This is a genomic window from Stutzerimonas stutzeri, assembly GCF_024448935.1.
Taxonomy (GTDB): Bacteria; Pseudomonadota; Gammaproteobacteria; order Pseudomonadales; family Pseudomonadaceae; genus Stutzerimonas; species Stutzerimonas stutzeri_AO.
In genome coordinates this window covers 1-45,536 of the sequence record NZ_JAMOIE010000033.1, presented here as the reverse complement: position 1 = coordinate 45,536, position 45,536 = coordinate 1, and the positions used below count along the sequence as shown (strand labels likewise).

The window sequence follows — 45,536 nt, the reverse complement described above, 5'->3', positions numbered from 1 at the left end:
TCATATGCATCAAATGTATGCGCGTCTGAGTTGTCGTGACTTGTAATTATAATGAACAGCTCAGAAGCATCTATGTTGAAGACGTCGAGCCCATATATGTGAGCTGCAAAGCGTGGACTGGAAGAAACACCAATAAAGTTGGCTTGCTCGCCTGGATTGTACTCAACCTGAATAGATGCATCGGAGAAATAATCCGATGATCCGTGAGAATCCTCTAACGGGAATCCCTCGCGCAAAAAAGCAGCTCGAATTTCTGCACGTGATGAGCCGAGAACTGCAGGACCAAAGCTATGAAGTGGTACAAATTCAAAAGTTGGCACTGTGATATTCATATGAAAACTAACTATATTTAGACACCAAGTGGTGTATAAGGCGCCCGACGGGTCAGGTGTATAACATTCCCGATGTTGGCTAGCCAAACAGCTCTAGCATGGGCACTTAACGTTATCGCCACCTGCCCGGAATGTTATACCCCGCTGCGCTAACGGCCGGACTCCCGCCACTTCATGTGCGTCAGCAACTAGTCAGCAGTCCCGCAAGGGCCGGTAGTTACCGGCCCAGTCCCTACCGCTACTGTCCAACCTCCAACATAATCTTCCCGATGTGCTTGCTGCTTTCCATCAGCCGGTGCGCTTCGGCCGCTTCTTTGAGGGGGAAGGTGGCGTGGATCACCGGGCGGCATCGGCCCTGGCCCAGCAATGGCCAGACCTTGTCCTGCAGCGCCTTGGCGATGTCGGCTTTCTCCGCACGGCTGCGGGGGCGCAGGGTGGAGCCGGTGAAGGTGAGGCGCTTGCGCATGATCGGCGAGGTGTCGAGTTCGACGCGGCTGCCTTTGAGGAAGGCGATCTGCACCAGGCGGCCTTCCACGGCCAGGGATTTGATGTTGCGGGGGATGTAGTCGCCGCCGACCATGTCGAGGATGACATTGACGCCGTTGTCGTCGGTGGCCTGCTTGAGCACCTCGACGAAGTCTTCTTCGTGGTAGTTGATCACCCGGTCCGCACCGGCACGCCGGCAGGCGTCGGCTTTTTCGCTGCTGCCCACAGTCGTGTACACCGTGGCACCGAACTGTTTGGCCAGTTGAATGGCGGTCAGGCCGATGCCGCTGGAGCCACCATGCACCAGGAAAGATTCACCAGGCTGCAGGGCACCGCGCTCGAACACGTTGCTCCAGACGGTGAAGTAGGTTTCCGGCAGCGCCGCCGCTTCCAGTAATGACAGCCCGGCGGGCACTGGCAGGCAGTGTTCGGCCGGCGCCACGCAATAGTCGGCGTAGCCGCCGCCGGGGGTCAGCGCGCAGACCTGATCGCCGACTTTCCAGGCGCTGACTTCAGCGCCAATGGCGACGATCTCGCCGGAGATTTCCAGGCCGAGCAGTGGCGAGGCGTCCGGTGGCGGCGGGTAGCTGCCAGAGCGCTGAAACACATCGGGCCGGTTGATGCCGGCGTAGGCCACCCGCACCAGCACGTCGTGTGGGCCGGGCTCGGGCACCGGGCCTTCGGCCATTCGCAGGCATTCGGGGCCGCCGCCGGGGCGGTGATCGATATGACGCATGGTGTCAGCACTCATAGATTTTCCTTTCAAAGACGGCTGATGGCCGCGTTGGTTGAATTGTCTCGCTGGTACACGGTAGTTCCCCCGAGGCCCAGAGCCAACCCTGATTGGTCAGGGGATCTGCGCGCCTGGCGGAACCGCAACGCGGTGGCGTTTGGCAAGGATTGGAGCAGGGCGCTGAGCGGCCCCGAGCTTGGCGTTGGCCAGCACCTCGGCAGAGCGGCCGACAACTGGCCTACGAACCCAGCATCTCTGCGACTTTTTGTGCGAACGCATCGATGGCGAACGGCTTGGCCATCACGGCCATGTCCGGCCCGAGGATGTCGTTAGCAGCGAAGCTTTCGGCGTAGCCGGTGGCGAAGAGCACTTTCAGGCCGGGGCGTTGCTGGCGGACGATTTCGGCCAGTTGCCGGCCGTTCATGCCGGGCAGGCCGACGTCCGAGACCATCAGATCGATCCGCTGCTGGCTTTCGGTGATCGACAGCGCTTCGGAGGCTTCGCCGGCTTCCAGCGTCTCGTAGCCCAGGTCGTTGAGCACTTCGACCACCAGCGAGCGGACCACGGGCTCGTCTTCGACCACCAGAATCGTCTCGCCAGTGCCTTGTAGCGTGCGCTCTGGCGCCACGTCCACAGCGCTGGTTTCGCCATGATGAACAGGCAGGTAGAGGTGCACGCGCGTGCCGCCTTCAGGCCTGGACTCGATGTGGATGTAGCCCTTGGCCTGTTTGATGTAGCCATAGATCATCGAAAGCCCAAGCCCGGTGCCCTTGCCGATGGGCTTGGTGGTGAAGAAGGGCTCGAATGCACGCTCGATCACCTCCGGGGGCATGCCAACGCCGGTGTCGCTGATGGTCAGCAGCACATAGTCGCCCTCGGACAGCCCGCGCCGAGCGGGATCCGGCTCGTTGCCCAGCTGAAAGCTGGCCGTGGAGAGGGTGATCCGGCCACCGTGCGGCATGGCATCGCGTGCGTTGATGACGAGGTTGATCACGGCGTTTTCAAGCTGGTTCACGTCCATGCAGGCGGGCGGCAGGCCCGCACTGAGCTGGGTGATGAGCGCGATGTTCTCGCCGATGGTGCGATGGAGCAGATCTTCCAGCGAGGCGACCAGCTGGTTGACGTCGACCGGCTTGAGGTCGAGGGCCTGCTGACGAGAGAAGGCCAGCAGCCGTTGCGTCAGCGCCGCCGCACGCTGGGCAGAGGTCGCCGCCGCGTTGATGTAGCGCTCCACATCCGCGACCTCTCCACGGCCGAAACGTCGCTGCATGAGATCCAGGCTGCCGATGATGCCGGTCAGCAGGTTATTGAAGTCGTGAGCGATACCGCCGGTGAGCTGGCCGACAGCCTCCATCTTCTGGGCCTGGCGCAGCGCCTGTTCGGTCCGGCTGCGCTCGCTGACTTCCGCGGCCACGCGCGCTTCGAGGGTTTCGTTGAGCTGACGCAGCCGTTTCTCGCTGACCTGCTGGGCTTCCTCGGCGCGCTTGCGTGCACTGATGTCGGTGCAGGCACCGGCTACGTAGGCGAGTTGGCCGGTGGCGTCGCGAAAGGCCTTGGCCCTGCAGATCAACCAGGATTCCGGGCTGGTATGGGCCAGGCGGAACTCCACCGCACCATCGAGCCCCTGAGCGTAGCGGTCGTATGCCTGCCGTACCCGCGCACGGTCTTCGGCGTGCACCTGCTCGATGAACCGCTCGAAGCTGTCGAGCCGCTGCCCCAGCGCCAGCCCGAACATCTGCTCCAGTGAGCTATCGAACTGCATGCTGCCGTCGTTCAGGTACCAGTTGAAGGTTCCCGTGCCTGATGCCATCAGCGCGGCACGGAAGCGCTCGTTGGTTTGGCTCAACGCAGCGCGTTCCCCACCTTTCACATGCTCGGTGACATCTTCGACCTGATGGATGATGCAATGCAGTTCTCCATTGTCGTCCAGCACCGGCACGTTGAGCGGGCTCCAATAGCGCAGTTCGAATCCACCACCTTCTGACTCCGGCCGAGGAGTGTCATATCGGGTGATGGCCATGCGATCCGGCATGCGTGTCTGCAGCACACGTTCGAGCGAGGCGCGTAGCACGCCAGTGCCGAACTCCTGGGGCTCTTCAGGATTCTTGCGGAATACATCGAAAACTGGCCGCCCCACATTTTCGTCCCGACACGTGTTGGTTGCGCGCAACCGCGCATCGCTCGCCTCCAGGATGGTGAACGATGGATCAGGCGAAAGGATCAGGTGCAGGTTGGGGGCAGCCTGAAAGATGGCCTTGTAGTCGAGTGTCTGCATCGGGACGAATAATCAGTTGAAGGGGGCGATGTCAGCTCTAGCCGCTGCGAAAACCGAAGGGTCTGACATCGGAGGCGGCTTAACACGCCGCGCTCCGACGGCTCAGCCGTCAGTGTTCGCCTTCCGGCTTGGGCATGGGTATCGCGACACTGCTTTCGATGCTGCCAGCGGTGGCATCGCCTTCCTTGTAGAAAGGCTCCATCTCGTCGCGGGCTTGTGCCCAGTGCGCGTCTTGCTGGCCTTCGGGGCGGCCTTTGGCTTCCCAGATTTCGTGGGCGCGCTCGCGGATACGTTGTTCGTCAGCCATGTGTTTGCCCTCATTGTGCTGATAGTGACGGTGCTGATAGAGACGCCATAGCACGGCGCCTCGGCTCGGTTCGGTGCTTTCTCACCGGGTATTCAGCAGAGGGGATTAGCAGGCGGATGGTTCCGGCAATAAACCGGGAAGCCGACGAAAGCCCCAGCAAAAGGGTAGGAGTTCAGCCGTGAAGCGCAGGCGGCTGTTCGATCCAGGTCTCCAGCCCCGCGGCAGCCAGCCACTGCACCTGCTCATACAGCGTTTCGGCATGCTGTGCAGAGACCGGCACGCACACGCAGGCGCCCAGGCAGAGGGGCTGTTGGCCGGGCGCGCAGGGGTCTGCGCTGGCTCAAAAAATCGACGAACCGAGCGCGCAGGCGAACACCGTGCGCAGCAAACGGAAGCGGGAGGTGGCGGACGCCTATGTACTCTTCGGATGAGCTGGGCGGCCCGCAGGGCCGGCCGGCGCGCACTATAGCTGCGCCGACGAGCCAGGCGAAGAGGCCGCTGATGCTCGGTCAGAGCACCGGTGATGCGGCGCTGACCACACGCAGGGCAAGGCCTTCGTAAGGGTCGAGGTTGAAGGTCATCTCGCCGTTTTCGGTGAGGTCGCCTTCAATGCTTTCGTGAATGATGTCCACCACCGGCCCGGGCGCCACGCCGGGGAGGGTGACCGTCTCGCTGATGGTCTCGGCGCTGAAGTTGAGCGCCGTGATCTGCACGCCTTTACCTGCGGGCAGCTCATGGACCATCACCAGCAGGCCCGGCGCCTGCACGTCCGGAATCAGAATCTGCTTGCTGACGGCGATATCGTAGGCGCGGCGCACGCTGAGGATGCGCTTGAGCTGGCAGGCGAACGAGCCGGTGTTCTTCAGCTGCTCGACCAGGCTGCCGTAGAGCGAGCGCGCCTTGGGCAGGCCCTCGCTGGAGGTCTCCACCCCGGGTGCGATATCGGCCAGGTCGTAGCCGCCGCGATGCAGCCAGCGGGTGTCGCCTTCGGCCATCAGGTGCTCGACCTGCTCGGCTTCCAGCGGCAACGCGCCGACCAGATCCCAGCCGGAGAGGGCGAACACGCCAGGCTGCATGGCGTTGAACATCACCAGCAGGATATGCAGGCGCTGGATCTGTTCGATATCGGCCGCGCTGATGGTGTTGAGGTCACGGATGCCCAGCGCCGCGGTGATGACGCTGACCGTGGTGCAGGACACGCCGTTGGTGACGAACTTGAGATTGTAGGGCGCATGCTCGCCGGTCAGGCGTTCGTACATCTCTTCACGGATGTGCTCGCGCAGGATGCCGCCGGACAGGGTCTGGCCATGGTAGTGGTAATGATCGTAGGCGTGCAGCGTCCAGAAATGCACCAGCTCCAGGGTCAGCTCGTCGTGGTTCTGCAGGGCATGGATCAGCGAGGCCGGATCGATGCCGAACGCGTGGACCTCCCGCAGCATCAGCCGCAGGAATTCGGTATCGCCCGTCACCAGAGCGTGATGATAGGCCGGGCGGGTGATGAAGTCATAGGACAGGTCGGCGCCGCCATGGGACATCGAGGCGATGTCGTCGATGGTCAGGTTCAGCTCCTGGAAGCTGAAGCCGCCGGCCTTGCGGATGGCACCCGCGATGAGCTGGTTGCCGGTCACCGACAGCGGATGGCTCTCGGACCAGGCGGTGCCTTCGGCGCGGCGCTCGACGCCGAGGAAGCCGTTGGCATCCAGGCGCAAAACCCGCGCACCGGAGACGTCGATCGCATGCAGCGCATCGCCGATGACCAACTGCTGGGCGGCGAAGGTCGGGTCGAGCCAGTTCAGCGACGGCTGGCCTTCCTTGAAGTAGTGCAGGTAGACCCAGCGCCGGCGCTTGCCATCGACGCCGGTCACGATGCCGGTCACGCTCCAGTCGGTGTCCTTGATGCCCGGCTCGAAGAAGATCACCCGTTGCAGCTGGCCGACGATATAGTGTTTTTCCTTGAGCTGATCGACCACTGGCGGCGGCAGGTTGAGCGCATCCCGGCCCTTGGGCAGGTCCGGCAGCAGGGGCCAGTCTTCCTCGTTGATCTCGACCATGTGGTAGAGACCGGGGTAATCGCCGTAAGCCATCTCGGCAAGACGGAAATCCGCGCCTTTGCCGGTGTGCGCCGGGACGACGTCATCGATGACGATGGCGTTGTGCGCGGCCGCCATGCGGCTGAGCTGCTGCATCTCCGCCTCGGTGCCCAGGTTGGGGTCGATATCGAAGCTGATGCGGTCGAAGTTGCCGTCGATGGTGGGGGTGTACTCGCGCCCACGCAGGCCCCCGGAGCGTTTCATCGGGCCGTTGTGAATGCCCTGCACACCCAGTTCGGACAGCGCGCTCCAGAGGCGATCGTCCCCCAGCGCCTGCAGCACCGAGCCGCCCTCGGGCGTGATGATCGCCGCCGGATAGGCGGTGAACCACACCGCGGAAATCGCACTGGCGTCGCGCGGGCGCGCCTGGGCGTAAGGTCGCTGCCAGAGCCGCGCCTGGCCGGCATAGAGTCGGGCCCGCTCGCGGGCGGCGTGAAGCATTGACTGGCTTTCCAGCCACTCGATGTAGGCGTTGTCTGGCATGCTCATAACGATGTCTGGTTCCCGGTGCGCTGAGGGAAAATGTAGACCTTTGAGTAGGGCGGGCCAGCATCGTTGCATTGGATTCCATGGATCACCACTTCAGCAAAGCAGCCTTTCTACCCAGCTCAACCTCAAGCCGCGCCACCACGCTTTTTCGTAGGAGCCAGCTTGCTGGCGATCCGGACCTCCGCGGTGCCGAAAACATCGCCAGCAAGCTGGCTCCTACAGACGACGCTGTGCCGATACCGGCTGATAGATATCGTCGGCCATTCACGACGCGGCGAGTAGACCGAGCAGGGAACCGTGACGACCCAGACGCCTCGAAAAGACCGAGCGGCAGCCGCCGTGGATTCAATCATCGTCGAAGCTGTGGGGTTTCGAATGGGGCTTCGTACAACATTGTCCGCCTGGCGAACGCTGTCCGGTTTCGGCCTGCTGTTAGGCACGCTGTTCTTCTGCGCGGCGCTGATGCCGTCGCTGCTGCCGCGCTCAACGCTAAGCCAGGGCGCGCTCGCAGGCGCCGCGTTAGCTGCCGGCTATGGCCTGGGCGTGTTCTTCCGCTGGCTCTGGCATTACCTGGGGCTGACGGACCCGCCTGAACGCCTGCGCGTCCGGGTCAACATCATCCTCGCGATCATTTGTGCGGCCTTGGCGGGCTATTTTCTCAGCCAGGTCACCGGCTGGCAGAACTCGATCCGCTCGTTGATGGGCATGCCGCCGGTCACCAGCGGACACCTGCTGGAAGTGGTGCTGACCGCGCTGGCGACATTCCTGATTCTGCTGATCCTGGCGCGCCTGTACCGCCTCGTTTCGCGCTTCGTTTCGCGCCGTGCCGATCGCCTCCTGCCGCGCCGGGTCGCGAATGTCATCGGCATCGTGATCGCCCTGACATTGTTCTGGTCGCTGGTCACCGATGTGCTGGTCACCCGTGCACTGAAGGTATTGGACGCGTCCTTCGCGCAATACGACGCGCTGATCGAGCCGGAAGCGGCGCAACCAGCCTCACCGCTCAAGAGCGGCAGTCGCGAATCGCTGCTGCGCTGGGACGAGCTGGGGCGTACCGGCCGCGAGTTCATTGCATCCGGCCCGTCGGCTCGGGACATAGCGGCCATCAGCGGTCGGGCGGCGCGTGAGCCGATCCGTGTATACGTCGGCTTGCGTGCCGCCGAAACGCCTGAGGCGCGCGCCCGACTGGCCCTGCTCGAGCTGCTGCGCACCGGCGCCTTCGAACGGTCGGTACTGGTGCTGGTCACGCCGACCGGCACCGGCTGGATCGACCCCGCCGCGATGAACAGCGTCGAGTACCTGCACCATGGCGATGTCGCCAGTGCGGCGCTGCAGTACTCCTATTTGAACAGCCCGCTGTCATTGCTGGTGGAAGCCGAGTACGGCGCTGACGTGGCGCGGGCACTGTTCGAGGAGGTTTATGACTACTGGCGAGAATTGCCGACCGAAGGGCGGCCAAGGCTCTACTTGCACGGCCTGAGCCTCGGCGCTTTGCATTCACAAGCGTCCTGGGAGCTGCATGAGCTGATCGGCGATCCCTTCCAGGGTGCGCTGTGGAGCGGCCCCCCTTTCGAGAGCCAGATGTGGCGGCGAATCACGGACGACCGCAATCCGGGCAGCCCCGAATGGCGACCGCAATTTCGCGATGGTCGTTTCGTTCGCTTCATGAACCAGCACGGCACACCCGAGCCGATGGACGCTTCATGGGGGCCGATGCGGCTGCTCTATCTGCAATATGCCAGCGACCCGATCGTCTTCTTCGATTACCGCTACGCCTGGCGCCGCCCGGACTGGCTGAGCGAGCCGCGCGGTCAGGACGTCACGCCGGCGCTGCGCTGGTTTCCGCTGGTGACCATGCTGCAGCTGGCGGTCGACATGGCAGTCACCACCCCGACACCACCGGGCCATGGCCATGTGTATGCGCCTGCCGACTATGTCGATGCCTGGCGGTTGGTGACCGCGCCCAACGATTGGAATGACGAGGCCTTGTCCCGCCTGAAATCCCATCTGACCCGCGAACTCGCCAGTGCCGCCGAACAGGACGGCAATGAAGCAGCCTACGGCAATCGTGGCGGCTAGATCGGTCGCCCTTCGCCTGGCTCAACCACCACGCGACGAGACGTGGCGGTGGCGCCGAACGGTCAGCGCGTGCCGATTACCGTCGCCGCATCGCCCGGTTGGCCCGCCAGCTGACGTTGGGCCATCTTCTGCTGCTTATAGGCCAGAGCAGCCGGCGCGACCGGCGTCACCTTGCCGGTTTCCATCCACTTTTTCAGGCGGTTGGCATCGGCCATGTGGGTGTACTTGCCAAAGGCATCGAGCACCACGAAGGCGACGGGGCGCTTGTTCATCACGGTGCGCATCACCAGGCAATGGCCGGCCGCATTGGTAAAGCCGGTCTTGGTCAGCTGAATGCTCCAGTCAGGCTTGCGCACCAGGGCGTTGGTATTGCGGAAACCCAGGGTGTAGTTGGGCTTGTGGAAGGCCACGGTCTTTTCGCGGGTGGTGCTGAACTGCTCGATCAATGGATAGGTCTGGCTGGCCTTGAGCAGTTTGACCAGGTCATTGGCGCTGGAGACGTTCCGCTCGGACAGGCCGGTGGGCTCGACATAGCGCGTATGGGTCATGCCCAGCGCCTTGGCCTTGGCGTTCATCGCCTGGATGAAGGCGCTGTAGCCGCCCGGATAATGGTGTGCCAGGCTCGCGGCGGCGCGGTTCTCGGACGACATCAGGGTCAGCAGCAGCATTTCGCGACGGCTGATCTCGCTGCCGATGCGTACACGCGAGTACACCCCCTGCATTTCGCGCGCGTCACGGATGGTGACGGACAGGCGCTGATCGAGCGGCAGCTTGGCGTCGAGTGCCACCATCGCGGTCATCAGCTTGGTCACCGATGCGATCGGCACCACCACGTCTGGATTGCTGGAATAGAGCACTTCATTGGTTTTCAGATCGATCACCAGCGCGCTTCCGGAGGCCAGCTCCTGTTGCGCAGGGGCCTTGGCAGCAGCGGTGGAAACGGGGGGCAACATGACGCTGCTGCAGGCGAGCAGCAAGCCGAAAATGGAATGACGAAGCTTCAAGATGAACACCGATGAATTGGCAGTGAAAAAAGGCGCGCCGAAGCAGACGGACGCGGCGCGCATTATACGGAAAAGGCGAGCATAAACATGGCCGCCAGCCCTTATATTTCGGCGCTTGCAGCGGATCTACCATGCGTTGGGCTCTGGCCGTTTCGCTCGTTTCGCCATCCGGACTGTTCAGCGCAACGGCCCGAGTACAAAGCATAGATCAATCTGCGCAGCGCTGCCCCAAGCGTACGAAACTGAGGTCAAACAGGCTATCGGCAGCGCGACTTTTCGCCACAACCGAGCCGACCGGCGGAACCCGGACGCTATTGATAGGTCCGCTTCTAGCAGTACGGGTGTTTTGGTTGACCACGGCCGAAGGCACCTTCACCGCTTCGCAGAGTCCAAGCCATACACTCAAAGGGGAGAACGCTATGTCCCGCTTCAGCCGCAAACCCACCACGCGCGACGAAATCGAACGTGAAATCCAGAATCTGATGGCCGCGCTCGACGACCTCAAGGACGACGCTTCGCGTGAATCGCGTAGCCGTTTCAATGCGCTGCGCTCGCGCGCTGAAACGCTGTGGAACGACAACCGTTTGGACGAGCACTGCCACGACCTGTCCCGCCGCGGCCGGGATGCCGGGCGCATGGCCAAGGACTGCGCACGCGAGCATCCGCTGAGCACGGTCGCTCTGGCTGCTGGCGCAGTCGCGCTGATTGGCTACCTCGCTACCCGTCGCTGATACGGCCGAGCCGTCATGCTCAACGCGGAAACGCCGCGGCTCAAATTCGCTCTTTATGGGGCGCATTCGAGCCTCGGCAACGCGCTGCTCTGCGAGCTGCTGACCCGGCAACACGAGGCCGTGGCCCTGGTCGACGATCTCAATTCGATGACCGTCCGCCCGGGACTGCGCGCCAAGACCGGCGATCTGTTCGATGCCAACAGTGTCTCGCAGAGTGTGGCCGGGATGGATGCGGTGATCTGTCTATACGACAGCCCATCGTTGGCCACAGCCTCCGGGGCAGCAGCCAAGCATCAGCCGCATGACCTGTATCAGGCGGTCGATGCCTTGCTGTCCGGCTTGCCAAAGGTCGGTGTCGAACGGCTGGTACTGATCGCCGATCTGTCCGCCAAGGGCGATGACGCGAACGTTGCTGCGGCGCTGCAACGCATTGCTGTGCATCCGTTGAAATGGACGCTGGTGGATGCCAACGCCGATGGCGGCGACCTGTCGATCGAGGATTTCAGCGTGATCGACGATCTCGACCCCAGCGATCGCCGTGTGCAGCTACGCCGTATCGCTGCAGGCATCGTCGACGAGCTGGAGACACCGCAGCACCTGCACGAGCAGATTCACTTCCGTATCTGAGCGACCCTCAGGCGCCGAGCTGGCTGCGCAGCTGCGTCAGTACCGGGCCCGAATCCGGCCGTACCCCGCGCCACAACTCGAAGGCTGCCGCCGCCTGTTCGACCAGCATGCCGAGCCCGTCGCGGCTCGCTGCGCCGCGCCCGGCCGCCCACTGGCAGAAGGGCGTCTGCTTCGCGCCGTACATCATGTCGTAGCAGAAGGTGACAGCCGGCTCGATCAGGTCATCGCCCAACGGAGGCAGCTCGCCGCCGAGGCTCGCCGAGGTGCCATTGATGATCACATCGAACGGGCCTCGCAAGTGCTCGAAGGCGCCTGTACCGACCGGCCCCAGCTCGGCGAATTCGCCAGCCAGCTGTTCAGCCTTGGCCAGGGTGCGATTGGCAATGACCAATGCGGCCGGCCGCTGGGCCAGCAGGGGTTCAAGCACCCCACGCACCGCACCACCTGCACCCAACAGCAGGATCCGCTTGCCCTGCAATGTGACGCCAGCGTTGTCCAACACGTCGCGGACCAGGCCAGTGCCGTCGGTGTTATCGCCCAGCAGGCGACCGTCTTCCAGCTTCTTGAGGGTGTTCACCGCCCCGGCACGGTGGGCGCGCTCGCTCAACTGGTCGGCAAGGCGATACGCCTGTTCCTTGAAGGGCACGGTGACATTGGCGCCCAACCCCTGTCGGAAGAATGCGCGGGCATAGCCGGGAAAGTCATCGAGCGGCGCCAGCAAGGGCTCGTAGCTGAGCGTCTGCCCGGTCTGCTCGGCAAACAGACGGTGGATCTGAGGCGATTGGCTGTGGCCGATGGGGTTGCCGAAGACGCCGTAGCGGTCCATTGATGCTCCTAAAAGCAGTAGCGATTCAGGTTGTGATACGGGCCACTCAGGGCTGCTCGCCCAGCCAGTCACGATCCTGCAGGAAGTACTCGGTCAGGCGCGCCTCCGGGGAGCCGGGCTCGGGATGCTTGTCGTAACCCCAGCGCACCAGCGGCGGCAGCGACATCAGGATCGACTCGGTGCGTCCACCCGATTGCAGACCGAACAGGGTGCCGCGGTCGTAGACCAGGTTGTATTCCACATAGCGCCCGCGGCGCAGCTCCTGAAAGGCACGCTCGCGTTCGCCGAAGGGCACCGCCTTACGCCGCTGGACGATCGGCAGGTAGGCCTCGATGTAGGCATCGCCCACCGCCCGCATGAAGGCGAAGCTGGTGTCGAAGTCCCACTCGTTCAGGTCGTCGAAGAACAGCCCGCCGACACCACGCGGCTCGTTGCGGTGCCTGATGTGGAAGTAGCGGTCGCACCATTCCTTGTAGCGCGGGTAGACATCGGCCCCGAACGGCGCACAGGCATCCCGGGCCATCCGGTGCCAGTGCACGCAGTCCTCTTCGTTGCCGTAGTAGGGCGTCAGGTCGAAGCCACCACCGAACCACCAGACCGGCTCCTCACCTGCCTTTTCGGCGATGAAGAAGCGCACGTTGGCGTGGGAGGTCGGTACGTAGGGGTTCTCCGGATGGATCACCAGGGACACGCCGAGCGCTTCGAAACCACGGCCGGCCAGTTCAGGGCGATGGGCACTGGCCGAAGGCGGCAGGCCGCTGCCATGCACGTGGGAGAAATTGACGCCGCCCTTTTCGATCAGCGCACCGGTTTCGATGACCCGGGTCCGGCCACCACCGCCTGCGGGGCGGGTCCAGGCATCTTCAACGAAGCGCGCGCCGCCGTCCTCGGCTTCAAGGGTGGCACAGATACGGTCCTGCAGATCGAGCAGGTAGGCTTTGACGGCTTCGGTACGCTCGTTCACGAATTCACCTTGGCAAGTGGCTGCGCCGCCGCCAGGCATGGGCCAGAGCAGCGACGCTGAAACAGAAGGCCGGCAAGCATATCATCGAGCCAATTGACGGACGCGCCCGGGAAGCGTTGGATAGGCTCCTTTGATTTGCCAGGAGTCGATAGATATGTCGCAGCGCATCCAGTTCAGTCAGCACGGTGGTCCTGAAGTCCTCGAACAGGTCGACGTCCCGGTCGCCGCACCGGGCACCGGTGAGGTCCGCGTGCGCAACCATGCGATCGGCCTGAACTTCATGGACACCTATTTCCGCAGCGGGCTCTATGCACCGCCAAGCCTGCCATCGGGCCTCGGCAGCGAAGGCGCCGGCGTGGTCGAGGCGCTGGGCGAGGGCGTTGATGAATTCGAGGTGGGTGACCGCGTGGCTTATGCGACCGGGCCGCTGGGTTCCTACGGCGAGCACCACACCCTGCCAGCACGACATCTGGTCAAGCTGCCCGAAAGCGTGAGCTTCGAACAAGCCGCCTCGGTGATGCTCAAGGGCCTGACGACCCAGTATCTGCTGCGCCAGACCTATCAGCTGAAAGCAGGAGAAACCATCCTTTTTCACGCGGCGGCCGGTGGTGTCGGCTCGATCGCCTGTCAGTGGGCCAAGGCCATCGGCGCCCGCCTGATCGGCGTGGTTGGCTCGGCAGAAAAGGCCGAGCGCGCCAAATCACTGGGCGCCTGGGCAACCATTGATCGCACTCGGGAAGACATCGTCCAGCGGGTGCTGGAGCTGACTGACGGTCAGAAATGTCCGGTGGTCTACGACTCGGTGGGCAAGAGCAGCTGGGACGTCTCGCTCGATTGTGTCGCCCCGCGTGGCCTGCTGGTCAGCTTCGGCAATGCATCCGGCGCGGTTACCGGCGTCAATCTCGGCGTACTGGCTCAGAAGGGCTCGCTGTATGTCACCCGCCCCACCCTGGCCGGCTACGCCACCTCAGCCGAACGCCTGCGAGGCATGGCGGCCGAGCTGTTCGAGATGATCGCCAGCGGCCGGATCAAGGCGGAGATCGGCCAGCGTTACCCGCTCGCCGACGCTGCCGAGGCGCAGCGCCAGCTCGCCGCAGGCAAGACGACCGGCTCGACCGTTCTGCTGCCGTAAAGCGGCAAGCGGCAAGCGGCAAGCGGACCAGTGTGAGGGCTGGCGCTGAAAGGCAATCAGGCTCTGTTTTGCTTCTACTTGAAGCTTGTGGCTTGCAGCTTGCCGCTAACTCGCTCTTATTACCTCGCCGCTGCGTATATCGCGAATGGTGGAGGGGTTTTTACGTCCACCCAGGCTGCCGCCAAGCACGCCGTCCAGATCCCCTGGGAAGTACTGCTCGACGCGCAGGCGCGAGCGCGCCGAAGGTCGGCCGGCCGGGTTGGCCGAGGTGGACACCAATGGGCCGGTCAAGGCGCAAAGCCTCGCCACCAGCGGATGATCGGTCACACGCAGTGCGACACTGTCGTGCTGGCCGGTGATCCAGTCCGGCAAGCGATCACGGTGCGGGACCAGCCAGGTATTCGGTCCCGGCCAGCTGCCAACCAAACGGTCCAGCCAGCGCTCAGGAAGGTTTTCCAGCAGAAAATCGAACTGCTCGACACAGTCGGCGACCAGAATCAGTCCTTTGTCTACCGGCCGCTCCTTCAGCGCCAGCAACCGATGTACCGCGTCGCTATCCCAGGGATCGCAGCCCAAGCCCCAGACCGCCTCGGTCGGATAGGCGATCACCCCGCCACGTCTGATGACCCGCGCCGCCTGCTGCACACGCCAATTGCCGACCATTGCCACCTCCCCTGAGACTGATCGGCGAAGTGTACCCAAGCGCTGTCGGCAGTACAGCCGGCCTCAACCCGCACAGGCGACCCAGCGACCGTTCTCGCAAGCGACCAGTCCCTCGATTTCCAGCTCGGTGAGCGCTGCGAGGATTTCTGACAAGGGCTGGTTCACGGCATCTGCCAGCACCTCGCTGCTCATGGGAGCGGCATGCAGCTGGGCGAGCAACGGGTGCAGCGGCTCGGATCGTTGCGCTTCGGGCGTGGCCGGGGTTTGCTGCCAGCCGCGCAAGGCCTGCAGTATGTCCTCGACACTTTCCACCAGTGCAGCGCCCTGGCGAATCAGCTGGTGGCAGCCGCGGGCGCCGGGATGGTGGATTGAGCCGGGAATCGCATAGACCTCACGGCCCTGTTCGGCAGCCAGGCGGGCGGTGATCAGCGAGCCGCTCGAAGGACTGGCCTCGACCACCAGCACGCCCAATGACAAGCCGCTGATGATTCGATTGCGACGAGGAAAGTTGGCGGCCTGCGGCGGGCAGTCGAGCGGCAACTCGGAGACCAGCGCGCCGCCGCCTTCGATGATGCGTCCTGCGAGGCCGATATGACGGCGCGGGTAGAGCTGCTGCAGACCGGTACCCAGTACGGCGATGGTCTTGCCGTTCACATCCAGCGCACCCTGGTGCGCCGCCCCATCGATGCCAAGGGCCAGGCCACTGGTGATCACGAAACCGCCGCCAGCCAGGCTCCGTGCGAAGGCCGTGGCGTTGTCCAGTCCGGGGCGCGAGGCTTGACGGCTGCCAACCATGGCCAGCTGCGGTCGCTCCAGCAGGCCTGGATCACCTTCAATGAACAGCAGCGGCGGGGCGTCTGGCAGCTCCGCCAGGAGCGCCGGGTAACCGGGGTCGTCCCACATCAGCAACTGATGGTTCGGCTGGTCCAGCCAGCTCAGCGCCGCAGCAGCTCGCTCACGTGTTGCCGAGCTACGTCTGGGTTCGGCGCAGCTGGCCGGCAGCCCCAGCGCGCGCCACGCCGCGGCCGGTGCGCTGAGCGCAGAAGCGGCGTTGGGGAAAGCGCTGAGCAGTTTGTGCAGACGGCGCGGACCGAGCGCCGGCAGCAGATGCAGACGTAGGCGGGCTTCCAGTTCGGCAGGAGAAATCGCGGGCATGACATCAGTCCTTGTCTCTTGACACCGCATCCCTGCGGTGTGGTTCAGCAGAATCAACCAGCCCCCCCCCTTCGGCGGGGCCTGGAGGGGTCAGGGGTTACGGATCTTATCCATCACAGCCAGCGAGCGGGTCGCCTGCAGGACCAAGCCATAGCTGAGCTTATCGTAGGTGCGGAAGACCATCAGCAGACCCGAACGCTCATCAGGAATCTTGACGTTCTCGCCGGTCACCCGGTCGCGTACGGTTTCGCCGGTCTTGTATACGGCCAGCACGTTGCCGACGTTCAGCCCGTCACGCGCGCCCTTGTTCAGGGTAACCACATCGAACTGGCCGATCTGGGTCACGCCACGCGGTACGTCGAGGATCACACCCTTGACTTCTGCTTCCGGCTCGCTCGGCATGAAGGTCGAATTCACTGCACGCCCTTCACTGGGAAACACGCGGTCGCCGATGCGCGCTTCCTGGGTAACCCGTGTAAGCATCATGGTGGCGATGTCGCCTTCCATGTCGAGAAGCTCGGCGGTTCCCACGTCGTCGGCGTTGATGCCCAGAAACTCCTGGGTGTCCGGATCTACATAAGTCTTGCCCTGGCGGAAGATGCCGTAGACGCCAATGCCGTCCTGGAATTCACCACGGCCATAGACCCGATCACCGGAGCCGCTGATCACGCGCTCGGCATTGCCAGCGACGATATACGGAGCTGCCTGGAACTCAGCGGCGCTGTCGACGATGCGGTTGCGCAGCAGAAAGCTGTTGACGGCCTCCAGCGGAATGGTACTGATGGCTTCGGCCATGGGCGTGGTGCGAACGGTAGGCGAGAGCTTGATGGTCCCGCGCGACGCGCCACGGTTGAGCATGATGCGCGGTTGGCCGTCGATATAGACCAGACTCAGGCTGTCGCCCGGATAGATCAGGTGCGGATTTTCCACCTGCGGGTTGGCATGCCAGAGTTCCGGCCACTTCCAGGGTTCGCTGAGGAAACGACCGGAAATGTCCCAGAGTGTGTCGCCTTTCACTACGGTGTACTGCTCCGGATGGTCATCCTTGAGCTGCACAGCGGCCTGTGCCATACCGCCAACCGCTACCAGCAGCAGGGCGAGTAGTGATTTCCTCATGTGGTGAATCCCTTTATGATGTGCCTTCATGTAAAGCGTCTAGCGCCGCAGAACCCCTGTGGAAAGCGGCGTTAAGCCGTTTACAAGCTGCTCGGCATCTTAGCAGCGGCTTTTGACTTTATTCCATAAGTGCATCACAAACGCATATGGCAATCCTGAACATCCTTGAATTTCCCGATCCACGCCTGCGCACCATCGCCAAACCGGTGGAGGTGGTCGACGACGGCATTCGTCAGCTGATCGACGACATGTTCGAGACCATGTACGACGCACCGGGCATCGGCCTGGCCGCCACGCAGGTCAACGTGCACAAGCGGATCGTGGTGATGGACCTGTCCGAAGACAAGACCGAGCCACGGGTCTTCATCAACCCCGAGTTCGAGTTCCTCACCGACGAGATGGAGCAGTATCAGGAAGGATGCCTGTCGGTCCCCGGCTTCTACGAAAACGTAGATCGGCCACGGAAGGTGAAGGTCAAGGCGCTGGACCGCGACGGTCAGCCCTATGAGCTGAGTGCCGAAGGTCTGCTCGCGGTCTGCATCCAGCACGAATGCGATCACCTCAACGGCAAGCTGTTCGTCGATTATCTTTCCAACCTCAAGCGCGACCGGATCAAGAAGAAGCTGGAAAAGCTTCATCGTCAGCAGGCTTGAACTGCCACTCCAAAGGCTTGCAGCGGAAACAGCCCCGGCAATGGCCGGGGCTGTTCAAATGGGCCGCTTGGCATTAATTGCCGGTCGCGCTGCTGCCGGTACCAGTGGTGTTACCCATACTGGTACCCCCCATACCAGGGCCTGCCGGGTCAGCAGCATTTGTGCTTCCTGCGCCCGTAGTCCGCCCTGTGCGGCCGGTATCGTCGGTTGTCGAACCGTCCATCATCGTGTCGTCACGGGCGCCGCCCATTTTGCCGTCATGAGTGCCGCTCTTCATTGAGCTGCTATTCGCGTCGTAACGACCCTTGTCATGAATGGCCTCGTTGTCCGTTGTGCCTGCGGCAAATACAGCGGTCGACATAAGACCGGCTAGAGTCAGCGCGGCGAGCTTGTTCGTTTGCATGATCGTTCTCCAGTTTCAAGGGCTTCACATACTTGGGCACTGCCCACGAAAATAAATTTAACCCCGGCGCATGACAGGATCTTTCAAAAACGCCGAAACCCGGACGAGGCGAGCGCTGTAGCGCTGGCGCCACTGATCGCCACGCCGGCAGCCGACCGTTCACCGGATGTCCCCACGCGATTTTTCCTCAAGGACGCCTGGCCAAAACTCAGCGCAACAACTGCCACAATGAAATGCCGATACCAGCCATGCTTTCACCGGCCACTAGCCCGGCGGCGGCAACGATCACAAAACGCTCGGCCAGGCTGCCCCAGCGGGCCGCGAACAGCCAGGCCAACTGGGCGCCGAACGCCATCATCAGCGAGATCGAGGCAGGTATGATGAATGCCAGCCCCAGCGCCGCAGAGCTGGGTAACCAGCGCAACCGCCAGACCGGCGCCGAGCCTTCGAGCAGGCCAAGCACAACGCCGACCCCTGCACCGATCAACATCGCCCAGCGGATGTCCAGGCTGATCGAGCCGAGTCCGGTGGTCAGCGCCTGCGCCACGGCTTTCCAGGTCGCCACGGCAGGCGCTGGCCACTCGGGGGTGATCAGCATGGCCTGAGGATCAGGAATCAGCAGTTGATAGACGAGTACCCCTACCAGGCTGCCGACCAGAATACCCAGGCACTGCGCAATCACCTGGCGCGAGGGGGTTGCGCCAATTGCGTGACCGACCTTGAAGTCGTTGAGCAGATCGGTGCATTGACCCGCAGCACCGCCCGCGGTGTTGGCACTCATCAGGTTGATCGCCACCTGACCAGGCGCAATGGCAGCGAAACCCAGCTGCGACAGCTGCCCGATCGCACCAATCGGCGGTATCCCGGTGGCGCCGACGACACGTGCCGCAACCATGGCCAGCAGCAGCGCCAGCGGGATCGACAGCGCGGCCATGAGTGGATGGATACCGAACAGGCTCATCTGCAGGGTGATCACCAGGATGGCCGCCAGGCCCAGCCCGAGCGCCGGCAAAGGCGCGGGCCATGCGAATCGAATGCGCTGTGCTGCAGCGCCTCGTCGGGCGCGCAAAAAACGCAGGCTGAGTGAAATCAGCGTAGCGCAGACCATCAGGCTGACCCCCGGCCACAGCAGCCACTCGATCAGCACTCCGAATTGCGGCCCGCTGGCGCCCGCCGGGATTGTCACCAGACCTTCCGTCAACAACCAGGGTGCCAGCACGCCCCAGGCGATCAACGCGCCGAGCAGCAACGACAACCCAACCCGTAAGCCGATGATTCCGCCGAAGCCCAGCAGCAACAGCGACGGTTCGAGGCTGAACGTCAAGCGCTCCAGCTGCGCGCTGGGTGTCCAGCGCGGCACGCTCCACCAGAGACCGTCCACCAGCTTGGCCAACGCCGCCAGCAGCGCAGCCGAACCCAATACCCATAAGCGCTGCGCCGCCTCAGCGCCATGGCTGTAGATCTGCTGCATGGTCGCCAAGGTCGCCATGCCTTCAGGAAAGCGCAGCTGCGTTTCGATAATCAGTGATGGCCGCAAGTACCAGGCGACCCAGACGCCGAGAAAGCTGACCGAGAACACCCAGGCCACCAGCGGCAAGGTGTCGAACTGCTGGCCGGTGATCAACGTGTAGGCAGGAATCGGCGCGACCAAACCGCTGGAAATGATCGAAGCCGCGGATGAGGCAGTGGTCTGGTTGATGTTGCTTTCGTGCAGCGTCCAGGCGGGCCTTCTCAGCACTCGTGCCAGGCTTTGCCAGACGGCAAAGCCGACCAGCAGCGCGATGATCGACATGTTGAACGACCAGCCGATCTTGAGCCCCGAATAGATATTTGATGGCGTCAGCACGGCCCCCAGCAGCAGGCCGGTCAACAGTGCGCGCAGAGTCAGTTCGCGTGACGGGTCACTCATGCAGGCTCCATCGAATGGGCGATTGACTCACCTTAGTCCATTAAGGCCACCACAGCGTTTCTTCAACCGTCCGTCGGGTTGTCATCCTCAGCGCGCAGATGCCGTCCTAATCCCGACGTTAACGCTGAACTTCGTCATTTCTGGCCGGTCGTTTAGTAACTTTTCTATGCAGCATAACGGCACTCCAAACCAAGGATTGAACATGGACGAAGCGGACTTCACTCACCGGGAACGTAACCGGCCTACCGTCACCCTGCTGACCGGCAATGAGCTTCTCGGGCTGTTCTTCAAGCACTTTCTTGGTGAACAGGCTCAGCTAGAGGTAGCCCTGGCGCGGCTCGAGAAGATCGTTCCGGGCAGCACCGATCTCTACCTGCTCGACTCGGGAAACAGCCAGGCCGAGCAACTGTCAACGTTGCTCGATCAGCTCGACGAGCAGACACCCGTTGCGCTGGTCAATATCGCGCCGGAACAGGCCGAGCAACTGGTCGACAAGCATCCTGCCATTCGCGGCGTGTTTTACAGCCACGCCACTCGCGAGCACCTGCTCGACGGCATCCAAGTGCTCCTCGAAGGCGGCGACTGGCTGCCGCGGGTCTTGACCGAACGCCTGCTCAGCCAGTGGCGGCGCATGCGCCAACTCGCTGGCAGCAAACCGTCGCTGACCCTGCGTGAGCGGGAAATCCTCAGCCTGGCCGGCAAAGGCCTGTCCAATGCCGAAATTGCCCAACAGCTGTGCCTCAGCCCCCACACCATCAAGAGCCATATCCACAACCTGTTGCGCAAGATCGGCGCCTCCAACCGGGCCGAGGCGGCCTTTCTGCTGCGCGGCCGTCTGGATTGGTCCGAGCCATGTCACGCCTGACGCTGGGCCTGTTGCTGCTGAGCCTGCTCGGCCCGGGGCAGGCTCAGGCAGCGCTGGGCCAGGTGGAAGGCGAGGCGGAGCTGAGCGGGCTGATCATCGACAACACCATCACTCGCTTCGGTCACGACTTCCACCGCTACCTGAGCTTTCAATTGCAGGACGCCAGCGCGCTTGAAGCCGATCTGGTGGTACGCGAACGGCCTTCCGCGCGCTGGGGCAGCCTGATCTGGGTGGAGTATGGGCAGCGCACGGTCTACCGGCGCTTTCTGCAGCCCAACGTGGCGGAGATCGAAGACATCGCCACCCAAGCCGCGCAGCTGATCCTGGAGGAGGTCAACCGCAGCAAACTGCAGAACCTGCTCCAGGACACCTTCGACCTGGACCGGGACGAGCTGTGACCTGTCAAAAAATTTAATCCGCCCCGTTCATCACGTAGCGCTTGTTTTGCACCGTTCGATGGATGTTCAGCGCCCCGCCTGCAGTCAAGAATCCGAACACTATTGCGAGGTGCCTGCATGGATTGTCTAGCCCTGTTCCGCCGCGGCGTGCTCGCCGCCCTTCTGCTCACCGGTCACACGGTTCATGCGGCCGATCTGATGGACAACGGAGATCTTGCGGGAGGCTTATTGAGCCTCGCTAATCAGTCGGCGGCTGCGCTGCAATTGCCCGACATGCAGGTCGCGCGAGTGCTGCAAACCGGCAGCGACAACCTGGCCGACGTAAGCCAGACCGGCACGGCTCAGCTGGCGAGCATCATGCAACAGGGCAGCGACCAGCAGGCCTTCATCCTCCAGCAAGGCGAGAACCAGATCGCCAGCATTCTGCAGATTGGCCAGGGCAACCTGGCCGACATCAGCCAGATCGGCAGCGACAACCAGGCCGCGATCGCTCAGATTGGTTCGAACAACGCTGCCAGCATCGAACAGCTCGGCAGCGGCTTGAGCAGCAGTGTCACCCAATACGGCAGCGGCCAACGCGTCCAGATCGTCCAGCATCGCTAATCACCAGCATCGCTAATAAAAGGGTAACCCTATGCGCAGTCTGCATCTCCTCGCGTCAGCCGCTTTGCTGTCTGTCGCCGTTGGCGCCCATGCCGACAACAGCGCCACACTCGTGCAGACAGGCAACGGCAACGACGCCACGATTGACCAGACCGGCCTGCTGAACGAGGCGACAATCCGGCAGAACGGAACGGCCAACAACGGCGCGATCTACCAAGGCGTAATCGCTGAGCTGAATGTGGCCAGTATCGTGCAGATCGGCAGCAATAACGCCTCTATCTACCAAGATGATGAAACTCGCTTCTCAACCGCCAACGTCTATCAGCAGGGCACCGGCAACCGCGCCGTGGTCGAGCAGCACTGGTATTCCAATGAGCTGCAGATCAGCAGCATCGGCGACAACAATTCCATTTCGGCCACTCAAAATGGTATCGCTCGGGCCGAGGCACGTCAGATTGGCAACGGCAATTCGCTGGTAATGACGCAAGACGGCTTTTACCACGGAAATTGGACAGCTGTGTATCAGGTCGGCGACGAGAACAGGGCTAGCATCGAGCAGGGCGATGGCAGCGATATTCAACTGGCCCAGAACGGCAACCTGAATACCGCAACGATTTCGCAGAACAGTCTGTTTGGTGAAGTCGAGTTCAGTCAGGCTGGCGACGACAACCTGCTGACAATCGAGCAGAGCGGGCGCAGCAATGCATTCCGAGGCTCGTCAACTGGAAATGGCAACAGCGTCGAGTTGCTGCAATGGTTCGATGGCAACCAAGCCAGCGTCGTGCAATCCGGCGATGACAACATCGCCGCCATCGACCAGCTAGCCGGCTACAACGAGGCCCGCATCAACCAGGTCGGCATGGCAAACCAGGCCTCGATCACTCAGAACGCCGAACTCATGAACGCGGTGATTTCGCAGACGGGGACCGGCAACATGGCCGCCGTCACCCAACAGTGATCCAGACCTTGACCACCACCCATGCTCACCGCGACCCTCGCCGCCATGCTGCTCGCCTCCGCCGGTCCCGTTGATGCTCGCCTGGAGCTGCTGCCCGAAGCCGACCGGCTGAACGTGCGGTTGTGCTTCAGCAGTGCCGAACCCCACCGGCTTAGCTACCAGCTGGAAGTGCGTTCCAAGGGCCACGCCGGTACCAGCCGCAGCCGCCAATCGGGCGAGCTGACCAGCGGGCCTGAAACGCAGTGTCCGCTGAACAACCGACTCGGTATCGCACCCGACGGCCAGATCGAGGCGACGGTCACCTGGTCCGTTGATGGCCAGCAGCAAGCGCCTCTGCATCAGACCTATCCTGCAACCCAACCCACCGATTCGGCGCCCTCGGCGCCAGATCCCACGCCTGCTGCTGCGGATCATCTATTCGTCAGGGCCGATTCAAACCGGCGATAGCGGTCTTGGCTGGCTGCGTGCAAGCCGGCGCCCCACCTCAATCCCCTTCAGCTCGACGTAGTGATACGTCAGGCTCGATATCGCCAACACCAGGGCCAGTTCAAGCAGGGTCAGCAGGTCGTCGACCAGGACGCTGCCGCTGCTGATATAGCGCATGATCTGCTCGCTTCCCGGCTGCTGCACAATGGTGGTGTATTCGGTCAGAACCTGCCCGCTGTATCTCGGCATCGCCAGCAGCGCCATCCAGCCCGGGCTCGATCAACCGTTGCCATCCATCGCCTGCCCGGAACCGGAAGCGCGGCCACGGCTTCTACCGAGCCAATCCACATCGTTGCTATCCGAGGAGATCCCGATGCGCATTTCTCTCAAACCCTTGCCTGAGCAGGTCATCGTCATCACCGGTGCTTCGAGCGGGATCGGCCTGGCGACCGCGCGCCTCGCCATCGAAAGAGGTGCACGCGTGGTGCTGGTGGCGCGTAACGAAGAAGCCCTGCTCGACATCGAGCGTGACTTGAACGCGGGGGACCGGGTCCTTCACGTCATGGCCGATGTCGGCCAGCGCGCGCAGCTGGAACGCGTCGCCAGCGAGACCGTCGCCCGTTTCGGTGGCTTCGACACCTGGATCAACAATGCCGGCAGCTCGGTATGGGGACGCTTCGATGAGGTCAGCGACGAAGACCACTATCAGGTGATGCAGACCAACTTCTGGGGCACTTACTACGGCTCATCCGTCGCCGTTAAGCATCTGCGCGACAAAGGCGGTGCCCTGATCAACATCGGCAGTGTCGAATCGGCCAATGCCCTGCCCTTTCACAGCAGCTACAGCGCCAGCAAGCATGCGATCAAGGCGATGACCGACGTGCTGCGCGTCGAGCTGCAGAAGTCACACACGCCGGTATCGGTGACCCTGGTACGCCCCTCCTCGACCGACACCCGGTTCATGGACCACTCGAAAAACTACCTGCCCAGCGCCCCGGTGTTTCCGCCGCCGGTCTATGCTCCCGAAGTGGTGGCGCGGGCGATCCTGCATGCCGCCGAGTACCCGCAGCGCGACGTTTACATCGGCAATGCCAGGCTGCTGTCGCGACTCGCACAGAACGCGCCGCACCTGGCCGACTGGATCAACCGCACCTTTGTCTACGACACCATCAAGAGCGGCCGCCCAGACCGACACCCGCGCGGCGCGCTCTACGCCAGCGATGTCGGCAGCGTGGGTGACGGCAGCGCCAGTGGCGATTATCCGGGCATGGTGCTGACTCGCACCCTGTACACCCGTGCCAGCCAGCATCCGGTCGCGACCACTGCCGCCGTGGCGGTGGGGGCAGCAGCATTGGTCGCCCTGCTGGGGCGTCGCGGGCGCTAGCTGACCACCAGCGCAGCCCAGGCTGCGCTGGCCGCATGATCGTTCAGCTCAGGTTCAGTCAGGGTTCAGGCGCTGTTCAGCGTCCCGCAGGCAGGATGGAGACGTAAATTTCTCCATGCCTGCAAAGGAGCGACACATGAACAGGTTGCATACCCTGGCCATCGCCACCACCCTCAGTATCTTCAGCCTCGGCGCCCAAGCCGCCGACAACTTTGCCGGTCTTACCTGGGGCGAGAGCACCTTCAACATCGACCGCTCCAGCACTTTGAAGCAGAACATGCCGGGCGCGAACCGCTTCGATGACACCATCAAGAACAGCGGCACCTGGGGCATCCGCGCCGGTCAGATGACCGACGAAGCACGCTACTATGCCACCTACGAAAACGTGTCCGACGACTACGGCAGCTCGCTCAAGCTGCGTCAGCAGAACCTGTTCGGCAGCTACGACCTGTTCCTCCCGGTCGGCGACACTACCCGCCTGTTCGGTGGCGCCAGTGCCGGTCTGACCAAGCTCGAGAACGAGTCCAGAGGATACCGCCGCGACAGTGACATCGGTTATCTGGTGGGCCTGCAGGCTGGTGTGCTGCAAGACGTCGGCAATAACACCTCGATCGAAGCGGGTTACCGTTATCTGCGTAGCAACGCCGGCACCGAAGTGGCCGAGCGCGGCGTTGGCAAGGTCGGTTCGATCGACCTGCATAGCACCAAGCAGGCCTACCTGGGCGTGAACTACACGTTCTAAGCAGGCGCGCTTGCCTCGACAGGAACACGGCCGGGCTTGTCCCGGCCGCTTGCATGACAGGAGCCGCACATGAAAGTACTGGTGGTGGAAGACGAGGCGCTGCTGCGCCACCACCTACTGACTCGCCTGAGCGAAAGCGGGCACGTGGTCGACGCGGTGGCCGACGCCGAAGAGGCGCTCTATCAGACCCGCGAGTTCAATCATGACCTAGCGGTGGTCGACCTCGGCCTGCCGGGCATCTCCGGGCTGGATCTGATTCGCCAGTTGCGCAGCAATGGCGAGCGGTTTCCCATCCTCATCCTCACGGCGCGCGGCAACTGGCAGGACAAGGTCGAAGGACTGGCCGCCGGTGCCGACGACTACGTGGTCAAACCCTTCCAGTTCGAGGAGCTGGAGGCACGGCTCAACGCGCTGCTGCGACGCTCGTCCGGCTTCAGCCAGGCCAGCATCGAGGCCGGGCCGTTGAGGCTCGACCTCAACCGCAAACAGGCGCTGGTCAATGACGAGCCCCTGCCGCTGACCGCCTACGAATACCGCATCCTCGAATACCTGATGCGCCACCAGCAGCAGGTAGTCGCCAAGGAGCGCCTGATGGAGCAGCTCTACCCGGACGACAACGAACGCGACGCCAACGTCATCGAGGTACTGGTCGGCCGGCTGCGGCGCAAGCTGGAAGCCCAAGGCGGGCTTAAACCCATCGATACCGTTCGCGGCCTGGGTTATCTGTTCACCGAGCGCTGCCGATGAGCCTCAATGGGCGCCGCTTGCGCGTGCTGGCTCGGGCCGCACGCAACGGCAGCCTGTCACTGCGCCTGCGCCTGATGCTGGGCGCCACCTGTCTCGCCGTTCTGTTCATGCTTGCCCTGCTGCCGGTGCTGCAGGCTGCGTTCAGCCTCGCCTTCGAGCGGGTCATCGAAGAGCGCCTGGCCGCCGATGCCAATACACTGATCACCGCATCGCGCATCGAACAGGGCCGATTGGTGATGCCGGAGCGGTTGCCCGACGAAGAGTTCGATCTGCCCGATGCCAAGCTGCTGGGCTACATCTACGACCCGCAAGGCAAACGGCTCTGGCAGTCGCGTTCGGCCGAAGATGAATCCATCGACTATCAGCCGCGCCTGAACGGCCATGTCACCGAGTTCAGGCGGGTCCGCGACGCCGATGGCGTCGAGTACTTCGTCTACGATGTCGAGCTGCGCCTGACCGATGACGACCGTCAGGCGTTCAGCTTCGTCACCATGCAACCCACCAGCGAATACCGCAGCCTCTTCGAGGAATTTCGGCAACAGCTCTATCTCTGGCTCGGCGGCGGGCTGCTGGTGCTACTGACGCTGCTTTGGCTGGGCCTGACCTGGGGCTTTCGCTCGCTCAAGCGCCTGAGCCTCGAGCTGGATCAGGTCGAGGCGGGGCGGCTGGATCGGCTCAGCGATCGACACCCCCGCGAACTGCTGCGCCTGACCCGCTCGCTGAACCGGTTGCTCGACGGCGAGCGTAGCCAGCGCGAGCAGTACCGCAACTCCCTGGGCGACCTGGCCCACAGCCTGAAGACGCCGTTGACGGTGCTGCAGAGCGTCGGCGAAGTGATCAGCACGCAGCCGGACAACCGCGAACAGTCCCGTGTGATGCGCGCGCAGATCGAGCGCATGAGCCAGCAGATCGGCTACCAGCTGCAGCGGGCGAGCCTCGGCCAGAGCGGCCTGGTGCGCCACCGGGTAGCGCTGCAGCCGCTGCTGGTGCGCCTGTGCAGCACGCTGGACAAGGTCTACCAGGACAAGCGCGTGCAGGTCGAACTGCAGGTTCCGGCAAAGGCCACCCTGCCGCTGGAACAGGGTGCGCTGATGGAACTGCTCGGCAACCTGCTGGAGAACGCCTACCGACTTTGTCTCCATCAGGTACGCATCAGCCTGCAGCAAGGCGACCAATACCTGACGCTGAGCGTCGAAGATGACGGCCCCGGCGTGCCGGTCGACCAACGCGCCCGCATCCTGCGTCGTGGTGAACGGCTGGACGCCCAGCACCCTGGCCAAGGCATCGGCTTGGCAGTGGTGAAGGACATCATCGACAGCTACGGCGGCGAGCTCAGGCTCGACGATTCCACGCTTGGCGGTGCTGCGTTTCGGTTGCGCCTGCCGGTGGATTGAGCCGACGAAAGGATCTGTTGATTGATGCCTGTTCCGGGTGGCGGCTGCTACAGTTCGTAGCCCTGCCACTTACCGGACGCGACAAATGTCACTGGACGACAACAAACGGCTGGTCCGCCAGCACATCGATCTGAGCTGGAACCGCGGACACCTGGCTGTCCAGGCCCTCGGGCTGGTTGCGGGCGGCCATTGCACCTTCCCCCCGTGTGCCGGTCGGCTTCTGGCTGCAGGACTGGCTGGACCTCAGCCGTAACCCTTACGACCGGCTTGGCCATTTCTTCCAGGGCGTTGTGCCGGCCCTTATCGCGCGGGAACTGCTGGTGCGTAATGAGCGGGTTCATGGCAGACACCTGGTGCCGTTTGTCTGCGTAAGCATGGCGATGATGCTCAGCGCGCCCAGCTCGACAAGGCCCGGCGCCGCTGCGCGCGGCGCGTCACCGCGATCGCCCAACGCCTGCCAGCGTCGCCACGCTGATCGACTCCGACCGGCAGAACGCCGCCACGCCCACATCACTGGCCGCGAACCGCGCCAGCACCGCACGCCGCTCCGCCGCACTGTGCCGTCGCCGCCGTTCATCCACTTGCGTCACCATCTGCAGGCCCCCGTGTCGCCCAATCACTGGAGTCATTCTCCGCAAGGCGCAGCGCAAGAGAAGAACGTCGGGAGTTACCGCTTACGCATGGCCTGCATTTAGAATTCGAGTTTAGCTGGAGGAGAGCAAGTTGATTTATCGGACTTGTAAAACAATTTGGATAAATCAATGAGATGTGGCGCACCAGGCGGGATTCGAACCCACGACCCCTGCCTTCGGAGGGCAGTACTCTATCCAGCTGAGCTACTGGTGCGTTGCGGGGCGCAATCATACGCATGTCGCTCGCGGTCGTCCATGGCGCTTCGGCGGGTACGTGGCAGACGGAGCGGGGCGCCAGGCGGCGGTCTGGCCGGTCATCAGGCTGAGCTATCGCGCGTTGGGTTTTCCGAACATGACATTGCTGATTCTGGGGTGCAGGCTTTAGGATTCGTTCGAGATTTCAAACGCTCGTCATTCGGCAGGAACCCCGAGGCAAGTCCTCGTTCTGACCTAGGTCGGGCGGTTCCACTGCCAACTGCCCCGTACGGCCTCAAGGCCTTGATTCATTTCCGGCGCCGTGCCGGCTCTCAGGAGACTGCCATGCAACTCAAAGACACCAAGCTGTTCCACCAGCAGGCTTATATCGACGGAGCCTGGCAGGACGCGGACAGCGGCCAGACCATCAAGGTCAACAATCCGGCCAGCAACGAGATTCTCGGTACCGTGCCGAAGATGGGCGCTGCCGAAACCCGCCGTGCCATCGAAGCGGCCGAGCGCGCCTTGCCAGCCTGGCGTGATCTGACGGCCAAGGAGCGCTCGCAGAAGCTGCGCCGCTGGTTCGAACTGATGATGGAGAACCAGGATGACCTGGGCCGTCTGATGACCTTGGAGCAGGGCAAGCCGCTGGCCGAATCCAAGGGCGAGATTGCCTACGCCGCCTCGTTCATCGAGTGGTTTGCCGAGGAAGCCAAGCGCATCTATGGCGACACGATTCCGGGGCACCAGACAGACAAGCGGATCATCGTCATCAAGCAGCCGATCGGCGTGACCGCAGCCATCACGCCGTGGAATTTCCCGGCGGCGATGATCACCCGCAAGGCCGGCCCGGCGCTGGCCGCTGGTTGCACCATGGTGCTCAAGCCTGCCAGCCAGACGCCGTTCTCCGCGCTGGCCCTGGCCGAACTGGCCGAACGCGCCGGCATCCCGAAAGGTGTGTTCAGTGTCATCACGGGCTCGGCCGGCGACATCGGTGAAGAGCTGACGGCCAACCCGACTGTGCGCAAGCTCAGCTTCACCGGCTCCACGGAAGTCGGTGCCAAGCTGATGGCCCAGTGTGCGCCGGGGATCAAGAAGCTCTCGCTGGAGCTGGGCGGTAATGCGCCGTTCCTGGTCTTCGATGACGCCGACCTGGACGAGGCCGTGAAGGGCGCCATGCAGTCCAAGTACCGCAACGCGGGGCAGACCTGTGTGTGCGTCAACCGCATCTATGTCCAGAACGGCGTGTACGACGAGTTCGCCAAGAAATTCCAGGCCGCGGTGGAAAAGCTCAAGGTCGGCAATGGCCTGGACGAGGGTGTCGATATCGGCCCGCTGATAGACGACCGCGCTGCGGCCAAGGTCAAGGAACACATCGAAGATGCCGTCGCCAATGGTGCCCAGGTGCTCACCGGCGGCAAAGCGCATCAGATGGGCGGCAGCTATTTCGAGCCGACGCTGATGGTCAACGTGCCGCATGACGCCAAGGTGGCCAAGGAAGAAACCTTCGGCCCCCTGGCGCCGCTGTTCCGCTTCAAGGACGAGGCCGAGGGCATCGCCCTGGCCAATGACACCGAATTCGGCCTGGCGGCGTACTTCTATGCCCGCGATCTGGGTCGCGTGTTCCGTGTGGCCGAGGCGATCGAGTCGGGAATGATCGGCATCAACACCGGCATGATTTCCACCGAAGTGGCGCCGTTCGGTGGCGTGAAGTCCTCCGGTTTGGGTCGCGAAGGTTCGAAGTACGGGATAGAGGAATACCTCGAAATCAAGTATCTCTGTCTGGGCCTATGACGCCTGACGCTGCGTCCCGGCAGTCTGCGTATGGCCTGCCGGGGCGTTTGTCGCCGTAGGGGCGATTTGTTCGGCCTGGGCGGGGGGTTATCCGGGCGAATGAATTCGCCCCTACGGGGGCGTCGGCGTTTATGGGCGCGGACTTGTTCGCCCGCGTGCGCCAGGGTGTCGCTGCGCTCTTCGGTGCGCTGCCTCGCCGCGCGCGCTCCGTGTCGTCCTTCGCGCTACGGCCTGTCTGCCTCTAGGTTGGCCGACAGGTTGGCGGCGGCTCACCTATCGACATTCAGAAATGGCTCGACTATTCTGCTGTGCGAAACCTGATTCCGTGAAATAACAAATCCAATCATCATGTTCACAAGCGGAGGCCTGCCATGACGGACGTCGTACGGCTCGAACTTCAGGGCGAAGTCGCTCTGATCACGGTCAACAATCCACCGGTCAACGCGCTCGGCCAGGCGGTGCGTGAAGGTCTGCTGCAGGCCTTTCAGAGCGCCGAGGCGGACCCGCAGGTCCGTGCCGTGGTGCTGGTCTGCGAGGGCAGTACCTTCATTGCCGGCGCGGACATCAAGGAATTCGGCAAGCCGCCGCAGGCACCGAGCCTGCCCGAGGTGATCGACGTCATCGAGGGCGCCAGCAAGCCCAGCGTCGCGGTGATTCACGGCACCGCCCTCGGTGGCGGCCTGGAAGTCGCGCTGGGCTGCCATTACCGCATCGCCCGACGGGACGCCAAGGTCGGCCTGCCGGAAGTGAAGCTGGGTCTGTTGCCCGGCGCCGGCGGCACCCAGCGCTTGCCGCGTCTGGCCGGCGTCGAGAAGGCGCTGGACATGATCGTCAGCGGCACGCCGATCGGCGCGGCAGAGGCGGTGGAGCACAATATCGTCGACGAGCTCTTTGAGGGTGATCTGGTGGACGCCGGCCTCGCTTACGCCCGGCGTATGGTCGATGAAGGCCGCGCCCCGCGACGCACTGGCGAGCAGACCCAAGGCCTTGAGGGCGCCGACAACGAGGCCCTGATCCGTGCCAAGCACGCTGAAGTCGCTAAGCGCATGCCTGGGCTGTTCTCGCCGCTGCGTTGCATCGCGGCGGTCGAGGCGGCAACCAAGCTGCCGCTGGCCGAAGGTCTCAAGCGTGAGCGTGAGCTGTTCGCCGAGTGCCTGAACTCGCCACAGCGGGGTGCCTTGGTCCATTCATTCTTCGCCGAACGCCAGGCGGGCAAGATCAACGATCTGCCATCCGACGTCAAACCGCGGCCGATCAAGACCGCCGCGGTGATCGGCGGCGGCACCATGGGTGTCGGTATCGCCCTGAGCTTCGCCAATTCCGGCGTGCCGGTGAAGCTGCTGGAGATCAATGAAGACGCGCTGCAGCGTGGCTTGCAACGTGCCCGCGATACCTATGCCGCCAGCGTCAAGCGCGGCAGCCTGACTGCCGATGCGATGGAACAGCGCCTCCAGCTGATCGAAGGCGTTACCGATTACAGCGCTCTGACCGACGCCGACGTGGTGATCGAGGCGGTGTTCGAGGAAATGGGCGTCAAGCAGCAGGTCTTCGAGCAGTTGGACGCAGTGTGCAAACCCGGTGCGATCCTCGCGTCCAACACCTCGTCACTCGATCTGAATGCCATCGCGGCCTTCACCAAGCGCCCTGAAGACGTGGTCGGCCTGCATTTCTTCAGCCCCGCCAATGTGATGCGCCTGCTCGAAGTGGTGCGTGGCGCGAAGACCAGTCACGAGGTGCTGGCCACCGCGATGGCGATCGGCAAGCAACTGAAGAAGGTCTCGGTGGTGGTCGGCGTCTGCGACGGCTTCGTCGGTAACCGTATGGTCTTCCAGTACGGTCGTGAGGCGGAGTTTCTGCTGGAGGAGGGCGCCACGCCGCAGCAGGTCGATGGCGCGCTGCGCAACTTCGGCATGGCCATGGGGCCCTTCGCCATGCGCGACCTGTCGGGCCTCGACATCGGCCAGGCGATCCGCAAGCGCCAGCGCGCGACATTGCCGGCGCATCTGGATTTCCCCACCGTGTCCGACAGGCTCTGCGCCGCCGGCATGCTCGGCCAGAAGACCGGCGCTGGCTACTACCGCTACGAGCCGGGAAACCGCACGCCACTGGAGAACCCTGAACTCTTGCCTATGCTGGAAGCGGCGTCGCGGGAAAAAGGTATCGAGCGGCGAGAGTTGGACGAGCAGTACATCGTCGAGCGGACCATCTTCGCGCTGGTCAACGAAGGCGCCAAGATCCTTGAGGAAGGCATCGCTCAGCGCTCCAGCGATATCGACGTCATCTACCTCAACGGCTACGGCTTCCCGGCCTTCCGCGGCGGGCCGATGTACTACGCCGACAGCGTTGGGCTGAACACCGTGCTGGCGCGGGTTCGCGAACTCCACGCACGGTGCGGTGACTGGTGGAAGCCGGCACCGCTATTGGAAAAACTGGCCGCCGAAGGCCGTACTTTCACCGAATGGCAGGCCGGGCAATGAGCGCCGCCCGCCTGCACCCTGCCGATCGGATTTCGAGGATTCATCCATGAACGTCAACTACACGGCCGAGGAACTCGCCTTCCGCGATGAAGTGCGTGCCTTCCTGAAAAGCGAGCTGCCGGCGGATATCGCCGCCAAGGTCAAGCTCGGCAAGCACATGTCCAAAGCGGATCACGAGCGCTGGCAGCAGATCCTGGTCAAGCGCGGCTGGTACGCACCGGGCTGGCCGGTGGAGCTGGGCGGCACCACCTGGGGCCCGGTGGAAAAACACATTTTCGACGAAGAGTGCGCCGCCTTCGGTGCCCCACGTAGCGTGCCCTTTGGCGTCAACATGGTCGCCCCGGTGATCATCAAGTTCGGCACCCAGCAGCAGATCGACCATTACCTGCCGCGCATCCTTTCCGGCGAGGACTGGTGGTGCCAGGGCTATTCCGAGCCGGGCGCCGGTTCCGACCTTGCCAGCCTCAAGACCCGCGCCGTGCGCGACGGCGACCATTACGTGGTCAACGGCCAGAAGACCTGGACCACCCTCGGCCAGCACGCCAACATGATCTTCTGCCTGGTGCGCACCGACCCCGAAGCCCAGCAGCAGCGCGGCATCAGCTTCCTCCTGATCGACATGAAGAGCCCGGGCATCAGCGTGCGGCCGATCATCACCCTGGACGGTGACCACGAGGTCAACGAAGTCTTCTTCGACAACGTCCGCGTGCCGGTGGAAAACCTCGTCGGCGAGGAAAACCAGGGCTGGACCTGCGCCAAGTACCTGCTGACCCACGAGCGCACCGGCCTCGCCGGCATCGGCGCCTCGAAGGCGGCGCTGGCGCATCTGAAGCGCATCGCCATGAAGGAAGTCTGCGACGGCAAGCCGATGCTCGAAGACCCGCTGTTCCGCGCCCAGGTCGCTGAGGTCGAAATGCAGCTGATGGCCATCGAGATGAGCACCCTGCGCATTCTTGCGGCGGCGAAGGAGGGCGGCGTGCCCGGTGCCGAGTCCTCGATCCTCAAGGTCAAGGGCACCGAGATACGCCAGGCCATCACCCACTTGCTGCGCAAGGTCATCGGCCCCTACGCGCTGCCGTTCCTCGAAGAGGAAATGCAACTGGACTACGACGGCGAGCTCTTGCACGCCGACTACAGCGCGTCGCTGGCCGGTGACTACTTCAACATGCGCAAGCTGTCGATCTTCGGCGGCTCCAACGAAATCCAGAAGAACATCGTCTCGAAGATGATTCTCGAGCTGTAAGGGGGCACCGCAATGGACTTCAAACTGACTGAAGAGCAGCAAATGCTGCAGGACACCGCGGCGCGTCTGGTGCGCGACGCCTACCCGTTCGAACAGCGCGAGAAATTCAGCGAATCGGAGCTGGGTTTTTCCGCCGAGTTCTGGGGCCAGCTGGGCGAGCTGGGCCTGACTGCCGTACCCTTTGCCGAAGAGATTGGCGGCTTTGGCGGTGGTGGTGTGGAAACCATGCTGGTGATGACCGAGCTGGGCCGGGGCCTGACCCTGGAACCCTACCTGCAATCGGTGATCTTCGGCGGCGGCTTGCTCAATCAGCTGGGCAGCGACGCGCAGAAAGAAAATCTGCTGCCCCAGGTCGCGGCCGGTTCGCTGCAACTGGCGGTGGCCTTCGACGAGCCGCAGAGCCACTACAACCTGCACGACGTACAGACCAAGGCCGAGGCGGCCGACGGCGGCTATCGCCTGTCCGGACGCAAGGCCGTGGTGATCGGCGGGCACAGCGCCGGGCAGATCATCGTCTCGGCGCGCACTTCCGGTGACAGCCGCGACGAGGCCGGCATCAGCCTGTTCCTCATCGACCCGAACGCCCGGGGCGTCAGCCGTCGCGTCTACCCGACCATCGACGGGCGCAAGGGCTGCGACTTGTTCCTCGACAACGTGCAGGTGGGTGCAGACGCTTTGCTCGGCGAAATCGGCAACGCGCTCCCGGCGCTGCGCTACCAGCAAGGCCGCGCCATCGCCGCGCAGTGCGCCGATGCCCTCGGCAGCATGGACGAGGCCTGCAAGCTGACCCTCGACTACCTGAAGACGCGCAAGCAGTTCGGCGTGCCGATCGGCAAGTTCCAGGTGCTGCAGCACCGCATGGTGGACATGCAGACCGAGCGGGAACAGGCCACCAGCATGGCGATCCTCGCCGCGACCTTCGCCGACGGCGAAGACAGCGACGAGCGTCGTCGCATCATCGCCGCCGCCAAATACATCTGCGCCCGCGCCGCGCGCAAGGTCGCCGAGGAAGCCATCCAGCTGCACGGCGGCATCGGCATGACCTGGGAATACAACCTCGCCCACCACGCCAAGCGCCTGGTGATGATCGCCCACCAGTTCGGTGACGACGATCATCACCTGAAGGCTTACGCCAAGCTGATGCAGGTGGCGTAACGCGCCAATCGCAATACAGCAACCGGACCTCACGGCCCGGTTTTGCTTTCCTGTCATATATCCGCAGCGCTTGGCCTTCTGCCGGCAGGTATGGCAAAGCGGTTACATCCTATGTGAATTACTAGGTGATCGAGCATCAGGTTGACCAGGCGTTTGCCGTCAACCAGCACCAGCCCTTCGACCGAGCGGGAGAAGTCGACGGCCTGGGCGGTGAAGCCGGAGGTGGTGATGAACACGCCGCGCCTGGCTTTCTGTCCGGCCAATGCGCCGTAGAAAGCTTGCAGTTCGGGGCGGCCGACGGTGCTCTGCCAGCGCTTGGCCTGCACGTAGACCTTTTCCAGCCCCAGCGCATCGAGCGAGATCACCCCGTCGATGCCGCCGTCGCCGCTGCCGCCCACCTGCTGCAGGGCCTGGCGGTTCGCGCCGTAGCCCAGGCTGTGCAATACGTCGAGCACGATGTGTTCGAAGCGCGTCGGGCTGGCTTGCAGCAGGCTGTCCAGCAGATCGCCCGCCACGCTGGTGCGCAGCTCGAGGATGGCCTGGTTCAGCCCCTCCTGTGGGCTGCTGGTGGCGATTTCGGCCTGAACGATCGGTGCCTGAGTGTCGCTGCTTCCATCCAGCGAGGCGGCGTCCGGCGCCGGCTTCAGCTTCACACTCATGAAGCTCATCGCCAGCTGCTTGACCTGCTCAGAACTCAGCGGAGCCGGGTTGGCCTGGGAGAAGGCGAGCCCGTCGTCGGTCAGCTTCCAGTAGCCGCGCTTGGCGCTGCTGGAGTAGCCGGCGCGCTTGAGCCGGTCGTGCGCCCAGCCTGCGCGGTTCTTGTAGGTGGCCTGGCCGCTGGTGGTGGTCTCCTGCCGCTGCATTTCGTTCAGGTCGAGCGCCTAAGCGGCGGCTTCGTGAGCCTCCCCCGCCGTGGCACCTTCGGGGCGGGCGGCGAGAAAACGCAGGATGGGTTCGATGAACTGGTCGTAGGTCGGCACGGACATGGTTCGTTCTCTTCCTGATGCGATGGCTTAGCTCGGCATAGCGGCCCGGCGACCGCGTTTGGCCTTTGGCGCGGCGGCGCGTTGGGCCTTGATGCGGTCCAGCAGCACGCTGGCGGGTTCGTCGTCTGGGTCTTGCGGCACCAGTTCGCCGCGGAAAGCCTTGGCGAGAATGCTCTGGGTCAGGTGGTCGATGCGCGCCTGAGCGGCTTTGACGCGGGCTTCGAGTTGATCGGCGAAGGCGAACAGTTGCTCGACACGGCGGACGATTTCGGTTTGTTCTTCAAAAGGCGGATATGGCACCGGGAGTTCTTTTATGCGTTTTAAGGCGAGCTTTCCTTGGGCTCCCGACTTTATCTCATGTCGAATTAGTTCTTGGAGATACTGGCTTCTCAGCCAAGCTGCCAAGTAATCACTATTCAACGAGGTTTTAAAATTACAGATTTTTGCAGCGTTCTCTGTAAGGTTGAAGCCATCACAACGATGCGGGATAACCCCAGCATCACCAATGCATGCGCCAACGATAGTTATATAAACGTCACCAGAGTTAACGATATATTTCGATATCTTGGGATGCACATGACTCGGGACAAAAAGCTGCCCCTCTGTAGATACAGTACCGTCTTTCAGTTGGCCCGCACGAATGTACGGGTGTCCCGTATTGTCAGGAGTGAGCTCTTCACCCTTAGGTAACCTCTTTCCACCTTTTACTTCAGTAAGATGCCCAACGCTTAGCCATTTCCAAGAGTTGGGAATTTGAAGCTCAGTGTGGGTATTAATGTATTCGTCATTATCCCGCCACTCTTCCGTCAACCGCCCGCAAACGGCGGCGGCGAGGACGGATTGGCGGAAGCGTTTGTGCAGCGCGGGGATGCCGTCGATGCGGGCTTTCAGGGTGTCGACCTGGGCCAGCAGTTCGTCGAGCTTGGCGGCGATGCGGGCTTGTTCGGCGGCGGGCGGCACCTTTACTGGGTAGCTCTCCACGAATTGCTTGGGCACCCGGCGCAGGCCTACCGCCCCCGTCATGTTTTCCGCGCCTTCACGTAGAAAGTTGTGGCTCTTGACTAATGCCAATAGGTATTTGGCCGAGACATCAGCGCAGGTTCGGCGAAGTACAAAAAACTCGCTGCTTCCTGCACCGATGCCGTTCGGCAATCCCTCGACATGGGCCGCCTTACCGTTTTCAAAACAGGGCGTGACCTTGGCGAAAATCACATCGCCATCCTTGAAGTTTGTGTAAGCCTTCTTGATCTCGCCCCACGGGCGCTCATCGAAGCGCAGTTTGCCTCGGAAGGTGGTGGGTGCATGGGACATGGGCACAAAACCGGCGACGGTTTCATCGTCGAATGCCTGCTTAGGATTCAGGTCCGCCAAATCGCTAATACACGCTTCGGCCCAGCCAGCCGGCAATTCGCTCATTGCGGTTCACCCACTTCCAGCTTCTCGCTTCCAGCTTCCGGCTGCTCAAATCCCATCACCTCTGCCATCAGCTGCTTCTGTGCCGCCACTTCATCCCCGGCGCCCAACGCCTTCATCAGCTCTTCCAGCTCATGCAGCGCCTCGGTCAGTTCGGCCATCGCCTCGCCGGCCAGCACTTCCGGGGCGGGGAGGTCGGCGGCGTCGAGGCTGCTTTCGTCCTTGAGCCAGCTGATATCCAGCGAGTCGCCGCGTTCGCGGATCTGCTCGCGGGTAAAGCAGCGGAAGCGGCTGGCCTCGCCGATGCCCTCGACGTTCTCGGCGCGCGGGCTCCCGCCGTTCGGGTCTTCGCCATAGGCGTCCTCGAAGGGCTTGAGGTGGGTAGGGCCGAAGGGGGTGCGCTTGCCGAAGCTGGGCATGTTGCTGCGCAGGTCGTAGATCCACACGCGCCCGGTGCAGCGCTCTTCCTGGCGCGGGTTGTCGGCCGTGCCTTTCTGGAAGAACAGCACGTTGGTCTTCACGCCCTGGGCGTAGAAGATGCCGGTGGGCAGCCGGAGGATGGTGTGCAGGTTGCACTTGTCCATCAGGTCGCGGCGCACCTCGGTGCCGACGCTGGCCTCGAACAGGACGTTGTCCGGCAGCACCACGGCGGCGCGCCCGCCGGGCTTGAGGCCGCGGTAGATGTGCTGGAGAAAGGCCAGCTGTTTGTTGCCGGTGCGGTAGGTGAGGTCGTCGCGGGTCGGCCCGCCGCCGCCCTTGGCGGTGCCGAACGGCGGGTTGGAGAGGATGATGTCCACCTTGGGCAGCCCCGCACCGGTCTGGCCGAGGGCGTTGCCCAGATGCACCACGCCCTCGGCGTCGCCTTCCATGCCATGCAGCAGGCAGTTCATCAGCGCCAGCCGGCGGGTGCCGGACACCAGCTCGACGCCGACATAAGCGTCGGTGCGCTGGAAACGGCGTGCCTTGTCGTCGAGGTCGTAGAGATCGTCGGTGTGCTGCTTGATGTAGGCGTCGGCGGCGATGAGAAAGCCTGCGGTGCCGGCGGCCGGGTCCTGAATGGTTTCGAGCGGCTGCGGCTTGATGCAGCGGATGATGCTGTCGATCAGCGGGCGCGGGGTGAAGTACTGGCCGGCGCCGGACTTGGTCTCGCTGGCGTTCTTCTCAAGCAGGCCTTCATAGAGGTCGCCGAGGCCGTCTTCGCGGGCGCTGAACCAGTCGATGCCGTCGAGGCTCTTGATCAGCTGCTCGAGGTGGCGCGGCTCCTTCAGGCGGGTCTGGGCGTCGGCATAGATGGCGGCGATCAGCGGGTCCGGGTTCTTGCCCAGGTCCAGCAGCATCTGCCGGTAGTGGTCGAGCAGATTGAGCCCGGACTTGCCAGCCAGGTCCGGCCAGCGCGCGCCTTCGGGCAGCTTGTGGCCGAAGCTGTCGTTGTTCTGCACCTGCTCGTATTCCATCTTGATGAACAGCAGCAGCACCAGCTCGGTGACGTAGTCGCTGTAGTTGATGCCGTCGTCGCGCAGGACGTCGCAGAGGTTCCAGAGCTTCTGGACGATGTCGGAGTTGGTCATGGGTTACCTGTGGCGAAAGTGTTAGAGGCGCCGGGTTACCCGACGCATCGGTGTGTTGTGCCTGTTCAGTCTTGGGCGGTGCCCTGTTCAGCCTGTAGTGCGCGGCCGGCTGCGGTCAGGCGATAGCGTTGTTTGCTGCTGTTGGGTTTGTCCGGGATGGTCATCTCGACCAGGCCCAGCGCCAGCAGCGGGGCCAGTACCTGTTCGCGAAACTTGCTGCGGTTGCTGCGCCCGGTGAACGTCATCAGTTCTGGGGCGGCGTGATCACCGGTCATCCTGCGCAGCAGCGCAAGGGGCTCCGGTGGCAAGGGCGGATTGGCCTCGGCGGTCTGCGAACCTGGTCCCGACCTGGTCCCGACTTGGTCCTGACTTGGTCCCGACTGGGTCCCGGCTTGGTCCCGGCCTGGTCCCGAAGCAGTCCCGCTTTCCAACGGTCGCCGAATCACCACCCTGAACTGGTTGCCCTCCCGGTCGTCATTTAGCTCAATCGTCGGCCAGGCGTCGATCGCACGCGGGATGCCGGTGCCCAGGCCACGATAGGGCAGGATGTGTACGGCATGAGAGGTAAGCGTCGGGTTGCGGCGGTTGGACAGGCCGAATCGAATCTTCTGCGTATCGAGGACATCCGGCAAGTGTCCAGGGCTGATCAGTTCGATCCGATCGGCAAAGATCATCAGCCGGATGGAGGCACTGACAAAGTAATCACGGTGAATCAGGGCATTGACCAGCAACTCTTCGAATACCTCCTCCGGGACTTCCAGCTGACCGAGGGTGTTGAAGCCTTGCTGGCGCTGCACATGCCGCAGGTTGCGCTTGATGAAGGCCAGGCTGCGTCGGTACTGCTCCACCAGATTGCCGTCGATGTCTTCGCTGTCGAGGTAGTGGCGGTCATGCAGGACCGTGCCCGGAAACGCCACGGCCTTGAAATCGAAGGCCGGGCATAGGCGTTGTGGCGCCTTGCCGAAGAGCAGCAAGCCGGCCAGGTTGGGCGTGCCGCCACTGGCGAGGCCGAGATTTTCCAGGATGCGCATGGTTTCCAGGCCCGCCTGCTCGGGGCTTTGCCGGAAACGCCGTTGGAAGTACTCGCCAAGCGCTTTTGCATCGATATCCGCCGCGCTGCTGCCCGCGACCGGAACCGCATCGGCGCACACCAGCCCGGCCTGTTGGAATAATCGCTGCAGTTCTTCACGGGCCGTGACCCGACGCTTGTCTGCGCCGCTCTTGACCCAGATGCGCCCGTGACTGTCGACATAGGGTTTGTTCAAGCCCTGGTCGACCGTCACCACCATGACCAGGCCGTGCTCGGTCTGGATGTTGCGGGACAGCGGGTTGATCGCTGGCTTGACGTTCTGCGAGGCGGCGTTGGAAAGCATCTGGTTGAGCCGCGAAACGTCGGCGCCACTCAGCCCGCTCACCGCGCCGGAGTCGTCTACGCCAATCAGTAAATGGCCGCCGGACGTATTGGCGAACGCTACCAGTTCGGCCGCCAGGGCATCGATGTTGCTGAAGTCGCGCTTGAACTGGTGGCGGCTGTCTTCACCACGGGCAAGAATCTGTTGAAGCTCGACAGGGGTCATGGGGTGTCTCTGGAAATCGCGGTACTGGAGTCAGGCAGCAGCCATTGTCCGTTATTAATAAGCACAGTGGCCAATCACCGGCGAGGCAGCTTCACCCCGTTTGCTGCACCCAAAGATTGTCGTTCAGCGCTTCCAGCACCACGCCGAGATTGCCACCAAGCATCTTGTCCAACCGGGTGCTGCCGCCGTCGTTCCGGAACGCCTCGCCGATCTGCTTTTCGTCGATCACGACCTCATGCACTAGCTGCTTGGCCAGGCGCTCCAGCCACTTGCGCTGAACTGGTGTCCATTGCTGCAGGGTATAAATCTTCTCCATGGCCTTGGCCACGCGTTGCTCGAATGGCAGCAGGGCTTCGCCGAGGGCGGCGCGGCGGATGAAGCCGACGATGCTGGCGGCGATTTCCTGGTTGGTCTGGTTGCGCCATGCGCTTTGCAGGTTCACTTCGCTATAGCCATGCCCATCGAGCAGCAGGCGCACCTCGCGCAACTGCTCTCGGGTCAGGTCCTGCGGGCGATTGACCACCACGCCCAGGGCCACCGACTGGTTGAGCTGGTTCCGGATGAAGTCGTTGAAGCTTTCCAAATAGTCGGCGGGCTTCTGGTTGGCGCCGTAGTTCTGCTCGCGGACCATCAGTTCGTCCGTATGGGTGGAGATAACCGGGTAGTTCTCGGAGCCGAGCAAGGCATTGACCGTGGCGAGCTGATCGAGCAGTTGGGCATGCTGCTGGATAAATTGTGCGGCCTGCTGCGGGCCAAGCTGGTGCAGGTGCTGGTGCAGCTTGTCCGGCGCCACGCCCCAGGCGTCTTCGAGTTCGGCGAGTTTGTTCTTGAGGGTCGGCTTGCTCTCGGCCTTGTGGCTGGCCTTGCGCAGGATGCGCATGACCCGCTGGCTGAGCTGGTCGAGTACATCGTGCGCATGGCTGGTGTCGGGTTGGCTGCCGGGCGCATCGAGGCTGGCTGGGTTGGTGAGCTCGTTGACCAGCTGTTCGAGGCTGATACTCGGGTCTTTCACCAGGGGCTTCATGGTGTCCACTGGCTCAAGGCTGGCGTAGAGATCGACCGGGTCGTAAATTTTGAATACGGTCTTGCCGATTTCGTCGCAGCGGCGAGTGGCGCGGCCTTTCATCTGTTCATAGAGGATGCGCGAGCGCACCCGGCGCATGAACACGATATGGCAGATGCGCGGCACGTCGATGCCGGTGGTCAGCAGATCAACGGTGATGGCGATGCTCGGGTAGCGCTCGTTCTTGTACTGGCGGATCAGCTGTACGACCTTGTCACTCTGGCCGGTGATGATCTGCACCGCGGCCTGGTTGTAATCCTCTCCGTGGTACTCCTTGAAGGCGTCGTCGAGCAGGTTCTTTACGCGCTCGGCGTGGGCCTGGTTGACGCAGAAGATCATCGCCTTCTCGTCGCCCGAAGGATCGAGCTCCTGGGCCAGCTGCTTGCAGATGACCTTGTCGAAGCCGGGCGTGATCACGCGGCGGTTGAAGGATTCGATCTCGAAGTCGAGCTCGTCCTCCAGTTCGGCTACGTCCACTTCTCCGGTGGCGGTATCGATGACACTAACGCTCTCGCCGCGGGTGAAGTGGATGCCGTTCTGGCTCAGCAGGGTCTGGTAGCGGATCGGCGGTTCGTGATCGATCAGCCAGTCGTCGGCCACGGCTTCGCGGTAGCTGTAGGTGAAGATCGGGGCGCCGAAGACTTCGCTGGTGTGTTTGGCCGGCGTCGCGGTGAGGCCGATGCGGCAGGCATCAAAGTAATCGAGCACGCGACGGTACTGCGACAGGTACTGGCTGACGTCGCGCACCGCCAGCTCGCCTTCGGTCATTTCCTGGTCGAGTGTGTAACCACGGTGGGCTTCGTCGACGATGATGCAGTCGAAGGCGTCGATGGGCGGCGGGTTGTCCGACTGGAAGATGCGCCGGACCATGGCCTGCACAGTGGCAACCTGGACGCGTGTTTCCGCCTCGGCGGCCATGTCGCCCAGTTCTTTGATGTCGTAGATCTGCGCCAGGGTGTGGTTTTGCTCGAGCGTCGCCTCGTTGAACGCCTCGATAGCCTGTTGACCGAGGGCGCTGCGGTCGACCAGAAAAAGAATGCGGCGGAAGCGCTCGGCCTTCAGCAGGCGGTACATCAGGCCGATGATGGTGCGCGTCTTGCCAGTGCCCGTGGCCATGGCCAGCAGACATTGGCGGCGGTTATCGGCGAGCGCCTGCTCGACGGCCTTGATGGCGTTTTCCTGATAGTCGCGCAGCTTGAGGTAGGCGAAGCCTTCCTGCTGGAGTTTCGCTTCGGCCTCTTCGCGGCTGCGCTGGAACAGGTCGCGCAGGCCGTCCGGGGTGTGGAAGTTCTGCAGCGGACGGCGCAGGTTGGCCGGGCTGCGCAGGTCACGGAACCAGATGCCGGACTGTTCGGCGAGCTGCTTGATGAAGGGGCGGCCATTGCAGGCGAAGGCGAACGGGACCTGAAAATGCCCGCCCTGGCCGTCGACCCAGCCGGTTGCGGGTCCGGCTGGCTGCAGATCGCCTGTGATGATCAGCTGGCGCGAATAGCGCTCGGCCTGGGGGATGCGGTCGGCAATGTTGATGCGCTTGCGCTTGGCCTCGACGATAGCGACCGGGGTGAGGCCGGCGAACAGCACATAGTCGGCGTTTTCTTTTGGCTTGCTGGTCGGCCATTCGGCGATGGCCTTGTTCTTACCCTTTTCCGGGCGAGCGCCCTTGTTGTACGTCAGGTCGAGCGAGTCGGCCGTCCAGCCGGCATCGTTGAGCTGCTGGTCGATGAGGATGCGGGTGAGGTCTTCGTTGAGGTCGAACTGGCTGCTGGCCTGCTGGGTTTTCTGGGTAACCTCCTGGCTGGCCTGTGGCTGGGCAGCCAGTTGCTGCTGCAGGGTTTTGAGGCTTTGTTCATGTTCGCTGCGTAGTTTGTGCAGAGCGGCTTCGTGCTCGACGGCCAACTGTTTATGGCTGCGAGATTCGGCATCCATCTGTTCGGCAAGTACGGCGTATTCCTCGGCCTCGCGCTTGAGCAGGTCGGCCAACTGCTGGTTGCTTTCCAGTTGCTGGCTGGATTCGCTCAACTGCGTCTTGAGCTGTTCTATCTGGCTTTGCAGGTCGCGCAGCGGGGCGCTAGGGTCGCTGGGGATGACGAAAGCGCCGGCTTTGAAAGTTCTGCCGGCCTTACCGAGTGCCTTGTGGTACCAGACGCACAACTCGCGCGCGACCTTGAGGCCATCCAGTGCTTCGCGGTGCTGGGTGCGGAACTGGTGGGTGGCCTTGTTGCCTTCGATGCGCAGGGTGTGGAACAGGCTGCGGATGTTCTGGTCCAGCTGGATCTCGCGGCTCAGCTTGTAGAGCAGGTCGGACTGGGTGGCAGTGGCCTCGAACTCCATGCCGGCGCGACTGGCCAGGTCCTGCGCCAGCGCCTCGCCGAGCTGGCGCAGTTTGATCAGCGTGGTGTTGGGGTCACTGGCGAATACCTGCTCCGCCGTGCTGGCGAGCTGAAAGAACACCGGATCGTGTTCCTTGAGAAAGGCGAAGTTACTGCTCTCGGCCATGTTCCATCCCTTGAAGTTACCCGCCGGTCATTCGGTCTTGCCGATACTGTGAGAAGGATGATGCCAGACGTAGCGCGGTGGGGGTACTCGGGATGGAGCTGCAAAATGAGTTAAGTCGAGCGGGAAGGTTGGTATGCAAGGTGCTGGTACGCAGCGTGGTACGCACGGAAAACGTACCTGTGAGGCCCAGCCAACGATGGGGAATCGTGCGCACGAGAGCCAAGAGGGAGCGGCTTGAAGAGATGCCTTTCCGTTCTGGTGTTAGCCCAGTGTTAGCCCGCAACAGAATCGAAAAAGGCCCGCATCGCTGCGGGCCTTGATCTATATGGTGCGGCACCAGGAGTGAAACTGGAAGCCTTTATGTCTTTAAGTTAAAGGATTGTCGTTGTATTGAAAGTATAAAGGGTACTCATAAAGGTACTCACCTTCCATTTCCCAGCGACGCCTTTTCCTTCGCCCCGATTTCTTCTCTCAGCGCAAGCTCAATGCGCCAGACGAGCTGAGGCAGTCTCTGCCGCATCAAGCTTTCAGCGGCTAGCTTTGATGGCTGATGTTCACAGGTACGCACCGTCTATATACTCAAATCATGGAACGTATCCAATCGATCAATCTCGCGCGTATAGACTGGTGTTGTGCCGATCACGGCATGACACGGGACGAACTCGCCCGTGAGATCGATATAGCACCTGCCAGCTTTGACAAAGTGATGGCCGGCGAGGCCGGTCTGACCTTCAACCAGCTGCGTAAGCTGGCGGCCTTTTTCGGGCGAGGCACCTTATTTTTTATGGAGCCAGGGCCGGTCAACGAGGCAAAGGTGCATTCGCCGCAGTTCCGCACCTTGAGCAATCAGAAGCCGGAGCTTTCGCACCGCTTGAAGCTGTTGATTGAGCGAGTGGAGCACCAGCGCACAGTGTTCCTTGCACTACGTGAGGAGCTTGATCCGACGGAGGTTGTGCGCTTCTCGCCGCCCGACCTGGCAGGCCTGAGTATTCCCGATGCGGCCAGCCGTGTGCGTGAATGGCTGGGGCTGGCGAACCGTAACAATTTCGACAGTTATCGTAAGGCCATCGAAGCGTGCGGTCTGTTGGTCTTCCGCAGTAATGGCTACAACGGTAAATGGCAGATTGCGAAGGAAAACCCAATCCTCGGTTTTTCGCTCTACGATCCTGAATGCCCGGTAATCGTCGTCAAGAAGCAGGATGCAGATACTCGCCAGAGCTTCACGTTGATGCATGAGTTGGGGCACCTACTCATTCATCGTGCAAGCTCGATTGACGATGAAGAGGATCTGCATTCGGCGGACGGTGAAGAGCAAGAGGCGAATGCCTTTGCCGGCCATCTGTTGGTCCCCGACCGGTTTCTGTTAAGCATTCGTGACAATGAGCGCCCTGTTGAGGTAGCCGAATTTGATGACTGGCTGGAACCACAACGCAGGGCGTGGGGTGT

The 45,536-nt window shown here is 62.9% G+C and carries 39 protein-coding genes and 1 tRNA gene; 20 read left to right on the top strand and 20 right to left on the bottom strand.

The window, feature by feature from the left end; genetic code table 11:
- From NA637_RS11555 to treS, 5 genes are all read right to left on the bottom strand, one after another.
- A partial coding sequence (locus tag NA637_RS11555) for a hypothetical protein (protein ID WP_256072381.1) occupies positions 1-332 on the bottom strand: 332 nt, incomplete at its 3' end.
- A 238-nt stretch (positions 333-570) separates the two neighbouring features.
- Complete coding sequence (locus NA637_RS11550) at positions 571-1,569, bottom strand: NAD(P)H-quinone oxidoreductase (protein ID WP_256072380.1); 999 nt, start codon at positions 1,567-1,569, stop codon at positions 571-573.
- Positions 1,570-1,789: 220 nt separating this feature from the next.
- Complete coding sequence (locus NA637_RS11545) at positions 1,790-3,826, bottom strand: hybrid sensor histidine kinase/response regulator (RefSeq protein WP_256072379.1); 2,037 nt, start codon at positions 3,824-3,826, stop codon at positions 1,790-1,792.
- Positions 3,827-3,935: 109 nt separating this feature from the next.
- Positions 3,936-4,133, bottom strand: coding sequence for a DUF2934 domain-containing protein (locus NA637_RS11540; protein WP_256072378.1), 198 nt, complete (start codon positions 4,131-4,133; stop codon positions 3,936-3,938).
- A 509-nt stretch (positions 4,134-4,642) separates the two neighbouring features.
- A complete protein-coding gene (gene treS / locus NA637_RS11535; protein WP_256072377.1) occupies positions 4,643-6,712 on the bottom strand; it encodes a maltose alpha-D-glucosyltransferase in 2,070 nt (689 codons plus the stop codon).
- A 375-nt stretch (positions 6,713-7,087) separates the two neighbouring features.
- On the opposite strand from treS, the gene NA637_RS11530 reads away from it, so the two are divergent.
- Entirely contained in the window at positions 7,088-8,791 is a 1,704-nt protein-coding gene (locus NA637_RS11530; RefSeq protein WP_256072376.1) for an alpha/beta hydrolase, read from the top strand.
- A gap of 62 nt (positions 8,792-8,853) precedes the next feature.
- Here the strand turns inward: NA637_RS11530 and pbpG are convergent, their stop codons facing one another.
- Positions 8,854-9,795: a D-alanyl-D-alanine endopeptidase gene (pbpG, locus tag NA637_RS11525; RefSeq protein ID WP_256072375.1), complete on the bottom strand. Its 942-nt coding sequence runs from the start codon at positions 9,793-9,795 to the stop codon at positions 8,854-8,856.
- A 419-nt stretch (positions 9,796-10,214) separates the two neighbouring features.
- Here pbpG and NA637_RS11520 point away from each other — a divergent pair, with 419 nt between their 5' ends.
- Positions 10,215-10,526 (top strand): glycine zipper domain-containing protein, encoded by a 312-nt coding sequence (locus NA637_RS11520; protein WP_256072374.1) that lies wholly within the window; start codon positions 10,215-10,217, stop codon positions 10,524-10,526.
- A 15-nt stretch (positions 10,527-10,541) separates the two neighbouring features.
- Positions 10,542-11,153: an NAD(P)-dependent oxidoreductase gene (locus tag NA637_RS11515; protein WP_256072373.1), complete on the top strand. Its 612-nt coding sequence runs from the start codon at positions 10,542-10,544 to the stop codon at positions 11,151-11,153.
- Between the two features lie 7 nt (positions 11,154-11,160).
- Here the strand turns inward: NA637_RS11515 and aroE are convergent, their stop codons facing one another.
- Together aroE and hemF are read right to left on the bottom strand one after the other, a co-directional pair.
- Positions 11,161-11,979 carry a shikimate dehydrogenase gene (gene aroE / locus NA637_RS11510; protein WP_256072372.1) on the bottom strand — a complete coding sequence of 273 codons (819 nt, stop codon included), beginning with the start codon at positions 11,977-11,979 and terminating at the stop codon, positions 11,161-11,163.
- A gap of 46 nt (positions 11,980-12,025) precedes the next feature.
- The gene (gene hemF, locus NA637_RS11505) at positions 12,026-12,943 is read right to left on the bottom strand and encodes an oxygen-dependent coproporphyrinogen oxidase (protein WP_256072371.1); all 918 of its coding nucleotides are present in this window, start codon (positions 12,941-12,943) and stop codon (positions 12,026-12,028) included.
- 154 nt (positions 12,944-13,097) lie between these two features.
- Between hemF and NA637_RS11500 the strand changes: the two genes are divergently transcribed.
- Positions 13,098-14,075, top strand: coding sequence for a quinone oxidoreductase family protein (locus NA637_RS11500; RefSeq protein WP_256072370.1), 978 nt, complete (start codon positions 13,098-13,100; stop codon positions 14,073-14,075).
- A 105-nt stretch (positions 14,076-14,180) separates the two neighbouring features.
- On the opposite strand, the gene NA637_RS11495 is transcribed toward NA637_RS11500, so the two are convergent.
- The 3 genes from NA637_RS11495 to NA637_RS11485 form a co-directional block, all read right to left on the bottom strand.
- Positions 14,181-14,738, bottom strand: a complete 558-nt coding sequence (locus NA637_RS11495) for an L-threonylcarbamoyladenylate synthase (protein ID WP_256072369.1) — start codon at positions 14,736-14,738, stop codon at positions 14,181-14,183.
- A 63-nt stretch (positions 14,739-14,801) separates the two neighbouring features.
- Positions 14,802-15,893 carry a DNA-processing protein DprA gene (gene dprA / locus NA637_RS11490; RefSeq protein ID WP_256072368.1) on the bottom strand — a complete coding sequence of 364 codons (1,092 nt, stop codon included), beginning with the start codon at positions 15,891-15,893 and terminating at the stop codon, positions 14,802-14,804.
- Positions 15,894-15,983: 90 nt separating this feature from the next.
- The gene (locus NA637_RS11485; RefSeq protein ID WP_256072367.1) at positions 15,984-17,009 is read right to left on the bottom strand and encodes a LysM peptidoglycan-binding domain-containing protein; all 1,026 of its coding nucleotides are present in this window, start codon (positions 17,007-17,009) and stop codon (positions 15,984-15,986) included.
- Positions 17,010-17,155: 146 nt separating this feature from the next.
- Between NA637_RS11485 and def the strand changes: the two genes are divergently transcribed.
- The gene (gene def, locus NA637_RS11480; protein WP_256072366.1) at positions 17,156-17,662 is read left to right on the top strand and encodes a peptide deformylase; all 507 of its coding nucleotides are present in this window, start codon (positions 17,156-17,158) and stop codon (positions 17,660-17,662) included.
- A gap of 73 nt (positions 17,663-17,735) precedes the next feature.
- On the opposite strand, the gene NA637_RS11475 is transcribed toward def, so the two are convergent.
- Both NA637_RS11475 and NA637_RS11470 read right to left on the bottom strand, forming a co-directional pair.
- Positions 17,736-18,065: a hypothetical protein gene (locus NA637_RS11475; RefSeq protein WP_256072365.1), complete on the bottom strand. Its 330-nt coding sequence runs from the start codon at positions 18,063-18,065 to the stop codon at positions 17,736-17,738.
- Between the two features lie 208 nt (positions 18,066-18,273).
- The gene (locus tag NA637_RS11470) at positions 18,274-19,974 is read right to left on the bottom strand and encodes an OPT/YSL family transporter (protein WP_256072364.1); all 1,701 of its coding nucleotides are present in this window, start codon (positions 19,972-19,974) and stop codon (positions 18,274-18,276) included.
- A gap of 280 nt (positions 19,975-20,254) precedes the next feature.
- Between NA637_RS11470 and NA637_RS11465 the strand changes: the two genes are divergently transcribed.
- From NA637_RS11465 to csgH, 5 genes are all read left to right on the top strand, one after another.
- Positions 20,255-20,839: a helix-turn-helix transcriptional regulator gene (locus NA637_RS11465; RefSeq protein ID WP_256072382.1), complete on the top strand. Its 585-nt coding sequence runs from the start codon at positions 20,255-20,257 to the stop codon at positions 20,837-20,839.
- Positions 20,827-21,237, top strand: coding sequence for a CsgE family curli-type amyloid fiber assembly protein (locus tag NA637_RS11460; RefSeq protein ID WP_256072363.1), 411 nt, complete (start codon positions 20,827-20,829; stop codon positions 21,235-21,237). Before NA637_RS11465 ends, NA637_RS11460 begins: the two co-directional genes overlap by 13 nt.
- A 117-nt stretch (positions 21,238-21,354) precedes the next feature.
- Positions 21,355-21,840: a curli production assembly protein CsgB gene (locus NA637_RS11455; RefSeq protein ID WP_256072362.1), complete on the top strand. Its 486-nt coding sequence runs from the start codon at positions 21,355-21,357 to the stop codon at positions 21,838-21,840.
- A gap of 31 nt (positions 21,841-21,871) precedes the next feature.
- Complete coding sequence (locus NA637_RS11450) at positions 21,872-22,798, top strand: hypothetical protein (RefSeq protein WP_256072361.1); 927 nt, start codon at positions 21,872-21,874, stop codon at positions 22,796-22,798.
- Positions 22,799-22,819: 21 nt separating this feature from the next.
- Positions 22,820-23,245, top strand: coding sequence for a curli-like amyloid fiber formation chaperone CsgH (csgH, locus tag NA637_RS11445; RefSeq protein ID WP_256072359.1), 426 nt, complete (start codon positions 22,820-22,822; stop codon positions 23,243-23,245).
- On the opposite strand, the gene NA637_RS11440 is transcribed toward csgH, so the two are convergent.
- Positions 23,231-23,488 (bottom strand): hypothetical protein, encoded by a 258-nt coding sequence (locus NA637_RS11440; protein ID WP_256072358.1) that lies wholly within the window; start codon positions 23,486-23,488, stop codon positions 23,231-23,233. The two genes, csgH and NA637_RS11440, sit on opposite strands and share 15 nt — an antisense overlap.
- Positions 23,489-23,597: 109 nt before the next feature.
- On the opposite strand from NA637_RS11440, the gene NA637_RS11435 reads away from it, so the two are divergent.
- The 5 genes from NA637_RS11435 (at position 23,598) to NA637_RS11415 (ending at position 28,186) form a co-directional block, all read left to right on the top strand.
- Positions 23,598-24,608 carry an SDR family oxidoreductase gene (locus NA637_RS11435; protein WP_256072357.1) on the top strand — a complete coding sequence of 337 codons (1,011 nt, stop codon included), beginning with the start codon at positions 23,598-23,600 and terminating at the stop codon, positions 24,606-24,608.
- Positions 24,609-24,744: 136 nt separating this feature from the next.
- Positions 24,745-25,350, top strand: coding sequence for an outer membrane beta-barrel protein (locus NA637_RS11430; RefSeq protein ID WP_256072356.1), 606 nt, complete (start codon positions 24,745-24,747; stop codon positions 25,348-25,350).
- A 69-nt stretch (positions 25,351-25,419) separates the two neighbouring features.
- Positions 25,420-26,097 carry a response regulator gene (locus tag NA637_RS11425; protein ID WP_256072355.1) on the top strand — a complete coding sequence of 226 codons (678 nt, stop codon included), beginning with the start codon at positions 25,420-25,422 and terminating at the stop codon, positions 26,095-26,097.
- Positions 26,094-27,491, top strand: coding sequence for an ATP-binding protein (locus NA637_RS11420; protein ID WP_256072354.1), 1,398 nt, complete (start codon positions 26,094-26,096; stop codon positions 27,489-27,491). The genes NA637_RS11425 and NA637_RS11420 overlap by 4 nt, the downstream gene beginning before the upstream one ends.
- 206 nt (positions 27,492-27,697) lie before the next feature.
- The gene (locus tag NA637_RS11415) at positions 27,698-28,186 is read left to right on the top strand and encodes a DUF2238 domain-containing protein (RefSeq protein WP_256072353.1); all 489 of its coding nucleotides are present in this window, start codon (positions 27,698-27,700) and stop codon (positions 28,184-28,186) included.
- Positions 28,187-28,260: 74 nt separating this feature from the next.
- On the opposite strand, the gene NA637_RS11410 is transcribed toward NA637_RS11415, so the two are convergent.
- A tRNA-Arg gene (locus NA637_RS11410) sits at positions 28,261-28,337 on the bottom strand.
- A gap of 326 nt (positions 28,338-28,663) precedes the next feature.
- Between NA637_RS11410 and gabD the strand changes: the two genes are divergently transcribed.
- From gabD to NA637_RS11390, 4 genes are all read left to right on the top strand, one after another.
- The gene (gene gabD / locus NA637_RS11405) at positions 28,664-30,112 is read left to right on the top strand and encodes an NADP-dependent succinate-semialdehyde dehydrogenase (protein ID WP_256072352.1); all 1,449 of its coding nucleotides are present in this window, start codon (positions 28,664-28,666) and stop codon (positions 30,110-30,112) included.
- A 371-nt stretch (positions 30,113-30,483) separates the two neighbouring features.
- Positions 30,484-32,589 (top strand): 3-hydroxyacyl-CoA dehydrogenase NAD-binding domain-containing protein, encoded by a 2,106-nt coding sequence (locus NA637_RS11400; RefSeq protein ID WP_256072351.1) that lies wholly within the window; start codon positions 30,484-30,486, stop codon positions 32,587-32,589.
- Between the two features lie 46 nt (positions 32,590-32,635).
- The gene (locus tag NA637_RS11395) at positions 32,636-33,832 is read left to right on the top strand and encodes an acyl-CoA dehydrogenase family protein (RefSeq protein ID WP_256072350.1); all 1,197 of its coding nucleotides are present in this window, start codon (positions 32,636-32,638) and stop codon (positions 33,830-33,832) included.
- 12 nt (positions 33,833-33,844) lie between these two features.
- Entirely contained in the window at positions 33,845-34,987 is a 1,143-nt protein-coding gene (locus NA637_RS11390) for an acyl-CoA dehydrogenase family protein (RefSeq protein ID WP_256072349.1), read from the top strand.
- Positions 34,988-35,040: 53 nt separating this feature from the next.
- Here NA637_RS11390 and NA637_RS11385 read toward each other — a convergent pair whose 3' ends face one another.
- From NA637_RS11385 to hsdR, 5 genes are all read right to left on the bottom strand, one after another.
- Positions 35,041-35,850 (bottom strand): restriction endonuclease, encoded by an 810-nt coding sequence (locus tag NA637_RS11385; protein ID WP_272889000.1) that lies wholly within the window; start codon positions 35,848-35,850, stop codon positions 35,041-35,043.
- A 150-nt stretch (positions 35,851-36,000) separates the two neighbouring features.
- The gene (locus NA637_RS11380; RefSeq protein ID WP_256072348.1) at positions 36,001-37,389 is read right to left on the bottom strand and encodes a restriction endonuclease subunit S; all 1,389 of its coding nucleotides are present in this window, start codon (positions 37,387-37,389) and stop codon (positions 36,001-36,003) included.
- On the bottom strand, positions 37,386-38,954 hold the full coding sequence (locus NA637_RS11375; protein ID WP_256072347.1) for an HsdM family class I SAM-dependent methyltransferase: 1,569 nt from the start codon (positions 38,952-38,954) through the stop codon (positions 37,386-37,388). The genes NA637_RS11380 and NA637_RS11375 overlap by 4 nt, the downstream gene beginning before the upstream one ends.
- A 65-nt stretch (positions 38,955-39,019) precedes the next feature.
- Positions 39,020-40,531: an RNA-binding domain-containing protein gene (locus NA637_RS11370; protein ID WP_256072345.1), complete on the bottom strand. Its 1,512-nt coding sequence runs from the start codon at positions 40,529-40,531 to the stop codon at positions 39,020-39,022.
- Between the two features lie 91 nt (positions 40,532-40,622).
- Complete coding sequence (gene hsdR, locus NA637_RS11365; RefSeq protein WP_256072344.1) at positions 40,623-44,090, bottom strand: type I restriction-modification system endonuclease; 3,468 nt, start codon at positions 44,088-44,090, stop codon at positions 40,623-40,625.
- Between the two features lie 586 nt (positions 44,091-44,676).
- On the opposite strand from hsdR, the gene NA637_RS11360 reads away from it, so the two are divergent.
- A partial coding sequence (locus tag NA637_RS11360) for an ImmA/IrrE family metallo-endopeptidase (protein WP_256072343.1) occupies positions 44,677-45,536 on the top strand: 860 nt, incomplete at its 3' end.

Bases quoted from the DNA above. Each gene is read 5' to 3' on its own strand.
- NA637_RS11380 (WP_256072348.1), bottom strand. From the start codon at position 37,389: ATGAGCGAATTGCCGGCTGGCTGGGCCGAAGCGTGTATTAGCGATTTG.
- def (WP_256072366.1), top strand. From the start codon at position 17,156: ATGGCAATCCTGAACATCCTTGAATTTCCCGATCCACGCCTGCGCACC.
- NA637_RS11500 (WP_256072370.1), top strand. From the start codon at position 13,098: ATGTCGCAGCGCATCCAGTTCAGTCAGCACGGTGGTCCTGAAGTCCTC.
- NA637_RS11470 (WP_256072364.1), bottom strand. From the start codon at position 19,974: ATGAGTGACCCGTCACGCGAACTGACTCTGCGCGCACTGTTGACCGGC.
- NA637_RS11540 (WP_256072378.1), bottom strand. From the start codon at position 4,133: ATGGCTGACGAACAACGTATCCGCGAGCGCGCCCACGAAATCTGGGAA.
- treS (WP_256072377.1), bottom strand. From the start codon at position 6,712: ATGAGCATGCCAGACAACGCCTACATCGAGTGGCTGGAAAGCCAGTCA.
- NA637_RS11455 (WP_256072362.1), top strand. From the start codon at position 21,355: ATGGATTGTCTAGCCCTGTTCCGCCGCGGCGTGCTCGCCGCCCTTCTG.
- NA637_RS11435 (WP_256072357.1), top strand. From the start codon at position 23,598: ATGCGCATTTCTCTCAAACCCTTGCCTGAGCAGGTCATCGTCATCACC.
- NA637_RS11460 (WP_256072363.1), top strand. From the start codon at position 20,827: ATGTCACGCCTGACGCTGGGCCTGTTGCTGCTGAGCCTGCTCGGCCCG.
- NA637_RS11390 (WP_256072349.1), top strand. From the start codon at position 33,845: ATGGACTTCAAACTGACTGAAGAGCAGCAAATGCTGCAGGACACCGCG.
- NA637_RS11430 (WP_256072356.1), top strand. From the start codon at position 24,745: ATGAACAGGTTGCATACCCTGGCCATCGCCACCACCCTCAGTATCTTC.
- NA637_RS11395 (WP_256072350.1), top strand. From the start codon at position 32,636: ATGAACGTCAACTACACGGCCGAGGAACTCGCCTTCCGCGATGAAGTG.
- NA637_RS11495 (WP_256072369.1), bottom strand. From the start codon at position 14,738: ATGGTCGGCAATTGGCGTGTGCAGCAGGCGGCGCGGGTCATCAGACGT.
- hsdR (WP_256072344.1), bottom strand. From the start codon at position 44,090: ATGGCCGAGAGCAGTAACTTCGCCTTTCTCAAGGAACACGATCCGGTG.
- NA637_RS11440 (WP_256072358.1), bottom strand. From the start codon at position 23,488: ATGGCGCTGCTGGCGATGCCGAGATACAGCGGGCAGGTTCTGACCGAA.
- NA637_RS11520 (WP_256072374.1), top strand. From the start codon at position 10,215: ATGTCCCGCTTCAGCCGCAAACCCACCACGCGCGACGAAATCGAACGT.
- aroE (WP_256072372.1), bottom strand. From the start codon at position 11,979: ATGGACCGCTACGGCGTCTTCGGCAACCCCATCGGCCACAGCCAATCG.
- NA637_RS11545 (WP_256072379.1), bottom strand. From the start codon at position 3,826: ATGCAGACACTCGACTACAAGGCCATCTTTCAGGCTGCCCCCAACCTG.
- NA637_RS11370 (WP_256072345.1), bottom strand. From the start codon at position 40,531: ATGACCCCTGTCGAGCTTCAACAGATTCTTGCCCGTGGTGAAGACAGC.
- NA637_RS11400 (WP_256072351.1), top strand. From the start codon at position 30,484: ATGACGGACGTCGTACGGCTCGAACTTCAGGGCGAAGTCGCTCTGATC.
- NA637_RS11530 (WP_256072376.1), top strand. From the start codon at position 7,088: ATGGGGCTTCGTACAACATTGTCCGCCTGGCGAACGCTGTCCGGTTTC.
- NA637_RS11375 (WP_256072347.1), bottom strand. From the start codon at position 38,954: ATGACCAACTCCGACATCGTCCAGAAGCTCTGGAACCTCTGCGACGTC.
- NA637_RS11475 (WP_256072365.1), bottom strand. From the start codon at position 18,065: ATGCAAACGAACAAGCTCGCCGCGCTGACTCTAGCCGGTCTTATGTCG.
- NA637_RS11450 (WP_256072361.1), top strand. From the start codon at position 21,872: ATGCGCAGTCTGCATCTCCTCGCGTCAGCCGCTTTGCTGTCTGTCGCC.
- csgH (WP_256072359.1), top strand. From the start codon at position 22,820: ATGCTCACCGCGACCCTCGCCGCCATGCTGCTCGCCTCCGCCGGTCCC.
- NA637_RS11425 (WP_256072355.1), top strand. From the start codon at position 25,420: ATGAAAGTACTGGTGGTGGAAGACGAGGCGCTGCTGCGCCACCACCTA.
- gabD (WP_256072352.1), top strand. From the start codon at position 28,664: ATGCAACTCAAAGACACCAAGCTGTTCCACCAGCAGGCTTATATCGAC.
- NA637_RS11420 (WP_256072354.1), top strand. From the start codon at position 26,094: ATGAGCCTCAATGGGCGCCGCTTGCGCGTGCTGGCTCGGGCCGCACGC.
- NA637_RS11485 (WP_256072367.1), bottom strand. From the start codon at position 17,009: ATGAGGAAATCACTACTCGCCCTGCTGCTGGTAGCGGTTGGCGGTATG.
- NA637_RS11385 (WP_272889000.1), bottom strand. From the start codon at position 35,850: ATGCAGCGGCAGGAGACCACCACCAGCGGCCAGGCCACCTACAAGAAC.
- NA637_RS11515 (WP_256072373.1), top strand. From the start codon at position 10,542: ATGCTCAACGCGGAAACGCCGCGGCTCAAATTCGCTCTTTATGGGGCG.
- dprA (WP_256072368.1), bottom strand. From the start codon at position 15,893: ATGCCCGCGATTTCTCCTGCCGAACTGGAAGCCCGCCTACGTCTGCAT.
- NA637_RS11550 (WP_256072380.1), bottom strand. From the start codon at position 1,569: ATGAGTGCTGACACCATGCGTCATATCGATCACCGCCCCGGCGGCGGC.